Raw genomic sequence first — 44088 nt, forward strand, 5'->3', positions numbered from 1 at the left:
ACCGCCGCGTCTTGCACCTGACGGATCGACGTGCGCGAAGATGAGCACGTGGCCGGATCTCCCGGTCATGGCAGGCACTGCCCCGGGAAGGGACCGGCACCGTGATCATCTTCGGCACCAAGGGATACCTGTACCAGCTGGCCATACTCACGCTGGTGTGCGGACGCTGCGGCAACCCCTCCGCTCATGCGCTCAGGAAGCGCGTCACGAAGTTCACCCTGTTCTTCGTGCCGCTGTTCCCGTTCTCGACGAAGTACGCGACGCAGTGCACGTTCTGCGGAGCGGAACAGAGGGTCACCAAGGAGCAGGCGGAACAGCTGCAGGCGCAGGAGGCGGCCGGATCGCAGGGCAACCCGTACGGGCAGCCCCAGCAGCCGTACCGGTCCTGATCTCCGGCGGCCTGTGCGGCGGCCCGGTGTCCGATCAGTTCAGCAGGGAAGAGACGATGATTCGCGACCTGTACAACGTCCGGCTGCAGCCTGCGGACGACGGCCCCGCTCCCCTCACCGGGGAGGAGGAACGCCGGTACCAGGCCATCCTGTTCACCGAGCTCGGCAACCGGATCGCCGACCAGGGATGGGCCCGCTACCCGGCGTACACGACGGAGGACCGCCGCCGACTGGTCGCGGTCGCCCACCGCCTCACCGCCTACTGGGGCATGGAGGTCCACGTCGAGGCCGAGGACCTGTGCGGAATGCGGCTCAGTCTCGCCGGACGAGGCCCGTCGGACCCCGTATCCGCTCCCTAGCCGGGTGAGGGCCGGCCGCGGTCATGCGCCCCAGTGGCGCACGAGTTCCCGGGCGAACTCCCGCACGGCCGGTGCCGCCCACCGCCGCCGGTGCCGGGCCAGCCGTACCGACACGTCCGGGAAGGGGGGTCCGCCGGCCTCCGCCAGCCGGCCCCGGACCAGCTGTTCCGCCACGGTCGTCCGGGGCAGCAGGGTCAGCCCGAGCCCTGCCGCCACGCAGGAACGCACGGCGTCCACGCTGCCGAAGCGGGTCAGTCGGGGCCGGGCACCGGGCACGGCGAGCAGCCCGCGCGCGAACGCGTCGCTGTAGGAACAGCCCTCCTCCAGCAGGAAGAAGCTCTCCGCCGCCAGTTCCTCCCAGGTCACCTCGTGGTCCGCCGCGGCGAGGGGGTGGCCCGGAGCGCAGACGAGGACCAGCGCCTCACGGGCGACCGGTTCGGTCGTGAGATCGGGGTACTCCCTCTCCTCCTCCCACATCAGCGCCAGGTCGAGGCGTCCGGACCGCAGTCCCTCGACACACTCCGCGGGCCCGGCCGCGTGCAGGTGCACGTCCACCTCGGGATGGCTGGTGCGCAGGCCGGCGATCACGGCGGGCAGCCGGGTCGCGCACAGCGACTCGGGGGTGCCGACCACCACCCGCCCCGACACGGCCCCGTCCTCGGCGCAGCCGGCCCTCAGCCGGGCCACGGCGTCGAGGACGTCCTCGGCTCCCTCCAGCAGCCGGCGACCGGCCTCGGTGAGCCGGGCGCCCGTGGGGAGACGGTCGAAGAGCCGGACCCCGAGGTCCCGTTCCAGGGTGCGGATGTGCACGGTGACCGTGGATTGCGCCAGGTGCAGCTCGGCGGCGGCAGCGGTGAAACCGCCGGTGCGGGCGAGCGTGGTGAAGGTCGTCAGCAGTCGGGTGTCCACGGCCGCAGGCTATGCCAGTCCATGCACATCATCGATGGGCGCAATCACAATCCATCGTTGGACACGATCGGCAGGTGATGACAGCGTTGAGCCATGACCAGTGACGTGACGGGAACGAGCCGCGGGGAGCACCTCCCCGATCCGCTGACCGGGACCGAGATCCTGCGCTACTCCGCCTTCACCGGCGACCCGGCGGGCGGCAACCCCGCCGGTGTCGTCCTCGACGCCTCCGGACTCGACGACGCGGCGATGCTCGGGATCGCCGCCGAGGTGGGCTACTCCGAGACGGCCTTCGTCACGGGCGGGGACCCGGCGGCGCGGCGCTTCCGGGTGCGCTACTTCAGTCCGCTCGCGGAGGTGGCGTTCTGCGGTCACGCGACCGTCGCGCTGGCCGTCGCCCTGGCCGAGCGCCTGGGCCCGGGAGAGATCGTGCTGGACACCCTCGCGGGCGAGATCCCCGTGTCCACCGCGGCCGACGGTGCGGGCGCGGTGCGGGCCACGCTGACCAGCGTGCCGACCCGGTCCCGTCCCGCACTCGCCACGGAACTCCACGACGCACTGACGGCGTTGCGCTGGAAGCCCGACGATCTCGACCCCGCGCTCCCCCCGCACGTGGCGTTCGGCGGCAACGACCATCTGGTGCTCGCCGCGGCCTCGCGGGCGCGTCTGGCCGACGTCGACTACGACTTCGACGGACTCGCCGAGGTGATGCGGCGGTACGGATGGACGACGGTCGATCTGGTGTGGCGCGAGTCGCCGGAACGCTTCCACGCCCGTAACCCGTTCCCCGTCGGCGGTGTCGTGGAGGACCCCGCGACGGGTGCGGCCGCCGCGGCCTTCGGCGGTTACCTGCGTGCCCTGGGCCTGGTCACCGCGCCCGCCACCATCGCGATCCGCCAGGGCGAGGACATGGGCCGCCCCAGCGACCTGCTGATCGACGTAACACCGCAGGACCCCCGCACCCGGGTCAGCGGCCAGGCGGTGCCGATCCCCGGGCAGGGGTAACGGCCGCCCGGGCAGGGGTAGCGGCCGGCCCGGGCAGGGGTAGCGGCCGGCCCGGGCAGGGGTAGCGGCCGCCCGGCCCGTGGGCCGCTCCCCGGGGCAGCAGGCCCGTGCCGAGCTCCGGACAAGGTGAGTATCGCCGGCGGGAGTCCGACGCGCTCGCCCAGTTCAGCGCCTGACCTGCAAACCAGCCCGAGCACGAGCTCGCGGACTGCCTGTGGTCGGTGCTCGTCCTGGCTCACCTGTATGACGTCGATCTGGAAAGGGCCTTTCGTCGCACGATGAAGACGCTCGACACGAAGCTCAGAGCACGGCTTGAAGAACCGGGAGCACCATCGTGATCCGAGGCGAGCGAGCCCAAGTGGGACGGGTGGGACCGGCGTTTCCGGAGATCGTGGCCGGGACCGTGCAGTTGCCGGATGCGACCGCGATGGAGGTGTTCGCCGCTGGTGGTTCGGGGAGCCGAAGAAGGAACACGGCCGTGCGGCCGTCAGCGCGGCGCAGATAGCCTGCGCGAATGAGGCGGATTCAGCGGACCGCCGGCGCGGTCGTCGGCTCAGCGGTGGGTGACGCCCTGGGCGGCCCCTTCGAGTTCGGTCCCCAGGGAGCGTTCTCCGCGCGGTTTCCCGCGCCTGGTGCCGGTGGCGAGATGTGCGGAGGCGGTGGCTGGGACCCCGGCGAGGCCACCGACGACACACAGATGGCCGTCCTGGTCGCGGAATCGCTGCTGAAGCGGGGCGGACTGGACCTGCCGGACATCTTCGCCCGCTTCCAGCGGTGGGCAGCATCGGACCCCAAGGACATCGGCCTGCAGACCGAAGACGTCCTGACCAACGGCATGCCCTGGGATCTCGCCGCCGCGACCCATTTCCAGGTCAACCAACGAGCAGCCGGAAACGGCTCCTTGATGCGGGCATCGACCTCCGCAGTCCACTTCGCGGCCGCCGGCCAGGAAGCCACCATGGACGCGGCCCGCCGCATCGCTGCCCTCACCCACGGTGACCGCGCGGCCTGGGAAGGCACCGCGATCTTCCACGAACTCATCCGCGTCACGTTCGAGGACACCGACCCCCTCGCCGCGCTCCCGGACATCCTGGCTCATGTCCACCCCGACCACCGCAGCCGCTACGCCACCGTCCTCGCGGCCGACTGGCACCCCGATCAGGCAACGGAGTTCAACGGCGCCGTCTGGCCCTGCCTGGGTTCCGCCATCTGGGCCCTGCGCACCACCACCAGCTTCGAAGACGCGATACGCGCGGCAATCGACCTGGGCGGTGACACGGACACCGTCGCCGCAGTCACCGGGGGCCTCGCGGGGGCGTACTACGGGCTGGACGCAATTCCCGCCCGCTGGACCCAGCCACTCCATGTCCCCCTCCCAGGCTTCGACGGACGGGTACTGCACCTGACGGATCTGCTCGACCTTGCACACCGCCTCGGCGGCTGAACCGGGTGCTGCTCCGCGATATCGCTCTCCACGAACTCCAACCCTCAGCAGCAGTCACCTGACCAGTGGCTCCGCAAGCTGACCACAGCAGGTCCGTACCGGCGAGGCGGCGGCCGTGAGCAGTCAGCCGCGCCGCCAGGCGGATCAGCCCGCCCGGCTGGGACGCCGCGGTCGCCTCGCGTTCGAGCGGTTGCAGAACCGGCTTGGCCCGCGTGGTGCCGGAGCTGCCCGGGCGGCGCAGGTGTGGCCGCCCAACTTCGTGGCGTTCGACCTGCTCAGGTCACCGCGAACCCCAACCTCACCACCCTGGCCCTCGCCGAACACTGCGCCGCCGCCCTGACTGCCCGGCGGCAGTGATGCCGGGTGACCGGTGCGGTCGTCGCTCGTCGAGTCCGGCTGAGCCGGCTACTGTCCCGCTTCCGGGGGCCGCCGCTTGCGCGGCACCGATTCCAGGACGAGGTCGTAGGAATAGCCGACGAGGTCTGGCACGGCGGGGTGTTCCGCCGTGCCGGCCGGTTCGCTGGGTGGGGCCGGGGGGTCAGCAGCCCATGGCCCACCTGTGGGAGTCGCCGCGGTCGTTGGCGACGCCGTTCCAGTTGACCTCCTGGCCGGGGGCGAGGCAGATGGTCATGGCGCCGCCCTGCCAGGCGTCCTCGAACACCTGGACATGGGCCGGGATGCCCGGGCCCACGATTCCGTGGTTGGCCCAGGAAGAGTCGGTGTCGGCGATGTAGCTCTCCCACCAGCCGTCATCCCCGTGCCAGTTGGCGCGCTGCCCCCGGAAGTCGGTGTGCTCCCACGCACAGAACTGGCCGCTGGGGCAGTCGGCGGCCGACGCCGTGGTGCCGGTGGCCAGGGGGGTGCCGGCGGCGAGGACCAGCGCGGCGGCCAGGAGGGCGGGCTTCTTCATCGTGAGGTGCCTTTCTCGTGTGCGGACTGGAGGATGGTCCGGGCGGTGCGGACGGCGTGCGCCCGTAGTTCCCGGTAGGCGGTCCGTTCGCCCGCCGGGGCCCTGTTCTTGAGGTTGTTGACGGTGGTGGAGGCGCGGAACCAGCGCTCCTGGTCGCCGTAGAGGCGCTGCTGGGCCTGGGCCAGGCAGCCGTCGGTGTGCTGGCGGATCTCGTGGCCGCTGGGCAGGGTGAGGGACAGCTCGGCCCGGCCGGTCCCGAACAGCGCGTCAGTGACCCGGCGCTGCTCCTCGGAGTCGGACGGGCTCTGTCCCGGGCGCGGCGGGGTGAGGCCCTGACGGGTCAGGCACCGGTCGGTGAGCAGGGCCTGGGCGGCCCTGACGGTGTCGTCGGCGCTGAGCGACGGGGTCTTCGGGGCTGTGCAGGCGGTCACGGCGCACAACGGGGCGAGCAGTGCGACGGCCGCCACGCGGCGCGGGTACGTGGGCATGGAAGGGTTCAGCCCGTCCGGCGACCCGTCGGGGTGACGGCCATCAGGGGGAAGATCATTCGCATGATCAGCACAACGACGGTGGACGGGCCGCAGGACACGGCGAGGGCCGGTCGTTCACTCCGGAGAGCGGCGCTCCGTGGTCAGCACCCCGCGCGGGCCCCGGCTTGGCGCCCCACTCACGCCCCGAGGCATCAGCGACGCCCTTGACGCTCAACGCCGTGAGGTCAAGGGGCCGCCCGGGCTTCGCCGGCCTGTCGATGCTGCGAGGCACTACGACGGCAGGACGGTCGGTCCCAGGTGAAGAAGGACGCCCACCTAGGCACACGGCCAAGGAGGGCGGAGGCAATCACGCTTCGCGGTGCCCATCAGTCTGCCGCGGCACCGGAGCCGACGGTCCGGCGAGCGTATCGGCAGGTGAGCTCGGCCAATGGTCGCGCGGTGGGTTCACATGTGCCCGTCGGGAGCCTGGAGGGAGTCGAGCCAGCGCAGGAGACGGGCTCCTTCGCGAGTCATGATGTCCGGGTCGCGCAGGGCGTTGGCCAGGAGCGACATGCCCTGGTAGGCGGAGACGAGGGTGAGGGCCAAGTCGTCCGGGTCGCAGAGGCCCAGTTCGCGGAACTGGCGCCCGGCCCAGTCCAGCAGTCGCCGGATGACTGCGCCGGCTTCGGCATCGAGGGTCCCATCGGCGCGCTTGTCGAGCTCGACGGCCAGGGTTCCGGTGGGGCAGCCGTAGCGGGCGGCGACGTCGCGCTGGTCGACCCACGCTGCGATCAGCGCCTTGAGGCGGTCGCGCGGGTCAGCCAGCTGTTCCAGCCGGCCGGTGAGTTCGTCCAGGTGGGCGCTGTGCTCGGACAGCGCGGCCTGGACCAGCTCGTCCTTGGTCTTGAAGTAGTAGTACACGTTCCCGACAGGGACCTCGGCCTCGCGCGCGATGTCCGCGAGGGTGGTGCGTTCGACTCCCTGCTCATGGAGGACCCGAGCCGCCGCCGCCGTCAGCCGCTGACGCTTCTGCGAGGCCCGCACCCGCCGATTCACTGAGTTGGTCACCCAACTGACTATAGACAGCCGCTGGTGGGCGTTGCTAGCTTCCATCTAAGTCAGTCAACTAACTAGCTTTCTTCGGGAGTCGCAATGATCACCGTGACAGGCGCAACCGGCAACATCGGGCGGACCTTGGTGGAGCTGCTGACAGAGGCGGGCGAGGAGGTGGTGGCCGTGTCGCGGCGGCCCCGGCCCGCCGGGCCTGCGGCCGATGTCCGGTGGGTCCAGGCCGATGTCCGGTGGGTCCAGGCCGATATCGGGACCGCCGCAGGCCTGCAGCCCGCCCTCGAAGGGGCTCGCGCCCTGTTCCTGCTGCTGGGCGGCGAACTCAACAGCCGAGGCGAGAACCCGACCACCCTGCTCGACATGGCAACGGAGGCCGGGGTCGAGCGGATCGTCCTGGTCTCGTCGCAGGTCAGCGCCACCCGCCCCGAAGCGCCCTCGCACGCACGCCTGCGGGACTTCGAGACGGCGGTGCGCGAGTCCGGGCGCGACTTCACCATCCTGCGCCCCGGCGGTTTCGCCTCCAACGCGTTCGCCTGGGCCGACACGGTCCGCACCGAGCGCACGGTCTTCGCCCCGTTCGCAAATGTGGCATTGCCCGTCATCGACCCGGCGGACATCGCCGCAGTTGCCGCAGCCGCACTGCGCGAGGACGGCCACAGCGGCCAGGCATACGAGCTGACTGGCCCCGAGCTGATCAGCCCACGCCGGCAGGCCGCTGTCATCTCGGAGGCCCTGGGTGAGGAAGTGACCTTCGTGGAGCTCTCCCGCGGGGAAGCTCATGCACGCATGGCGCAGTTCATGCCGGAGGAGGTCGTCACCGGCACTCTGGATGTGCTCGGCGTCCCACTCCCGGCAGAGCAGAAGATCAGCCCGGACGTGGAGGCCGTCCTCCACCGCCCGGCCGGCTCCTTCGGCGCATGGGTGGCGCGCAACCTGCCGGCGTTTCGGTAGGCCCCGTCCCGGGCGCACACAAACCCGTGCGCCCGGGACGGACCACTGACCCCCTGCACCACGGCAAGGGACATGACCCCGTCGCGCGGCGCAGGGCGGGCTCTGCGCCGGCCCGTCCGTGCGCGTCCCGCCCGCTCACCTGCGGGCATGGAGGCGAACTGCCTGCCGCGCACTCATGCGCTGTGAGATGGTCGGGTGCTGAGTGAGGTACCAGCGTCCTGCTGCGCTGTCGGAACAGTCGATCAATGGGTAAAGGACACCGCGGAATATGGCTGAGGTTCTGCTCTACCATCACGTCCAGGGCTTGACCGACGGGGTCCGGGCGTTCGCCGACGACCTGCGACAGGCCGGCCACACCGTACACACTCCGGATCTGTTCGAGGGCCGCACCTTCGGCAGCCTCGAGGAGGGCATGGGGTTCGCGCGGGAAATCGGGTTCGGCATCCTCAGGGAACGTGGTGCGGCAGCGGCCGAGGACTTCGGCCCGGAACTGGTGTACGCCGGCTTCTCGTTCGGCGTGACGATCGCCCAGAAGCTCGCGCAGACGCGGCCCGGCGCACGTGGAGCACTGCTGATGCACTCCTGCATCCCCGTCACCGAGTACGGGGAGTCCTGGCCCGACAGTGTGCCGGTGCAGATTCACGGCAAGGAGGGCGACGAGTTCTTCGACGAAGACCTGCCCGCGGCGCGCGAGCTGGCCGAGTCCGCATCGGCTGCGGAGCTGTTCGTCTACCCCGGCGAACAGCACCTGTTCACCGACTCCTCTCTTGAGGACTTCGACGCGGAGGCGTCCAAGCTGCTGCTGGAGCGCGTGCGAACGTTCCTCGCCTCGGTATGAACCTCGCCGTGAACCGGTGGCCGGTCCCGTGCCGGACTCTGCGTGAACCGCGCCGGAAGCGGGCGCCCGCTTCGGCGAAAGTCTCAGCAGGAGCTGCTTGAGTCGGTCGGGGAGATGGCCGCCGCCGAGACCGACCCGGCTCGACGCGAGTTCCTGGAGTTCCCGGAAGGCTTCGGGCTGATCGACGATGGGTCTTGAGCAGTTGAGGGGGCAGGGGCGTGATCGTGCGTGTGGTCTGCTGTCCGGCTGGGCCTGAACCAACGGCGGACGAGCGCGATCAGGGAAGGTCCTCCGCGGAAGCACCACAGCGCGATGACCGGATCGCAGATCGCGCATGCCATTGACGAGTCGTGGTGGAACGGCAGGATCGGATTGCCCTTGAGGTGGTGGGCCATGTCCCATGCGGTATGGAGCAGCCAGCCGATGCCGATGAAGGTCCAGGACTCCAGGCCGCGGTAGGCGACGTAGGCCATGAGCGCGACGAACGGGAGCTCCCATGGGCCGAATCCGCCCCCGCTCAGATAGGCGGCGCCGGCTCCCCCCACCATGATCGCGTTGAAGCGGCGTCGGTGCGGTTCTTTGATCAGGGACATCAGCAGGCAGTAGATGATGCCGACGATCACCGGTGACACAAGATTCATGAGGGGATGACTTCTTCCGCTTGGGCGCGGGCCGAATCGCCGCGGTCGAGCTGTCGCAGCGCGAGCAGCCCGCCGACGCCCGGCACGAGGGCCAGGACCTTGACGGCGGCCGGGGCCTGCTCGAGGCGACAAGTCGCGATCACGACGAACAGGTAGGCGCAGCCGTGAGTGGGGCCCATCAGGGACGAAATGGGTTTGAGGTGGACGGTGAACAAGTTGGCCAGCATCACGATCAGGGAGATCAGCTCGGTGTGAACCGCGATGCGCAGATGGCGCGGAGACCGGATGCGCACGGTCACACTCCCGTGGTGGAGCCGGGGCGGATGATCATCAGTACGGTGACGGTGGCCCACAGCAGGTTGAAGACGCCGGTGAGCATGGCCAGTCGGCCCGGTCTCACGGGGGCCGGCGCCGATGGCGCGGGGGGACCCGCCGCCTCGGCCAGGGCACGGTCCTGGGCGGGCAGGATGAGCAGGGCCAGAACGCCGGCGGCGGCCGCGGTCAGCAGGATCGAGGTGATCAGCCAGGCGTCGCCGAGGACGCCGAGGCTGCTGGCCGTGGCGAAGCCGAAGAGGGGTACGGCGATGCCGATGCCGGCGTAAACCCGGCAGATGCGGTGCAGTGTCCGCAGGGTCGTACGGGCGTCGCCGGCATCGGCCTCGCCGAGGGCGCGGCGCAGCGTCGCCGGGAACATGCTCGCGGCGACGGTGACGGGGCCGACGGCGATGATGGCGGCCAGGACGTGCAAGGACAGGAGGATCTTGGTCATGCCTGGCGCTCCGGGGCGGTCCGGCGCTCGCCGGTGACCTTCGAGGCCGGAAGGCGGCCGGCCCTGGAGGTGCCCCGGAGGGTGTCGCCGTCGACTGTCACGTCGAACGCCAGGTTCAGCCGCATGGGCTTGGCGATGGCCTGCTTCCAGGTGAGCCGGTCGCCGTCGAGGGTGATGTCGCTGAGCGGCACTTCCTCGCCGGCCCCTCGGGCGACGCCGGTCAGAACGGCGTCCTGCTCACGGAGTTCGACCACGGCCTTCATCTTGCCGATGGGGGTGGAGATGGACAGGTTCCAGATGCCTTCGGCGGACATGCTGATGTTCTTCCTGACTGTGCTACGCGGATCGGTGGTGGGGATCGGGGGGTCAGAGAGTGGCGGGGGCCATGCCCTGGGCGCGCCAGACGGTGCCGCGCCGCTCGTGGGCGAACAGTTCCTCGACGGCGTGGGCGATGCGCGGGCCCAGTTCGCGCTCCAGCAGGTACAGGCCCAGATCCAGCCCGGAGGTGACACCGGCGGCGGTGATCAGGTCGCCGTCGTCAACGACACGGGCGCGGACCGCGTGGGCGCCGGTGGCGTCCAGCACGTCCAGGCCCAGGTGGTGGGTGGTGGCGTGACGCCCCTCCAGCAGGCCCGCCATGGCCAGGACCAGCGAGCCGCCGCAGACGGTGGCGACCGTGATGTCCGGGTCGTCCATTGCCTGCTTGAGGAGCGCGGGGAGCTCGGTGGACAGCGTGCGGCCCAGCAGCACCGGGATGAACTCGTCCTGCTTCCACTCGCCGGCGCCCACCTCTTCTTCCGGGACCTCGCCGGGTTCGCCCACGCGGCCGGAGGCGCCGGGCACCAGAAGCATGTCCGCGCGCTCCAGGTCGAGGGCGCCGGCGGCGCGCAGCGACAGTCCTCCGGTGCCGCTGATCACCTCACGCGGGCCTTCGGCGGTGACCAGCTCGACGGTCACCGCGCCGTCCGACGCCGAGCCGCCGGCGTACAGCACCTCATAGGGGGCGATGACATCGAGCGGGTCGAAACCGTCGAACAAGACAACCTGGATGTGCATGGAGCGTTCCTTCGGGAGCGATTTCTCTTCGACGCACCGAAGTCAACCTTCTGCCGGTCCGGCCACCCAGTGGCATGAGTGACAGTTTTCAACGGGAAATTGCCAGAGGCTTTCGAGGGCTTCGGAAGTGGGATGACATGGGGATGTCCGGATATCGGGCCGGGTCCGTCATGCGGTGAGGAGGTAGGTTCTGGCCATGCACACCGTCGCCGTTCTCGCGCTGGACCAGGTGATCCCGTTCGACCTGTCCACCCCGATCGAGGTCTTCTCGCGGACCCGCCTGCCCGACGGGCGGCCCGGCTACCAGGTCCGGGTGTGTGCCGAGCGCGACGAGGTCGACGCCGGAGCCTTCGCCCTGCGTGCCCCCTGGGGTCTGGAGGGCCTCCAGGGCGTGGACACGATCATCGTGCCGGGTGTCACCGATCCCACGGCCCCGCTCTCCCCCGCCGTACGTGACGCGCTGCGGTCGGCCGCCGCCGACGGCACCCGGATCGCCTCCGTCTGCGCGGGCACCTTTCCCCTGGCTGCCACCGGGCTACTCGACGGGCTGCGCGTCACGACCCACTGGAGGGCGGCCGGGCTTCTGGCCGCCCTCCACCCGGACGTCGACGTCGACCCGGACGTCCTCTACGTCGACAACGGTCAGTTCCTCACCTCGGCGGGCGCGGCCGCGGGCATGGACCTGTGCCTGCACATGATCCGCCGGGACTACGGATCGGCGGTCGCCGCCGATGCCGCCCGCCTGTCGGTGATGCCGCTCGAACGCGAGGGCGGTCAGGCGCAGTTCATCGTCCACGACCACGCCCCCGCACCGCAGGGCTCCGAACTGGAGCCGCTGCTCACCTGGCTGCGGGAGAACCTGGCCCGCGACCTGACCCTGGCCGACATCGCCGCGCAGTCCGGGACCAGCACCCGGACCCTGATCCGGCGGTTCCGCGAACAGATGGGCACCACGCCGCTCCAGTGGCTCCACCGGGCCCGCATCCGCCAGGCGCAGCACCTGCTGGAAACCACCGACCACTCCGTGGAGCGCATCGGCGGCCAGGTCGGCTTCGGCTCGGCCACCACGTTCCGCGACCGCTTCAAACGCACCACCGGCGTCACCCCGCAGACCTACCGACGCACCTTCAGCTGAACCAGTGACTCGGAGCCACCGTCGGTCCGATTACTTACTTCATCGCTCCAGAATGAGGTGCCAGCCCGTGGCGCGCGGCGCGGCCTTCACCGCCCGCGCGGCCAACGGCGATCAGCGGAGCCCCCTGCGGACGCAGGGGGCTCCGGACACCGCTGGACTCCGTCGGCTTCACCTTGACGCGGCCGGGACAAGGCGCACGGCGCGCTGCCCCGCACCGCGGTGCCGTCGAGTCGATCGCGCTCAGCCGGGTGTGATGCGGCCGCGCCAGGCGCCGGACTCGTCCCCCTGCTGCTCGATGAAGTCCTTGAAGCGCCGCATGTCACCCTTGACGCGCCGGTCGATCGTGCCCAGCATATCCGCGGCCTTCTCCGCAACTCCGCTCGGTTCGACATCCATCACGAGTTCCACTCGGGTGTGGGTGTCGTCCACGCGCTGGAAGCGGACCGTGCCCTTCTGCTGGATGTCGCCGCTGGTCGTGCGCCAGGTAATCCGCTCGTCGGGGAACTGGTCGACGATCTCGGTGTCGAACTCCCGCCGCGTTCCACCGATCTTGGTGATCCAGTGGTTGTGCCGGTCGTCGAGCTGTGTGATCTCCTCGACGCCCTCCATGAAGTTCGGGAACTCCTCGAACTGGGTCCACTGGTTGTAGGCGGTGCGGACGGGTACCTCGACTTCCACTGCTTCCTTGACGGTGCTCATGTCGGACCTCCTTTCACGCTGCGGCGAGTACCCGGAAGGGACGTCGTCTACCGGAGCGTCGGGCGCAAAACTGCCTTCAGTCCGGCATCCGGCCCTTCGGTCGGGCAGGACCGCCGCGCGGAGGCCGGGCCGCCATGTCGGGGCGGGCCAGGGCACGCCATGGCCCGCCCGACGAAGCGGATCGGCTGCTCAGACGCGGCCGTTGTAGTAGGTGATGTCCCAGTGGCTGCCTTCCCGCGCGTAGACGTTGCCGGCGGCGGACTTGTACATGGTGGCGCCGTCGCCCCGCTTGCCGGCGTTCTTGAAGTGGCTGGTGATGTACTTGTTCACGCAGCTGTTGAGGGCGATGTCGACCTTGTAGCCGTTGTAGTGGCTGTAGGTGCCGGAGGCGTGGCCGCGCTCGGTGCCGCCGGTGATGCGGACAGCGCATTTGCCGGCCTTCTTGAAGGCCACGATGCCGGAGACCGTCGTCTTGTTGATCTTCGTGAACGAGGTGCAGTTGGTCTTCTCGCGGTTGGAGCAGCCGCCGCTGGACGACCAGGAGATGCCGGCCCGCTTCAGGACCGCCGCGGCCTCGTTGTGGGTCTGGTACTTCGCCGGGGGCGCAGCGGCTCCGGCGGACACCACGGGCCCGCTGACGATCGTGGCGGTGGCGAGAGCGGTCATGAGGGAACGGCTCAAGGACTTGCTGAACACGATGTCTCCCGAAGGACGAGGACGCGCGGAGGCGTCATGAACAAGGAGGATGCTGCCGTGTCCTGAGCGGCCGGCAGCGAGGTGCAGGAGGAGGACAGGACCGCGGGCCGTCTGCCGCGTCCTGTCCTGGACAGGGCGCGGCACCACAGCGGCTGTGGCGACGAGCTCCGGGTGTTCCTCCCGACGTGGTCCGAGTGTTGCCACGCCCTTGGGTGAAGTACAGGGTTTTCCGGGTTTCCTGCTGGTTGAGGGGACGGGGAAACCCTCACTGACCTGTGCTGATGCGCGTGGGGGTGAACAGGGTCTCCGGTGCGCGCCCGGCGGGTCCGTTGCCGTGTGAGGCAGGCTTGGAGGAATGCGTGCCCCGCATCGTCGGTCCGACGGCTGCTGATCCCTGTAGGTCTCGGCGCTCAACGAGCCAACTGACCACGGCCGTTGCTCGCGCGCTCACTGCACTGAGCGTTCCAACGCACCCCGGTGATCGGAAACCCATTGGTAGGCCGTCCGAACCTGCCTCACCGCCCCAGCGTCACGGAGCCGGGCCATGGCGACGTCACCGGCATCAGCCTGGGACTCGATGCCCCGCCAGCACCGGTCCTGCCACCACAAGATCGTGGACACGAGACATTGCCGGTCCGACAACTCGTAGCTGTCAACGATCAGCCTCATGCGCCGGGCCACCTCCTCGACGTCGGTGACCGAAGGGCCCAGATCGAGGTACTGCCAGCACACATGAGCGATGTCATGGATCCGTGCGCCCGGCGCGGCGAGGTCCCAGTCAATGAAGGCCGCCGGCCGAAGCTCGCCCCCGCACAGCTGGTAGACCGTGTTCTTGGGCGACAGGTCGTTGTGACACACGACCTCTTGGTCACCGGCCAGCGGGGTCCCAGCCGTCAGATCGTGGAACCCACGCACGAGCCGGGCGACCGTCACCAGACTGTCGTCGGATGACACAGCAGCAGGTTGTCGCGGCTCCCACGCCACATGGCCCTCGAGGTAACTGAGGACTTCACGGCCCTCGTCGTCCACACCGAGGTACCGCGGGGCACCGCCCCAGCCGCCGGCTTCGAGCAATCTCAGCAGATCACCCACGAACCTCGTGCGGGCCGAGGCCGGACGGCGCACCGTGTTCCCGACACGAACGACCGCATTGACGAAACCTCCGGGCAAGGGCGAGTCATGCATCCGTCCACCCTGCCCGATCCCTGCGCCGGCCCCGCAACCTACGATCACCCGGTACGGCTACTGGAGGGGGCGGGAATGCTCGAGGACATCGAGGACAGGCAAGCGGCAGTGATGCGCCTCGCGGGAGGTGCGCCGCTTCGGAGCGTGCTCGATGGCGCCGATCCCAGTGACTGGCTGGCCCTGGACGCAGGAGTGCGTGAAGTGGCCTGGTACCGCCCGCAGTTCCTTCCGGAGTGGGAACAATCCGCCCCGCTGCCCGCCGACCTGACTCAGCTCGGCGAGTCCCGGCTCGCGCTCGCCCTCTGTCACCGCGACGGGCGGATCCGTGAGGAGGCGGTGCGCCAAGCGGCCCGGTACCCCTGTCTGCTGCCGTTGGTCGTGATCCGCTGCGCCGATTGGGCCGGTCCCGTACGCGAGCGTGCCCGGCAACTGCTGCGCGAGGCCCTGGATGCGGACTCTGCCCTCGGCCTCGCGGCCCTCATTCTCCGCTTCGGCCGCCGCGACAGAGGTGCCTACGGCGTCGATGTGCTCGGTCAGATCCTGCGCGGGGCATCCCGCGGGCAGCTCGGTCGTCTCTTCGCCGATCCCGACCGCATCGTCCGGCGATTCGCTTATCGGCTGGCCGTCGAGGGCCGGCTGCTCCGTCCCGCCGAGCTGGCTCGCGCGGCCGCCCGGGACGAGGACACCGTGGTCCAGGACCTGTGCGCCACGGCGGCGCTCGCGGCTCCGGGGGATGAGGAGGCGTACGAGGATGTGCTGCCTGAGCTGCTGTCCGCGCGCAACCCGCGTACCCGCTCGGCCGGCGTCACCGGGCTGCGACGGGCGGGGCTGCCAGAACAGGCGGAGCCGTTTCTCAGCGACCGGTCCGCGCTCGTGCGCGCTTGCGCCCGGTATGTCGTACGACAGCAGGGCGGTGATCCAGTCGCCTGGTACCGGGATCGGTGCACGGCTCCGGACGACCCCGCGTTGAAGCCCGGTGCGGTCATCGGGCTGGCCGAGTGCGGGAACCGCGCGGACGCCGGGCTGCTGTGGCCGCTGCTCGCACACCCGGCCGCCGGGGTGCGGGCGCGGGCGGTGGCGGGGCTGCGGACACTGGACTGCGTAGATGCGGAAGCAGTTGCTGCCGCTCCTCGACGGCCCTGCCGCCGGTGTCGTCCGCGAGACGGCCGTCGCCCTGCTGCCCTCGGCCAAGGACCTGCCCGCCGACTGGCTCCTGGAACGCACCGGCTCCGAACGTCCGCGGCACGTCCGCATCGCCGCGTTCCGGCTGCTCGACGCGCGCGGCGGCATCGCGGGGCTACGGGCCGCGGTCGGTCTGCTGGAGGACCCGGATGCGAAACTGCGCACCTGGGCCGGGCAGTCCGTGCAGCGCTGGCATCCGTCGGCGAACGTGCGGAGCTGCGGCGCGGAGGTGGGCGAACTGCTCGACCGGAGTCGCCACCTCTTCAGCGACTACGTGTTGCGCCGGCGCAAGTGGGAGGCAGGGGTGGACTGCTGAGTCCGGCAGCGTCTACGCCGGATGCGCTGTGAGTTGACGGCCGCCTCGCATGTCACACTCACGGGATGATCGTCAGAATCGCACAGGAGCACGACTTCCCCGGTTTCCTCCGTCTGGCGGGCCAGGTGGAGCACTGGTTCGGGCCGATGGTCGAGGAGCCGGGATTCCACAGCGCCGTGAAGGAACACATCCGGCGGTCCATGGCCCTCGTCGCCGTCTCCCCCTCGTCGGACCGCCCGCTCGGCGGTCTGTTGTTCGGAGCGGAGGCGCCGGCCTACCACGTCCACTGGCTCGTCGTCTCCGAGGAGGCACGGGGGCTGGGCGCCGGCCGTGCGCTGATGGCGGACGCCGTACGGAGGTTCGTACGGGAGCCCGGCGTCCTGGAAGTGGTGACGTTCGGGCCCGATCATCCGGGTGCGGTCGCCGGCGGCGCACGGGTCTTCTACGAGCGCCTGGGCTTCAGCCCCGCCGAGGCCACCGATCCGGGACCGGAGGGCGGTTCCCGGCAGATCTACCGGCGGCCGGTGTCCGGCCCGGAGGACATCCGTCCCTGAGAGGACATCCGTCTCTGACAGGTCATCCACCCCGGAGCGGTCGCCCGCCCGGGTGCCGGTGACGCCGTCTGGCCGACTGCGGGATGCGACGCGGCCCGACAGCGGCTCGGATGGGAGTCATGCAGATACCCACAGCCGCGGCCTCCGGCCGCTCACGCCTGCTCACCTCGGGCGTCGCCCTCGCCGCCCTGTCACTCCTGCTGACGCTGCACGCCGTTCCGTCGGCGGCCGACGACGACACACCCGCTCGTGGTACCGCCTCCATGGGCAGCGGAGTTCTCGCCCACGAGGGCGTACACGGACAGCCCGCCGCCACCGACAGGACCACCCAGACGGAGGGCGTGGACGTCTCCAGCCACCAGGGCGAGGTCGCCTGGTCCACCCTGTGGAACAGCGGCGTCAAATGGGCCTACGTCAAGGCCACCGAGGGGACGTACTACCGGAATCCGTACCACGCCCAGCAGTACAACGGGGCGTACGACGTCGGCATGATCCGCGGTGCGTACCACTTCGCCACGCCGGACACGGCGGGCGGCGCCGCCCAGGCCGACTACTTCGTCGACCGCGGCGGCGCCTGGTCGAAGGACGGCAGAACCCTGCCCGGCGTACTGGACATCGAGTACAACCCCTACGGAGACACCTGCTACGGGATGACGCACAGTCAGATGGTCGGCTGGATCCGCGACTTCCTCGACCGGTACAAGGCCCGCACCGGCCGCAACGCCGTGATCTACACCTCCACCAACTGGTGGCAGCAGTGCACCGGCGACTACAGCGGCTTCGCCTCCACCACCCCGCTGTGGATCGCCCGCTACGCCTCGACCGTGGGACCCCTGCCGGCCGGCTGGACGTTCCACACCATGTGGCAGTACACCTCCACCGGGCCGGTCGTCGGCGACCACGACAAGTTCAACGGAGCGCTGGACCGCGTCAAGGCGCTCGCCGAGGGCTGACCGCCGTCCGTCGCCGGCAGGGCGCCGACGAGTCAGCCCAGACCGCCCGCGACCTGCCGGCGCAGCACGTCGCGGGCCGGGGCGGGCAGGGCGCCGACGTCCCCGCGTTCCAGGGCTTCGAGGATCCGGTCGGCGCCGCCGTCACAGGGCACGGCGTCGCTCAGCACCTCGTAGCCGTCGCGGACGGCGACCCGGAGCACCCGCCCTCCCTCGCCGTCGGCGTGCACGGCGGTGGCGACGACCAGCGGCGGCGGCCCACCTGCGTCGCCGGGCTCCTTGTGGTATCCGCTGGATATGGGGGTGCGCCAGCGGATACCGAGGAGCAGATGCCGCTTGGCCACCACCTCGGCGAGGTCCGTCTCGTAGGGCCCGTCCGAACCCAGCACCGTGGCGCGGGCGTCCAGGACGAGGGCCGCGGGCAGCAGGCAGCGCAGTGTGCTGCCGACGATGTTGCCGCCGACCGTGGCGGTCCGGCGTACGGCGCCGGTGCCCACGGAGCGCGCCGCCCGGCGCAGCACCTCGGGCACGCGGTCGTCGATCTCGTTCAGCACGACGGCCGCACCCAGCGCCTCCGGTTCGACCACGGTCGCCTCCGGGAGACTGCGCAGCGACATGGCCTGCTCGGGGAAGCCCTCCCGCTGCCACAGGGCCCACACGAGCGTGGCGCCGCCGATGGGCACCGCTCCCTCGGCCAGGCACTCCTGTGCTGCGGACACGGACGTGGGAAGACGCAACAGCACGGCAATCGACCTGCTTTCCCCGGGAGCCGGCGGTTGGACGACGACGCTCATCCGCCGCGTGATCACGGTCACTGCGCATTCTCCGCACCTCCGCGGGGGCGCGTACAGGGCTCATTCCGCCACCATGTGCGCCCTTCGCGCGCCCGGGTACCACGCGAAGAGCGTACATTCGTACACTTCATGTTGTACGGTCGTCCGCATGGTTGACTACTTCGCCGGTGACCCCCGCAGCCACCACGAACGCATGCTCGCCGGAGACCTCTACATCGCCGACGACCCCGCCATCGTCGAGGCACAGCAGCGCGCACAGCGACTGGCCGCCGCCTACCGGCAGGCGTTCACCGAGGACCCGGCGCAGGCCCGGAAGATCCTCGCGGACCTGCTGGGCGGGGTGGGCGAAGGGACCGAGGTACGGCCGCCGTTGTACGTCGACTACGGCAGCCACCTCAGCATCGGCGCGCGCACCTTCGTCAACTTCAACCTCACGGCGCTGGACGTCGCCGCCGTCCGCATCGGCGACGACTGCCAGATCGGCCCGAACGTGCAGCTGCTCACGCCCACCCACCCCCTGGAGCCACAGCCCCGCAGGGACAAGCTGGAGGCCGCCCGCCCCATCACCATCGGCGACAACGTGTGGCTCGGCGGGGGCGTCATCGTGCTCCCGGGCGTGACCATCGGCGACGACAGCGTGATCGGCGCCGGCTCGGTGGTCACCAAGGACATCCCCGCCGGAGTCGTCGCCGTCGGCAATCCCGCCCGTGTGGTCCGGTCCCTGTACGCCGACGAGGACGCCGGCGCCCGGGCCGCGGAGGGGTAGTGGCGCAGCGGCACTCCGACGCGGCGACCGCTGCCTGAACCGCCGCGTCCAGCACCGCCGCGGACCGCCCGTCCGGCACCGGCTCCTGACACCGGTGCCGGGCGGGCCCCGGCGTTCAGCAGGCGCCCAGGAACTCCAGCAGGGCGGCGTTGAAGCGCTCGGGCTGCTCGGCACCGGGCAGATGACCGGCCTTCTCGATCACGGTCAAGGTGGCGTGCGGGACGAGCCGGTGGATGGCCTCGGCCTCGGAGACGGGCGTGTAGACGTCGTCCGCTCCGACGACGATCAGCACCGGAGCGTCCACGGTCGCCAGCACCTCCCGGTAATCGGGGCGTTCGGCACGTCCCCGCAGTGCCGCCGCGGCACCACGCGGATCGGTGGCGCGCATCATCGCCAGCACCCGTGCGGCCACGTCGGGCATCGCGGTGACGTTGTAGTCGGCCAGCATCTTGCCGATGACCTCGTGCGCGTAACCGTCCATGCCCTCGGCCAGCAGCCTGTCGGCCAGACGGTTGCGGAACAGCCTGCCCTCGTCGGTCTCGGCGGGCGCGGAGGTGTCGGACAGGACGAGGCCCCGCACGCGCCGCGGGTGCCGGCGCTGGAACTCCATGGTGATCTGGCCGCCCATGGAGACACCGCCGACCACTGCGCGCTCGATGCCCAGCCGGTCCAGGAGCGCCGCCAGGTCGTCCGCGAAGTCGGCGAGCAGCACCTTGCCGGGGGTGACGCTGCTGCGGCCGTATCCGCGCAGATCCGGGGTGACGACCCGGTGACCGGCCTTCGTCAGTGCCGTGACCTGGGGCTCCCACAGGGTGCGGTCGAAGGGGTGCCCGTGGACCAGGAGGACCGGCAGCCCGGTCGCGGGACCGAGGTCGTCGTAGTCGATGGTGGCACCGCGCAAGATTGTCGAGGTCATGCCGAGCAGCCTAGGGCCCGTCTGGCCATTCCCGTCGTCGCCCGGAGGGCGGCCCAGGCGGGAATTGTCAGACAGGCCCTAGGGTCTGTCCGCCGGCCGTCGTGCGAGGAAGACGAATTCGCGGCCCGGACGGTCGGGCGCCCCGCGGACCTCCTCGACCACGAATCCCCGGGCGGCCAGATCGGCCTCGACCTCCTCCCGCTCACGGAACCGCAGCGTCGAGTCCGACGTGAGCACTTCTCCGTCCGCCGCGAAGACGTAGGTCCACCGGAAGCTGACCAAGGGTCCGCTGACGTCGACCAGCCGGACCCAGGTCTCGACCGCCCCGACGCCGGGGATCTCGGTCACGGCGTGGGAGTCCTCACGGTTCCACTCCTCCCAGGCCCGCGCGGCCGGATCCCGGGTCTCGAAGACCAGGACCCCGCCGGGCCGGAGTGCTTCGTAGGCCCCGCCCAGGGTCCCCCGCCAGGCCTGCGGGTCGGTGATCTCCTGGGCGGCGTTCGCCGTCATGGTCGCCATGTCGACGCGCAGCGGCGGCAGCGAGGTCGCGTCGCCGTGGATCCAGCGCACCCGCTCGCCGCCCGGCTTGGCGCGGGCCACAGCGACGGAAGCCGCCGCGGGATCGACCCCGACGACCTCGATGCCGCGACGGGCCAGCAGCAGGGCGAACACGCCCGTTCCGCAGCCGATGTCCAGTACGCGTCGTGCCCCGAACTCCTCGGTCATGCGGACGTACGCGTCGAGGTCGCCGCGGTCCGGGTCGAGCGCGTCGTAGACCGCTGCGAGCCGGGGGTGCCGGAAGCACTCGTCAGCCATGCGGCAGAACGTAGGGGAAGTCGCCTCCTGACGCCACTCAGCGCCGCGCGAGCCGGCGTTCGCCGCCGCTGCCCTGTGCGTAAGGCATGTCGTAGTGGGCGAAGATCGCGCCTTCGGCGTCGGCCAGGAGCTCGCCGTCCGGGTCGATCCCGGGCGCGTCCTTCACGACCCCCTTGTCGTACGGCACCTTCAGGTAACCGGGTCCCACGGTGGCCTTCTCCACGGGGACGAACACCAACCGCCGCCGGGTCGGCAGACCGACCGTGACCGCGGCGAACGAGGGCCGGTCGGTGACGGTGTCGACATAGATGGACTCCAGGGTCCCGATCTTGCGGCCGTCGGCGTCGACGACGTCGTGGTCGCGCCACTCGCGGATGTTCTCAGCCTCGAACATTGCCTCGTCATCCCTTCTCGGAACGCCTTTATTGGCTTGTTCCCCATTTCCCCCACAGTCGCATGATGTGTCCGGTCAGGCCGCGGTGGTCTTCTTCCGGCGGCGTCCGGTTCCCGCGAGGGCGTCGACGAGTTGGTCGCGGCTCATCTTCGAGCGCCCGGCGATGCCCTGTTCGGTGGCGCGCTGGTACAGCTCCGCCTTGCTCAGTTCTTTCAGCGCCTTCTTGTCCTCGCCGCGGCCGCGGGCGGCCGTCTTCGTGGTCGCCCGCCCGGCCGGGGTCTTCCGTCCCGTCGAGGGCCGCTCCCCGCCGCCGGCGCCCCGGGCCCGGTCCAGGCTGCCCTGCAGGACCTCCATCAGGTCGATGACGTTGGTGGCCGCGGGTGCTTCCTCGGCCACGGCCACCTCCTTGCCCTCGGCCTTGGCCCGCACCAGTTCGCGCACCTTCTCCTGGTAGGTGTCGTGGTACCGGGCGGGATCCCAGGGGCCGCTGAGGGCGTCGACCAGTTGCAGCGCCATGTCCAGCTCCTTGCCCCGGCTCGCCCGGCCCGACGGCAGCTCCGGAAGCTCCTGGGCCGGGTCGCGGACCTCGTCGGCCCAGTGCAGCGTCTGCAGCACCAGGACCTCGTCCTCCGCCCGGAGAGCGGTCAGGTACTGCTTGTTCCGCATGACGAAGGTGGCCACGCCGGCCTTGTTCGCCTCGGCCAGTGCCGTATGGAGCAGTTGGTAGACCTTGAGGTACTCCTTGCCGCGGGGAGCGACGTAGTAGGTGCGGCCGAAGTAGACCGGTTCGATGCCCTCCAGGTCGACGAAGTCGCTGATCTCGATGGTCTGGGAACGGCCGGGCGCGATCTCGTCGAGCTCGTCCGGCTCGACGACGATGTACTCGCCCTCGCTCACCTCGTAGCCCTTGACGATGTCGCCGGGGTCGACCTCCTCGCCGGTGCGCTGGTTGACGCGGCGGTTGCGGATCCGGTCCGAGGTGCCGCGCTGCAGCTGGTGGAAGTGGACCGTGTGGTCCTCCGTCGCCGTGTACAGGCCGACGGGTACGGTGACCAGCCCGAACGTGATCACGCCCGTCCAGATCGCCCGTGCCATGGCCGTCCGCTCCGTCCTGCCGCACCACCGAGCCGTGGGGGGCTCGTCTCTCCTGCCACCGTCCCACCGCCGAGGCCGTGGCGCCGGGTGAGGGGCTCGCCGCTGAGCTTCACCGGTCAGCGCTTTCGCTCTTTCGGGTGATCCGTCGACCGGGCTCCGACGGCGGCGGACGGCGCCGTGACGAGTGAGCGCGCGCCGGCCGCGAGGGCTGGCACACGGCGGGCAGCGGGGTTGCGGGGACGGCACGGCACACGTCCCGTGAGGGAGGGACACCACCTGTCGTGCCTCAGCAGTCCCGCGCACCGATCAAAGGAGCACCGCTCATGAGCCGTCGCCTGGAGACGATCACCCGCGAGGAGCATCTGCGCTTCGTCTCGGCCCTGCCTTCCGTGAGTCACCTGCAGGTTCCCTCGTGGGGAGACGTGAAGCCGGACTGGCGGGCGGAGAGCGTCGGCTGGTACGACGAGGCGGGCCGTCTCGTCGGGGCCGGGCTGGTGCTGCTGAGGCCGCTGCCGAGGCTGCGGCGGTACCTCGCCTACCTGCCCGAGGGCCCGGTCATCGACTGGGCGGCGGCGGACCTGGAGCAGTGGCTGGAGCCGATGCTCGACCACCTCAAGCGGCGGGGCGCCTTCTCCGTGCGGATGGGGCCGCCCGTGGTGACGCGCCGCTGGAGCGCCGGGGCGGTCAAGGCCGCGATCGCCGATCCCGGGGTGCACCGGCTGCGCGACGTGAAGGCCACCACGCAGCAGCCGGAGGCATCGGAGCTCGCCGCCCGGCTGCGCCGGATGGGGTGGCGGCGGACCGAGCCCGGCGGCGAGGACGGCTTCGCCGCGGGCCAGCCCCGCTACGTGTGCCAGGTCGCGCTGGCCGGGCGGTCGCTGGAGGAGATCGAGGGGGGCTTCAACCAGCAGTGGCGGCGCAACATCAAGAAGGCGGAGAAGGCCGGCGTCAAGGTCGTCCGGGGCGGCTACGAGGACCTGCCCGACTTCCACCGGCTCTACCTGGAGACGGCCGAGCGGGACGGGTTCGTTCCCCGCCCGCTGCCCTACTTCCAGCGCATGTGGACCGCGCTGACCGCCGAGCACCCCGACCGCATGCGCCTGTACCTCGCGCATCACGACGGAGAGGTGCTCGCGGCGGCCACCATGCTGACCGTGGGCGAGCACGTCTGGTACTCCTACGGCGCCTCCACCAGCCGCCGACGCGAGGTGCAGCCGAACAACGCCCTCCAGTGGCGCATGATGTGCGACGCCCATGAACTCGGCGCGGCCGTCTACGACTTCCGCGGCATCACCGACACCGTGGAGGAGGACGACCACCTGCTGGGACTGCTCCGGTTCAAGGTCGGTGCGGGCGGGGAGGCGGTCGAGTACCTCGGCGAGTGGGACTACCCGCTGAACAAGGCGCTGCACACGGCCGTGCGGCTGTACCTGTCCCGGCGCTGACCCCGGCGACGCCTCACTCGGCGGGTTTCTCCCAGACGGAGACGTGATGGCGGCTCTCGTGGGTGAAGGGTGCCCGTGTCCACCCCTCCCACCGGTGGCGCAGGCGCAGGCCGGCGAGCCTCGCCATCAGGTCGAGCTCGGACGGCCACACGTACCGGAACGGCACGGACGTGTGCTCGGCGTGTCCGTCGACGACGGTGATGTAGTGGGAGCTCATCGCCTGGGTGACGGTGTCGTAGGTGTCGAAGGCCCACTGCGTCGGGCCGGCCCGGAACGGCACGGCGGACTGTCCCGGCGGCAGCCGGCGCAGTTCCGGCACCCCGACCTCGATGACGAACGATCCGCCGGGCGCGAGGTGGGCGGCGGCGTTGCGGAAGCAGTCCACCTGGGCGTCCTGCGTCGTCAGGTTGTTGATCGTGTTGAAGACGAGGTACGCCACCGTGAACGTGCCCGGCACCCGGGTCGTGGCGAAGTCCCCGATGGTCACGCCCACGGCGTCGCCGCCCGGCTTGGCGCTCAGCCGGGCGGTCATGGCGCGGGACATGTCGATGCCGTGGACCGGGACCCCGCGGCGGGCCAGCGGCAGCGCGATCCGGCCGGTGCCGACGCCGAACTCCAGCGCCCCTCCCCCGCCCGCCAGTTCGGCCAGCAGGTCGACCGCCGGGTCCACCGCCTCCGGCCGGAACATGTCCGCCGACGACTCGTCGTAGGTCGCGGCGATGTCTTCCCCGAAGTGACCGTCGTCGTCCACCATGCCGGGACCGTACCTCCGGCGGCGGTCGCACGCCCGGGGTTTTCCGGCGGGCGGGGTCACGCACGGGCGGGGGCGGGTCCGCCGTTCAGGCGCGTGAGGAGCACGTAGAGCAGTGAGGCGACGACGATGCCGGCGGGGAGGGCGAGGTCGATGCCGCCCAGGGCCTCGGCGATCGGCCCGGTGTAGAGGGTGTCGACGCACAGGGCGGCCACGGCGACGCCTCCCGCGAGTGCCAGGGCACCCGCCGGGTTGACGCCCGCGGTGTACCAGAAGGGGCTGTCCCTGGACTCGTCCGTCAGGGCGGGGCCGTCGTAGCGGTTGCGGCGCAGCAGGATGTCCGTGGCGTAGACGGCCATGGCGGGGCCGAGCAGGACGACGGTGAGCTGGAGGACGTTGCTGACGGTGTCGAGGAAGTCGGAGACGAGGAGCCCGTACAGGGTGAGGGATACGGCCGCGGTGCCGTCGGCGATCACGCTGAGGGAGCGGCGGATGCGGATGCCGACGGCCTGGAGGGCGAGTCCCGCGCTGTAGGCGGTCAGGGCGTTGATGGCGATCGTGCCGAGGACGAGGGCGAGCAGGAAGACCGGTTCGAACCAGCCGGGCAGGATCGTGCCCAGCCCGGTCTGCGGGTCGGTCATGTCGACGGCGGTCGCGGCGAGGGCGCCGAGGGAGCAGACGACGACGCTGGGCACGAAGCCGCCGAGCGCGGTCCAGCCGATGATCGCCTTCGGGGACGTCGTGCGGGGCAGATAGCGGGAGAAGTCGGCGCTGGTGGTGTAGGACAGCGGCCCGGCGCCGATGAGGGCGACCCCGGCGAGCACCACCGCCAGGAGGTCGGTGCCGGTGAGCGGTTCGGCCGGTACGTAGGAGAGGTCGGCGTGCCGGAACACGCTGACCGCGACGACGGCGAACGCGGCGGCGAGGACCAGGGTGATCGGGAGGTACAGCTTCATGATCATGGCGTGCCCGTAGACACCGATGGCCAGGGTGAGTGCGGCGATCACCATCACGACGACGACCTTGACGCCGGTGCCGGCCGTGATGCCGGTCTTCTCGACGAGGGAGAAGGCGGCGGTCGCGGCGGCGGCCAGGTTGAGGGCGAAGTAGCAGACGGAGATCAGCCAGCCGACGATCGCGTTGTTGACGCGGTTGCCGCGGATTCCGTAGATCGCCCGCGTGATCACTTCGCTCGGTGCGCCCGCGGCGGGGCCGGATATGGACAGCAGCCCCGTGAGCACCCAGAACAGGTTGCCCACCACGATGACCGCGAGGGCCTGCCAGAGGGTCAGGCCCATGAGCACGAGGGCGCCGCCGACCACGAGGCTCAGGTAGTTGACGTTCGCCGCCGCCCAGACGGAGAACAGCTGCCGCGGGTGGCCGTGGCGTTCCGCGTCGGGGATGTGGTCGATGCCGTGGGCCTCGATGCGGCCCGCCCGGTCGGACGGGGGCTGCGGTTCCGGATGTGCGGCGCGGGAGCCGGACTGCGGGTCAGGGATCGTGGACGCCATGGGGCCCCTTCCGGGTGCTGGTAACCCACCTGCTTGCTCATTGGTCGCACACTCAATAGCATCGATTCCATGCCGTCAAGCGTCCAGAACAAGCGAATCCGCAAATCTCCCGCGGCCAGACGTGCGGAAATCGTTGCGGCGGCCGCGGCCGTCGCACTGACCGAGGGGCTGGAGTGCATCACGCTCCGGCGCATCGCCGAGGAGCTCGGCGTCCGGCCGGGACTGATCAGCCACTACTTCCCGGCGGTGGAGGATCTGGTGGCCGAGGCGTTCGGCGACGCCGCCGGCTCCGAGCTGGACGCACTCCTGCCCGCCGACCGCGGGGACGCCACCCCCATACAGCACCTGGCGCGGTTCTTCGCCCGGACGAGCGGGGAGGCCTACGACGACATCAGCCGGCTCTGGCTCAACGCCCGGCACCTGAGCCGCTACCGGCCCACGCTGCGCGACCGGGTCGCCGTCCAGGAGGCCGCCTGGCGCAACCGGTTCGAAGCGCTCGTCCGCGACGGCGTCGAGCTGGGCGAGTTCCGCACCGCGGATCCGCTCCTGGCCGCCATCCAGATCCTGGTCGTCCTCGACGGCCTCGGCATGCTCGTCAACAGCGTCGACACCGGCGACGACCCGCCCGCGGTCCGGCACATGCCCGTCACCACGGCGGAGCGCGAACTCGGCCTGCCCCCGGGCACCCTGACGACCGCCGCCCCCTCGAACTGACCGCCCCCAAGGAGCCTCAACGTGCGCACCTCTGTCATCCTGCTCTCGGCCCGTCTGCTCGACCCGGCCACCGGCGAGTTCCTGCCGCACACCGCGCTGGCCGCGGCCGACGGGCGGATCACCGCCCTGGGCGACGACCGGGAGGTCCGCGCGCTCGCGGACGCCTCGACGACGGTGATCGACGTCAAGGGCGGCGTCGTCACGCCGGGCCTGGTCGACGGGCACACCCATCCCGTCTCCGGCGCCGACCTGACGCACGGTCTGGACCTGTCGGGCTGCACCGGTCTGGAGGACGTGCGCGACGCGCTGGCCCGCGCGGTGCGGGACCTCGCCCCCGGCGCATGGCTGCACGGCTGGGGTCTGGACCCCAACGTCTTCGGCGACGGCCCCGTCGGGACGGCGCCCTTCGACGCCGTGCTCGACGGCGTGCCCGCGTTCCTGCTGCTCTTCGACGCGCACTCCGCGCTGGCCAGCCGGCGCGCGCTGGAACTCGCCGGGGTGGACGGGCCGCGTTCCTTCGCCCAGGCCACCGCCGAGGTGGTGTGCGACGCGGACGGCAGGCCCACCGGTCTGCTCCTGGAGGACGCCGCCTGCGAGCTGGTGGAGCGCGTGGCCCCGCAGCCCACCCGTGAGGAGCGCCGCGAGCGGCTCGTCGCCGCGCTGCGCGCCATGGCCGCCACCGGTCTCACCGGCGGACATGTCATGGACGCGAACGGCGACAGCCTCGCGCTCTACGGGGAACTGGACGCGGCCGGGCGGCTGCCGCTGCGCCTGCGGGTGGCGCCCTGGTGCCAGCCCGGCACCGACGCCGACGGCGTCCGCGCGCTCATCGAGCAGCAGGGCACGGGCGGACGGCTGTGGCGGACCGCCGGCGTCAAGATCTTCATGGACGGCACCATCGACAACGGCACCGCGTGGCTGGAGCACCCGGACTGTCACGGCGAGTCCCGGCACGCCTTCTGGCCGGACCCGCAGGAGTACACCCGCATCGTCGGCGAGCTGCACCGGGCCGGCGTGCCCACGGCCACCCACGCGATCGGCGACGCGGCCGTACGCCATGTCCTCGACGCCGTCGAGAAGGCCCAGGCCGACTCCGGACGCGGGGTCCGCCACCGGGTCGAGCACATCGAGACCGTCCCCGACGACACCCTGCGCAGGTTCGCCGGACTCGGGGTCGTCGCCTCCATGCAGCCCACCCACTGCTGCGACTTCACCCGGGCCGACCACACCGACAACTGGTCGCGCCGACTCGGCGAGCAGCGGGCCTCACGCGCCTGGCGCTGCCGCGACCTGCACGACTCCGGTGCCGTCGTGGCCCTCGGCTCCGACTGGCCGATCGCCCCGTACCCGCCGCTGGGCGTCATGGCCGGTGCCCGGCACCGCCGGCCGACCCGCGACCTCACCCAGGCCCCGCACGGCCCGGAGCAGGCGCTGACGGCGCTGGAGGCCCTGCAGGGCATGACCGTCAACGCCGCCTACGCGGCCGGCGAGGAGCACGAGGCCGGCCGGATCGCCGTCGGCCACCGCGCCGACCTGACGGTCCTGGCCGCCGATCCGCTCACCACCCCGGCCACCGAGCTGCCGGACGTTCCCGTGCTGCTCACGGTCCTCGACGGCGACCCGACCCATCGCGACGCCGCCCTGTGACCCGAGCGCCGGCCGGTCCCCCGCGGGTTCCGCTCCACTCCTCCGTGGGCAGGGACAGTGAAGGTCGTCCGAGGCGCTGATCCGAGACGAGGGGTGGGCGGGTGGCACAACTGCTGGTGGTGCAGAACGGCCGAAGCGGCGGGCCGGGCCGGTTCGGTGACTGGCTGGCCGAGGAGGGTGTGACGCCCGACGTGGTCCGCGCCTACGCCGGGGCCGCCCTCCCCCACAGCCTGGAGCCGTACCGGGGGGTGATGGTTCTCGGCGGCGGCTACCTGCCGGACGACGACGACCGCGCGCCCTGGCTCCCGCGGACGCGCGCGCTGGTCGCCGAGGCCCTCGGGCGCGGTGTCCCGGTGTTCGGGATCTGCCTGGGCGGACAGCTCCTCGCCCAGGTGGCCGGCGGCACCGTGCGGGGCCGGTCGGGCACACCGGAGTTCGGCAGTACGCCGCTGACGGTGCGTGCCGAGGCCGGTACGGATCCGCTGTTCCGTGGGCTGCCGGGGCGGGTCACGGGCATCGAGCACCATGTGGACGCCATCACCGCCCTGCCCGCGGGAGCCGTCTGGCTGATGGAGAGCGCGCACTGCCCGTACCAGGCGTTCCGGGTCGGCGACCGGGCGTGGGGCGTGCAGTTCCACCCCGAGGCCGACGCGGAGCGGGTCCGGTCGTGGGACCCGGAGCGGCTGCGGGCCGAGGGGGTGGATCCCGGGGAACTCCGCCGCACCGCGGAACGCGACGAGCCGGCGGCCACCGGGGTGTGGCACCGGGTAGCCCGTCGCTTCGCCGCCGTCGTGCGCGGCGGATCACCGACCGGATGACTCCCGCGGGCCGTCGGGCGGGGGACCCCCGGCACGTCCCCTCGCCCTCCACCGGGAGCCCGCCCAGCCGGCGCCCACCAGCGCGGTGACGGCGGCGAGAACGGCGTACGAGACGGTGTACGAGGTCGCGGTGGCGACCCCGCCGGCGGCGAGGGCGCCGAGCCCCGTTCCCGCGTCGAAGCCGACGTTCCACGCCGTCCCGGCGGACGATCGGGCCCGTTCGCCGGCGGCGGCGAAGGACTGTACGAGGGTCAGGTTCTGCAGGCCGCCGTAGGCGACGCCCACGGCGAGCATGCCTCCGACCAGGAGGACCCGCCCGGTCGTGCCGTGGCCGCTCGCCGTGCCCGCGCCGATCGCCGCGAGTCCGGCGGCGCCGGCGAAGAGCAGCGGTGCGATCGCCGGGGCGGCGCCGTGGCGGTCGGCGAAGCCCCCGAAACCCCAGCGGCACAGCGCCGCCGTTCCGGTGAACACCAGCAACGCCACGTACACGGTGACCGGGTCGGGGTCCAGGCGTGGCGTGAACGTGAGCACGGCACCGCCGGCCGCGGTGATGGCGAGCAACGCGGCGATCGGCCCTGTCAGGGCGCGGCGCAGTCGGGCGGTGTCGCGCCGCTCGGCGGGCCGGGCGGGGTCGGCGGGCGGCCCGTCCGAGGCGTGCAGGGCGCGGGCCACGGGCCCGGCGAGCGGAGCTGCGAGCAGCGGAACGACGGCGAACGTGAACACCAGCCAGAACCCGGCCCGTTCGGCGAGCCAGGGCGCGAGGGGGACGAGCAGGAACTGCGGGGCAGCGACGGCGACTCCGTAGGCCCCGACCGCGCGACCGCGACGAGCGGGTTCGACGAGAGCGGCGACCCCCATGGCACCGCAGACGGTGATGATTCCGAAGCCGAGTCCGCGCACCGCCGCGAGTGCCGTGACCGCCCACACGTCGTCGGTGAGCAGGTGCAGGGGGCCGGGAGCGCCGAGCAGGCACGCCCCGAGGACGAGTGTCCGGCGCCAGCCGAGGCGGCCGAGGGCTCTTCCCACGAGCAGCTGCGCGATCACCGTGCAGAGCATGAGGACGCCGTTGACCACTCCGGCGCCCAGCTCGTCGGCCCCGCCGTCGAGCACCCACAGCGGTGCGACCGGCAGGAGCAGCGCCAGGCCGGCGAAGCCGAGCGCGGTCGAGCCGAGCAGGGACGGCATTCCGGGCGCCCGCCAGACCGACGAGGCGGCGCGGGCGCGGCCGGTCACGTCGTTGGTCCCTCCATCCAGCATCGGCAGATGGTATACCAACGGGTTCGCAGGGGCCCTACGCCGGCGGAGCGGAGTCCGCGAAGACACCGCCGGCGCCGAAGGCGAGCTCGGCGAAGCGTTCGCCGATGCGCCGGTGGGCCGCGGCGTCCGGGTGGAGCTGGTCGGGCAGTGGCAGTTCGGCGAAGTCGGCCGCGCCGTAGAGGTCGCGGCCGTCGGCGTAGTGGATGTTCGGGTCGTCGGCCGCCCGCTGTGCCACGATCCGGGCGAGTTCCTCGCGGATGGCGTTCAGGGTCAGCTTCCCGCTCGCGCGTTCCGCCGGATCGCCCATGGCCCGGAAGCGCAACCGCCCCTCGCCGAGTCCGGAGAAGTCGGGGGCGCTGGGGCCCGGGGTGTCTTCGTGGATGGGGCACAGGATGGGCGAGACGACCAGCAGCGGTGTGGCCGGATGCCCCTCGCGGATCGTGTCGAGGAAGCCGTGGACGGCGGGGGTGAAGGCCCGCATGCGCATGAGGTCGGCATTGACCAGGTTGATGCCGATCTTCAGGCTGATCAGATCGGCGGGGGTGTCGCGCAGGGCCCGGGCGGTGAACGGGTCGAGCAGGGCGCTGCCGCCCAGCCCCAGGTTGATCAGTTCCACGCCGCCGAGCGAGGCGGCGAGCGCGGGCCAGGTGGTGGTGGGGCTCTCGGCGTCCGAGCCGTGGCTGATGGAACTGCCGTGGTGCAGCCACACCCTGCGGCCCGGGTCCGGGGCCGGCTCGACGGGGGCGTCGGTGCGCAGGGCGACGAGTTCGGTGGTCTCGTTGTGCGGCAGCCAGATCTCGACGTCCTTGGTGCCGACGGGCAGACCGTCGAAACGGAGGGTGCCGGGCGGTCCGGGCCGGGTCTCGAACGATCCGGTGGTCATGTCGATGGTCAGGGTGTTGCCGCCCGGCACACTGCCCCGGCCGGCCGGGCGGCCGTCGACGAGCAGGTCGTACACGCCGTCCGGGCGGGGCGGGGCGCCCACGTAGACCCGTTTGGTGGGCAGCGCGTCCAGTTCGACGACCGTGGCCCGGGTACGGAAGACCAGCCGCACGCCGGAGGGCTGGGCCTCGGCCATGGCCAGTTGTCCGTCGGAGCACTGGGCGCGGGCCCGGGCGGGCAGCCGGTGCGGCAGCACGCCGTGCTCGGTGCGCTCCACGTCGAGGGCCCCGCGGAGGAGGTCTGCGGTGACCGGCGTGGTGATCCAGTCGTCCTTGGTGTGCATGGTCTGTTCGTCTCAGTCTGTGGGTCGGGATGTACGGGTCGTGCGCCGGCGCGGGCCGCTCACGGGGCGGGCCAGTTGCGCAGCAGGGCGTCGAGGGCGTCGAGGATCCGTGCCCAGGTCTCCTGGGAGTCGGGGGCGCTGTGGCTGAAGCCGCCCGAGGACTCCAGGCTGACGTAGCCGTGGAAGACGCTGCCCAGCAGGCGGACCGCGTGGGTCTGGTCGGGTTCGGTGAGGTCGTAGCCGCGCAGGATCGCCCGGGTCATCTGTGCGTGTCTGCCACCGGCGCTCGCGGCCGCCGCCTCCGGGTCGAGGCGCAGTTGGGCGGCCGCGTAGCGGCCGGGGTGCTCGCGGGCGTAGTCGCGGTAGACGTTCGCCAGGGCGGTGAGGGCGTCCTTGCCGGCCCGTCCGGCGAGCGCCGAGGCGCCCCGGTCGGCGAGTTCCTCCAGGGCGAGCAGGGCGATGCCGGTCTTGAGGTCGTGGGAGTTCTTCACGTGCGAGTACAGACTCGCGACCTTGACGTCGAACCGCCTGGCGAGCGCGGAGACGGTCACCTGGTCGAAGCCGACCTCGTCGGCCATGTCCGCCCCCGCCTGGACCAGGCGGGCCGTGGTCAGCCCTGCGCGCGCCATCATCACCCTCTCGTTCACCTGAGCCGATTATGCACTTGCCTAATACCTTTAGGCAAACAACTAATCGACACCCGGCCCGGCTGACAGGGGAATGTCCGGTCGGCGGGCGCTCCGGGCGCCGGCCGTGGAGAGGTATCTTCCGGCCATGCACACCGTCGCCGTCCTCGCGCTGGACCAGGTGATCCCCTTCGACCTGTCCACCCCGATCGAGGTGTTCACCCGAACCCGGCTCCCCGACGGACGTCCCGGCTACCGGATACGCGTGTGCGCGCAGCGGCCCGAGGTCGACGCGGGTTCCTTCACCCTGCGCGCACCCTGGGGCCTGGACGGGCTGCGGGACGCGGACACGGTCATCGTGCCCGGCACGGCCGTCCCCGGCCCGCCGTCCCCGGCGGTCCGCGAGGCGCTGCGCGCGGCCGCCGAGGCCGGTACGCGCATCGCCTCCATCTGCTCGGGCACCTTTCCGCTGGCCGCCACCGGGCTCCTCGACGGCCTGCGAGCCACCACCCACTGGATAGCCGCCGACGCCCTGGCCGCCGCGCACCCGGCTGTCGAGGTCGACCCGGACGTGCTGTACGTCGACAACGGGCAGATCCTCACCTCGGCCGGCGCCGCCGCTGGACTGGACCTGTGCCTGCACCTGATCCGCCGCGACTACGGCTCCGCGGTCGCCGCCGACGCCGCCCGGCTGTCCGTGATGCCCCTCGAACGCGAGGGCGGGCAGGCACAGTTCATCGTCCACGACCACACACCCACGCCCCAGGGCTCCGCCCTCGAACCCCTGCTCACCTGGCTGCGGCAGAACCTGGACCGCGACCTCACCCTCACCGACATCGCCGCCCACGCCGGGATGAGCACCCGGACCCTGATCCGCCGGTTCCGCGAACAGACCGGCACCACGCCTCTGCAGTGGCTCCACCGCGCCCGCATCCGCCAGGCCCAGCACCTGCTGGAGACCACACAGCACTCCGTCGAGCGCATCGCGGCCCAGGTCGGCTTCGGCTCGCCCACCGCCTTCCGCGACCGTTTCAAGCGCACCACCGGCGTCAGCCCGCGCGCCTGCCGGCGCACCTTCGGCTGACGGACGGTGAGCCCGTCCGGCCGGTCACGGCCGCTCCAGGTCCCCCGGTCGCGAGGTGGCCCGCCTGACCGTAGACAGGAGTCACGGGCGCAGGCGGCGGGGACCCCCGCACGCGGCGGTCAGCCGTCGCGGACGTCGCCGTGGAGGCCGAGGAGCATGCAGCGCAAGGACACGGGCAGGCGGCGCGGCCGTACCGGGTACGACGTGGAGTCGGTGCTGGACGAGCTGTACGCCACGCCGCCGACCGACTTCGTCTCCCGCCGTGAGGCGCGGGCCGCCGCCGCCAGGACGGCCGGGCACGACGAGGACGCCCGCCGGATCCACGCCGCCCGCCGGCCCACACGGGCGGCCTGGGCGGCGAACCTGCTGCTGCGCTCCCGGCCGGAGGAGAGCACGCGGTTCCTGGAACTGGGACAGGCCCTCCGCGAGGCCCACCGCACCCTCGACGCCGCCGGCCTCAAGGAGCTCTCCGCGCAGCGCCGGAGCATCGTCTCCGCCCTGTCGCGCCAAGCCGCCCGGCTCGCCCGCGACGCCGGGCAGCCGCTGTCGGACGCGGCGCAGCGGGAGGTCGAGTCGACCCTGCGGGCGGTCCTCGCGGACCCGGACGCGGCCGACCGGTGGGCCGCCGGACGCCTGGAGAGCGCCCTCACACCGCCGTCGGCGTTCCCCTCCGGCACGGACGCGTCCACCGCCTCCGCCCGCAGGCGGCCGTCCCGGCCGGCGGCTCCGTCGGCGGCGCGCGGCACACGGTCCCGGGACGAGCTTGCCGAGCGCCGCCGCAGGCGGCGGGAAGAGCTCGCCAGGGCCGAGGAGGCGGCCGAGGCGGCCTCCCGGCGGCTGCGGGACAGGCACGCCGAGCACACGGACGCCGACGCGTCCCTGCGGCGGACGCGCGACGACCACGAAGAAGCGCGGCAGCGGGTGTCCGACGCCGAGCGGCGGCTGCGACAGGCGCAGCAGGAGCTCGAACGGGCCGATCGGGAACGGCGGGAGGCCGAGGAGCGGGCACGGACGGCCGCGGACGCACTGGCCGAGGCCGAACGGGAGGCACGCGAGGCGGCGCGGAAGGTGGAGCGTCTGGCCGCACGCGTCACCTGACCCGGCACCTTCGGAACCGGCCGGCCGGCCGCCTGCCACGCGGGCCGGCGAGCGGCCGGCGGGTGTCCGGGCGAGGATCGGTGAATGGGTTTCGTGCTGCCGGTGCTCTTCGCGCTCCTCGCCGCGTTCAGCAACGCGCTGGCCACCGTGCTGCAGCGGCGTGCCGCACTGAGCGTGCCGCAGTCCCAGGGGTTCCGCCCGGGTCTCCTCGTCGACCTCCTGCGGCGGCCGGTCTGGATCGGCGGCATGCTGGCCGTCGTCGTCGCCGGCCTCGGGCAGGCGGCGGCCCTGGCCACCGGTCCGCTCTCACTCGTCCAGCCGTTGTTCGTACTGGAGCTTCCGCTGGCTCTGCTGCTGGCCTCGCTGATGACGGGCCGGCACCTGCCCGAGGTCATGTGGCTCGCCGTGGCCGGCGTGGTCGTCGGGCTAGGGATCACGCTGGCGGCGGCGGCACCCGACCACGGCCGGACCGACGTGTCCCTGGCCCGCTGGGTGCCCGCGCTGTGCGCCTGCGCGGGAGCGACCGTCCTGCTGGCCGCGGCCGGTCTGAGACGCCCCGTCGGCAAGGCCCGCGCCGGCTGTCTCGGCGCGGCCACGGCGGTGTCCTACGCCCTGACGGCCGGGCTCATGAAGGACTCCATGCGGGTCCTGGACGCCGACGGCCTGGCCGGATTCCTCACCGCGTGGCAGACCTACGCCTTCGCCCTGGCCGGGGTGTGCGCCGTACTGCTGCTGGAGCACGCCATGCAGGGCGGCCCCCTGGTCGCCTCCCAGCCCGCCCTCACCCTGGGTGACGCCACGGTGAGCCTCGTGCTCGGCGTGGTCCTCTACCGGGAGCACGTACGCACCGACTGGTGGCTGGTGCCGCAGGCGCTCGGTGTCGCCCTGGTCGTCGTGGGCGTCCTGACCCTGGCCCGTCGGGGGGTCGATCTGAGCACCGGCCGGTGAGCCGCGGCCCGGCCGCGCCGGCCGCCCCGCGCGGGCATCACTCGCCGTCGTGCAGCGCCTGCTCGGCCCACAGGACCTTGCCCGTGCCGGTGGGGCGGACACCCCACCGGGCGGCGAACTGCGCGACCAGATAGAGGCCGCGGCCCCCCTCGTCCATGGTCCGCGGATGGCGCAGCTGGGGCGCGGCCGCGCCGTCGTCGTACACCTCGCAGGTCAGTACGTCGGACAGGACCAGCCGCATGCGCACCGGCGGTGCCCCGTAGCGCACGGCGTTGGTGACGAGTTCGCTGGCGAGGAGTTCGGTGCCGCGCGCGGTGTCCTCGTCGATGCCCCAGGTGGCGCACTGTTCGCGGACGATGCCCCGGGCCTCGGCCGGGCTGGTCCGCTCGTACCCGAGCTCGACGGTGACCACGTGGTCCCGGGGCAGCGCGCCGGTACGGGCGAGGAGCAGCACGGCTCCCTCTTCCAGGGCCTCGTCGGGCAGGGCGTAGACCATCGCGTCGCACAGCTCCGGCAGCCGGAACTCCGGCCGCGCCAGGGCACTGCGCAACTGGGCGTCCGCACTTTCCGTGTCCCGTACGAAACCCCCGGCGCGCAGCGCCAGTACGCTGCCCTCCGCGACGGTGACGACCGACTTCGCGAGCGGGCCGAGGTCGGGCGATCCCAGCGCCGGCCCCGGTGCCACCTCGGGCGCCCACACCCTGCCCTCCGGAGAGACGATCAGCGGCGGTGCGCCTCCGGCGCAGGCCGTCGCGAACTGCCGGGTCGAGGGGTCGTAGACGGTGTACACGCAGGCGGCGGTGAGCGGTTCGCGGTGCAGGGGATCGCCGGGTGGGAGCGCCGCCCGCTCCTTGGCCAGCCGGGCGGCGCTCTCGTGCAGCCGGGCCAGCAGTTCGTCCGGTGGGAGGTCGAGCTCGGCCAGCGCCCTGACGACGAGGCGCAGTTGCCCCATAACGGCCGCGGCCTGGATGCTGCCGCCGGCCACCGCGCCGACGACCAGCGCGGTGCGGGCGCCCGGCAGGGCGATGCTGTCGTACCAGCAGCTGGTGTCCGGGCCGACGCGGTGCGCGTGGGCGGTGTCCAGGGCCACCTGCGCCCGGGCGGGCTGCGGGAGCAGCCGGCGCTGCACGGTCGCGGCGATCGTGTGGTCGTGCTGGTAGCGGCGCGCGTTGTCCATGGTCAGCGCGGCGCGTGCCGCCAGGATCGCCGCCGCGTCGAGGTCTGCCGCGCAGAACGGTTCGTCGCCTCCGCAGCGGTAGAGCGTGAGCATGCCCAGGACGGTGCCGTGCAGGGTCAGCGGGGCGATGAGCAGGGAGTGCGCGCCGGCGAGCCGCACGGCCCGGTTCCATTGCGGATCCGCGTCCAGCCACACGACCTCCGACTCCAGGTCGACCAGACGCGGGTGGGCGTCGGCGAGGGCCCGTCCGAACGGGGTCCGCGGCGGCAGGTACCGCACGTCCACCGAGGCGTGTGCGGGCAGGGGCACCGCGCTGCTCATGGCCGCCCGTCTCAGTGGCCGTCCCTCCACCTCGGCGGCCGACGGCGGTTCCTCGCCGTGCAGGACGTCGATGACCAGGTCCACGGCGGCGATGCCGGCGTAGTCGGGCACCAGGCACTCGGCGAGTTCGCGCGCGGTGGCCGTGGCGTCCATCGTCCTGCCGACGGAATCCCGTACGGCGGCCACCGCGGCGGCCCGGCGGCTGTCCCGTTCGCCCTCCGTCACGTCGTCCACGGCCACGAGTACGCCGAGCGGCGCGCCGCCCTCGGGTCCCTCCAGCCGCTGTGCGGTCAGCAGCAGGCTCCGCGAGGGCCCTTCCTCCGCCGTGCGCCGGCCCTTGGTGCGCAGCAGGCGCGGTTCCGGACCCGCCCGGGCCTCGCTGAGCAGCGCCTCGAAGGCCGGCGGGTCGTCGAGCAGGAAGCCCTCGCCGAAGCGGTCGCCGATGCGGTGCCGGGGCGTCGCCCCGTACGCGCCGTGGGACCACAGCACCCGCAGCGCGTCGTCGAGGACGACGAGCTCCGCGGCGGACCGCGCGAGCAGGGTGGTCAGCAACGCCCCCTCCAGGGCGTCCCCGTGCCCTGCCGCCACGCGCCCCGGCGGGTCGATGTGCTGCACGGTCCCTCAGCCTCCGCCCTGGTGCCGGTCGGGTGGGGCCGGGCCTGGCCCGGCCGTCGGGCGACTCGTTCACCATCGCGCACCGGCCGTGATGACGCACCCGGAGAAGTGCGGTCAGCAGCTCATGGGCCACGTTCGAGGCGGATGGCGCCGCATGACCTGCCCACCGGCACGGGCTCCGGCGGCCGCTAACGGCCCTCCGCCGTGGCCGACTCGATGCGGCGGGTGCCGGCCAGCCAGCGGTGCAGTGCCGTGTGCACGCTGCCGGGGAGCCTGCTGAGCTGGTCGATGGCGTCATGGTCCCCGGGCGACGGGGCGATGCCCGCCGCGGTCAGGATGGCGTGCAGGTCCAGCCGGCGCAGATCGACGGGGTCGATGCGGCAGGGGACGCGCTCGGCCGGGTTGGGCGGCTGGAGGAGGTAGTCGTCCTGGGCGTCGCAGGAGCGCGTCGGGCCGGCGGCGGACGGGGAGGTCATCGTGTGCATCCCGCTCTCCTTCACATGGTGGTCGCCTCTCTTGGTGGCATGAGACACCGGTCCTGCGGCCGTGGTTGCGCCGCAGGCGGCCGACCACACGGTGGATGCAATCGGCGCGTTATCACACGAACGGGCACGGAACAGACGAACCCATCCCTGCTGTCGCAGGAACGGGGTTCGTCCTCGGAGCGCCGGGCAGGCCCGGCTACTCCGTACGAGTGGTGCATTTCCGGACACGGCCTTAGCGTCGGAACCGGGAAGACGAGAGCGGAGACAACCGACCACGAGTGAGGCAGCGGGACGGCCTCCGGAAGACGGGCGGGAGCAGACATGGGCACACACCCGATGAGGACAGCGGTCACACTCTGTGCCGCCGCCGCGCTCGCACTGCCCCTGGGCACGGCAACCGCCGCGCCGTCGGCGGAGCGGACCGGACACGGGCACGGGCGAAACCCCGTGCTGGTCGACTGCCTCTGGAAGCCCGAGGTACGCCCCGGCGCGTTCCTGCTCGCCTGCGGGGACGGCAACAGCCGTCTGGAGTCGCTGCGCTGGTCGCACTGGAACTCCAAGTCGGCGGTGGCCCGGGGAATCAACTGGCTCAACGACTGCAAGCCCGACTGCGCATCCGGCACGTTCCGCTCGTACGCCGTGATCATCCGTCTCGACCAGCCGCGGACCTGGGAGAAGGACCCGGACCTGAAGCAGTTCACGCGGATGAGCCTGACCTACACCGACGGCAGGCCCGAAGGATACGCCCGCACGGAGACGTACGACCTCTGGGGCTGACGCCCCGGCACCCGGACCGGCCGCCGCGGGTCACTCCGGGAGCACCAGCCGGCAGGTGTCGCCGGGCCGGAGCCGGACGGCACGGTCCGGCAGCCGGACGTCGAGCGGCGGGCGGTCGGACAAGGGTACGGCGATCTCCATCCGCCCGTGTTCCAGCCGGAGTCGTACGCCCCAGTGGCCCTGGTAGCGGACGGAGAAGCCGTACGAGGACAGCTCCGGCAGCGGCACGGGGTCCAGCCACAGCGCCCCGGCGCGGGTCTCCAGTCCGGTCAGTCCGCGCTGGACGAGGTCGAGGGTGCCGGCCATGGCGCCGAGATGGATGCCTTCGCCGGTGGTGCCGCCCTGCACGTCGGCGACGTCGCCCTTGAGCGCCTCCTGGCAGAACGCCCATGCCTCGGCGCGGCGGGCCCGGGCGAGGATCCAGCCGTGGACGAGGCCGCTGAGGGTGGAGCCGTGGCTGGTGCGGGCCAGGTAGTAGTCGACCGTCCGCCGCCAGGTCTCGTCGTCGAGCCGGTACCCCAGCCGCTCGAAGAGCCACGAGAGTTCGGACGGGGAGAACAGGTAGCCCAGCATGAGCACATCGGCCTGCTTGGAAGCCTGGTAGCGGTTGACGCTGTCGCCCTCGGCCTCCAGGATCCGGTCCAGCCGACGGATGTCGTCGTACCTCCTGCGGTAGTCCCTCCAGTCCAGTTCGGCAAGGTCGGCGTACCCCTCGAACTGGCTGATGACGCCCTCGTGGAAGGGCACGTGGAGGGTGCGGGAGACGTCCTCCCACTGTTCGAGTTCGCCGCCGTCCAGGCCGGTGCGTTCGACGAGTTCGCGCCGCCGGGGTGCGGGCAGGGCGTGCATGACCTCCAGGGTGCGGGTGAGGACCCAGGCCGCGGTGACGTTGGTGTAGGCGTTGTCGTCCAGGCCCGGCTCCACGACGCCGGGGTAGGCGTCGTGGTACTCGTCGGGGCCGACCACGCCCCGGATGCGGTGCCTGCCCAGACGCTCGTCCCAGGAGGCCGAGTCCGCCCAGAAGCGCGCGATCTGCAGCAGCATCTCGGCACCCTTGGTGTGCAGGAACTCGGCGTCGCCGCTCGCCTCGCAGTACTGCCACACGTTGTACGCCACGGCCGAGCCGACGTGCCGCTGGAGGTGCGAGTGGTCCGGCAGCCAGCGCCCCGAATGCGGGTTGAGGTGGAGCTGCTGGGTCTCCTCGCGTCCGTCGCTGCCGCTCTGCCACGGGTAGAGCGCGCCGCGCCTGCCGATCGCCCGGGCCGCGGCGCGGGCCCGTTCCAGCCGGCGGTGCCGGTAGTGCAGCAGGGCCCGGGACACCTCGGGGAAGTGCAGGTTGAGGTAGGGCAGGACGAACAGCTCGTCCCAGAAGACGTGTCCCCGGTAGGCCTCGCCGTGCAGTCCGCGGGCCGGCACGCCCACGTCGAGATCGGCGGTGTTCGGGGAGAGGGTCTGCAGCACGTGGAAGAGGTGCAGGCGCAGGATGCTGCCCGCCTCTCCGGGCACGTCCAGTTCGGCCCGGCGCCACAGCTGGCCCCAGGCCGTCCGGTGGGTCACCAGCAGCTCGTCAAAGACAGGTGCGTCCGCCACCCGGTCCACGGCCGCCTGCAGCGGGTCGCTGATCGCCGGGTCGTGCGAGGTGTGCAGGGCCACGGTCTTGTCGACGGCGAGGGTGCGGCCGGGCTCCAGGTGCAGGGTCGTGCGCTGGGTGACGCGCAGGTGCTCCCGCGCGGGAGACACCGGGGAGTCGGCCGCCGTCCGGGCCGCCAGGCCGATCCGGATGTCGGAGGTACGGGTGCGGCAGCGCAGCCACGCCGTGCCGTCGTCGGCGCTGCCGGTGTGCACGTGGGTGAGGTGGCGGCCGTCGAGTTCCCGGTAGCGCGGCACACCGGCGTTGGTGACGCCGCCGTCGAGGGCCGCCTCGACGTCGAGCTCCGTGCTGCCGCCCTCCGCCGTGAACTCCGTGCGCATGGCGGCCAGATGGGGGTCGGCCATGTGCACCAGGCGCAGCTGGCGGACGGAGAGCACGCGTGCGTCGTCGAGCCGGTAGCGGGTGCGGCGCTCCAGGGTGCCGGAGTCCAGGTGCACGGTCTGGCGGTGGTCGAGCACCGGCGCGGTGTCCGGCGTGAGCCAGTCCCCTCCGGCGGGCCTGAAGCGCAGCGGCAGCCAGTTGGGCAGGTTGACCATGTCCTCGTTCTCCACCTGGCGGCCGGCCACGGTGGAGGTGAGCCGGTTGTAGCAGCCGGCCACATAGGTGCCCGGGTAGTGCACGTCGTCCGCGGTGCACTCGGGCAGCGCCCCCCGGGTGGCGAAGTAGCCGTTGCCCAGGGTGCACAGCGACTCCCTCAGCCGTTCCTCCGCCGGGTCGTAGTGGTCGTAGTCCCAGGTCGATGGGGTTGCGGTCACTGCGGTGGTTTCCCTTCGCGCGGTTCGCCGACGTCCCCGCGCCGGCCGTCGGCCGTCAGCCGTCCCAGGACCAGTCGGCCACCTCGGGCAGGTCGACGCCGTGCTCGCGGATGTGGTCGTGGTGGCGCAGCCGGGCGTCCTCCATCCGCTGGCGCACCGCCGCGGCCCGCACGGCGAGGCCGGGTACCCGGTCGATGACGTCCATGACGAGCCGGTAGCGGTCCATGTCGTTGCCGACCACCATGTCGAACGGGGTGGTCGTGGTCCCGATCTCCTTGTAGCCGCGCACGTGGAGGTGCGCGTGGCCGTGGCGCCGGTAGGCGAGCCGGTGGATCAGCCAGGGGTAACCGTGGTACGCGAAGATCACCGGCTTGTCGGCGGTGAACAGGCCGTCGTACTCGAAGTCCGTCATCCCGTGCGGGTGTTCCTCGCTGGGCATCAGCCGGGCGATGTCGACGACGTTGACCACGCGGACGGCCAGTTCGGGCAGGTGGCGGCGGATCAGCTGGGCGGCGGCCAGTACCTCCTGGGTGGGGACGTCGCCGGCGCAGGCGAGCACGACGTCGGGTTCGCGGCCGCGGTCCTCGGTGCCCGCCCAGTCCCACACCCCGGCGCCACGTGCGCAGTGGACCCGGGCCTCGTCCATGGACAGCCAGTCGAAGCAGGGCTGTTTGCCTGCGACGATCACGTTGACGTAGTCGCGGCTGCGCAGGGCGTGGTCGGCGACAGAGAGCAGGGTGTTGGCGTCCGGCGGCAGGTAGACCCGTACGGCCTCGGGGCTCTTGTTGAGGATGTGGTCGACGAAGCCGGGGTCCTGGTGGGAGAAGCCGTTGTGGTCCTGCCGCCACACGTGGGAGGTGAGCAGGTAGTTGAGGGAGGCGATGGGGGCGCGCCACGGCAGCCGGCGGGTCACGCGCAGCCATTTGACGTGCTGGTTGACCATCGAGTCGACGATGTGGACGAAGGCCTCGTAGCAGGAGAACAGTCCGTGCCGGCCGGTGAGGAGGTAGCCCTCCAGCCAGCCCTGGCAGGTGTGTTCGGACAGGATCTCCATCACCCTGCCGTGCCGGTCCAGGTCCTCGTCGACGGTGAGGGTCCGTTCCTGCCATGCCTTGCCGCTGGCGGCGTAGACGGCCTGGAGGCGGTTGGAGGCGGTCTCGTCGGGGCCGACGAGCCGGAAGTCGCGCCGGTCGGCGGTGGCGGCCATGACGTCCCGGAGCAGGTCGCCGAGGACGCGGGTGGGTTCGTGCAGGGTCGCGCCGGGCTTGTCGACGGGGACGGCGTACCGCTGGAGGGGCGGCAGGGGCAGTTCGCGCAGCAGGAGTCCGCCGTTGGCGTACGGGGTGGCGCCGAGGCGGCGGCTGCCCTCGGGGACGCAGGCCAGGACGTCGGGGCGTGGGGCGCCGCGCTCGTCGAACAGCTCCTCGGGCCGGTAGGAGCGCAGCCACTGCTCCAGTTGCCGCAGGTGCTGCGGGTTGTCCCGGACGGCGGACAGGGGGACCTGGTGGGCGCGCCAGGTGTTCTCCACGGGCAGGCCGTCGACCTCGGCCGGGCCGGTCCAGCCCTTGGGGGTGCGCAGGACGACGACCGGCCAGCGGGGCCGGTCGGTCGCGCCGTCCTGGCGGGCGGCGCGCTGGATCGCGGCGATGCGGTCGAGTGCGGTGTCCATGGCGCGGGCCATCGCGCGGTGGACGGCGGCCGGATCGTCGCCGGTGACGTGGAGGGGGTCGTGGCCGTATCCGCGCAGGAGTTCGTCGAGTTCGGTCCCGGGGAGCCGCGCCAGGACCGTGGGGTTGGCGATCTTGTAGCCGTTGAGGTGGAGGATCGGCAGGACGGCGCCGTCGTGGACCGGGTCCAGGAACTTGTTGGAGTGCCAGGACGCGGCCAGCGGGCCGGTCTCCGCCTCGCCGTCGCCGATCACGCAGGCGACGACGAGTCCGGGATTGTCGAGCGCGGCGCCGTAGGCGTGCGAGAGCGAGTAGCCGAGCTCACCGCCCTCGTGGATCGAGCCCGGCGTCTCGGGGGCGACGTGGCTCGGCACGCCGCCGGGGAACGAGAACTGCCTGAAGAGGCGGGCCATGCCGGCCGCGTCCCGGGTGATGTCCGGATAGGTCTCGGTGTACGAGCCCTCCAGCCAGGAGTTGGCCAGTACGGCGGGCCCGCCGTGGCCCGGGCCCCAGATGCACAGGGCGTCCAGGCCGCGCTCCTTGACGACCCGGTTGAGGTGGGTGTGGACGAGGTTGAGGCCGGGTGAGGTGCCCCAGTGGCCGAGCAGCCGCTGCTTGACGTGCTCCGGGCGCAGCGGCTCGGTGAGCAGGGGGTTGGCCGTCAGGTAGATCTGGCCGACGGAGAGGTAGTTCGCGGCGCGCCAGTGGGCGTCCAGGGCGGCGAGCTCCTCGTCCGCGAGCTCGGAGGGCGCCTGTCGCGTGTCGACGGACATCCGGGGTCCTTTCCGTGTCGGGACAGCGGTCGGGCCGGGCGGGCGCCGCGCGGATGCCGTACGGCCGCCGGGCGGGTGTCGTACGGACGCCGTGCGGGCGCGCCGGTGCACATCCCACCACCCTCCGCGGACCGGCCGGGTACCCGAAGGGGCCGTTCGGGTCACCTCCGTTCCCGAACGGGGCCGACGGGCCCTCCGGGCGGGACGTGGGGCCGGTCACGCCGTGGCCGGCGAGCGATGTCCCGGCGCCGTGCGGCCGGGGCGGGCCGAGGAGGGCCGGTGCTTCTCCAGCCGTGCAGCTGGGGGCAGGCCGAGAAGAAGCGGCCCTTCCAGGCGTGCGGCCGGGGGCGGGCCCGGAAGAGGCGGCGCTTCCCCAGCCGTGCGGCCGGGGGCGAGCCCGGAAGAAGCGGCGCTCCTCCAGCCGTGCGGCCGGGGG

At 72.2% G+C, this 44088-nt stretch carries 43 protein-coding genes and 3 pseudogenes; 20 read left to right on the forward strand and 26 right to left on the reverse strand.

Translation table 11 applies throughout. From position 1 onward, the window contains the following. Positions 1-101: 101 nt before the first annotated feature. Both H0H10_RS22775 and H0H10_RS22780 read left to right on the forward strand, forming a co-directional pair. The gene (locus H0H10_RS22775) at positions 102-389 is read left to right on the forward strand and encodes a zinc-ribbon domain-containing protein (RefSeq protein ID WP_188182882.1); all 288 of its coding nucleotides are present in this window, start codon (positions 102-104) and stop codon (positions 387-389) included. A 56-nt stretch (positions 390-445) separates the two neighbouring features. Further along, complete coding sequence (locus H0H10_RS22780; RefSeq protein ID WP_188182883.1) at positions 446-748, forward strand: hypothetical protein; 303 nt, start codon at positions 446-448, stop codon at positions 746-748. Positions 749-769: 21 nt separating this feature from the next. Here the strand turns inward: H0H10_RS22780 and H0H10_RS22785 are convergent, their stop codons facing one another. After that, on the reverse strand, positions 770-1657 hold the full coding sequence (locus H0H10_RS22785) for a LysR family transcriptional regulator (RefSeq protein ID WP_188182884.1): 888 nt from the start codon (positions 1655-1657) through the stop codon (positions 770-772). A gap of 93 nt (positions 1658-1750) precedes the next feature. Here H0H10_RS22785 and H0H10_RS22790 point away from each other — a divergent pair, with 93 nt between their 5' ends. The 3 genes and pseudogenes from H0H10_RS22790 to H0H10_RS22800 all read left to right on the forward strand — a co-directional run bounded on the left by H0H10_RS22790 (position 1751) and on the right by H0H10_RS22800 (position 4106). Next, positions 1751-2662, forward strand: a complete 912-nt coding sequence (locus tag H0H10_RS22790; protein ID WP_188182885.1) for a PhzF family phenazine biosynthesis isomerase — start codon at positions 1751-1753, stop codon at positions 2660-2662. Positions 2663-2865: 203 nt separating this feature from the next. After that, a pseudogene (locus H0H10_RS22795) lies at positions 2866-3000 on the forward strand (nucleotide pyrophosphohydrolase); the annotation flags it as partial. Positions 3001-3176: 176 nt separating this feature from the next. Further along, entirely contained in the window at positions 3177-4106 is a 930-nt protein-coding gene (locus H0H10_RS22800; RefSeq protein ID WP_188182886.1) for an ADP-ribosylglycohydrolase family protein, read from the forward strand. A 538-nt stretch (positions 4107-4644) separates the two neighbouring features. Here H0H10_RS22800 and H0H10_RS22805 read toward each other — a convergent pair. From H0H10_RS22805 to H0H10_RS22815, 3 genes are all read right to left on the reverse strand, one after another. After that, on the reverse strand, positions 4645-5016 hold the full coding sequence (locus tag H0H10_RS22805) for a peptidase inhibitor family I36 protein (RefSeq protein ID WP_188182887.1): 372 nt from the start codon (positions 5014-5016) through the stop codon (positions 4645-4647). After that, positions 5013-5504, reverse strand: coding sequence for a hypothetical protein (locus H0H10_RS22810; RefSeq protein ID WP_188182888.1), 492 nt, complete (start codon positions 5502-5504; stop codon positions 5013-5015). The genes H0H10_RS22805 and H0H10_RS22810 overlap by 4 nt, the downstream gene beginning before the upstream one ends. Positions 5505-5951: 447 nt before the next feature. Next, the gene (locus H0H10_RS22815; protein WP_188182889.1) at positions 5952-6554 is read right to left on the reverse strand and encodes a TetR/AcrR family transcriptional regulator; all 603 of its coding nucleotides are present in this window, start codon (positions 6552-6554) and stop codon (positions 5952-5954) included. Positions 6555-6638: 84 nt separating this feature from the next. On the opposite strand from H0H10_RS22815, the gene H0H10_RS22820 reads away from it, so the two are divergent. Beyond that, positions 6639-7505 (forward strand): SDR family oxidoreductase, encoded by an 867-nt coding sequence (locus tag H0H10_RS22820; protein WP_188182890.1) that lies wholly within the window; start codon positions 6639-6641, stop codon positions 7503-7505. A 268-nt stretch (positions 7506-7773) separates the two neighbouring features. Continuing rightward, positions 7774-8343 (forward strand): dienelactone hydrolase family protein, encoded by a 570-nt coding sequence (locus tag H0H10_RS22825; protein WP_188182891.1) that lies wholly within the window; start codon positions 7774-7776, stop codon positions 8341-8343. Positions 8344-8599: 256 nt separating this feature from the next. On the opposite strand, the pseudogene H0H10_RS22830 reads toward H0H10_RS22825, so the two are convergent. From H0H10_RS22830 to H0H10_RS22850, 5 genes and pseudogenes are all read right to left on the reverse strand, one after another. Further along, positions 8600-8984: pseudogene (locus H0H10_RS22830) on the reverse strand (DUF6010 family protein); the annotation flags it as partial. Further along, positions 8981-9283, reverse strand: coding sequence for a DUF3817 domain-containing protein (locus tag H0H10_RS22835; protein WP_188182893.1), 303 nt, complete (start codon positions 9281-9283; stop codon positions 8981-8983). The pseudogene H0H10_RS22830 and the gene H0H10_RS22835, both read right to left, overlap by 4 nt. After that, the gene (locus tag H0H10_RS22840; RefSeq protein ID WP_188182894.1) at positions 9280-9753 is read right to left on the reverse strand and encodes a DUF2269 family protein; all 474 of its coding nucleotides are present in this window, start codon (positions 9751-9753) and stop codon (positions 9280-9282) included. Before H0H10_RS22840 ends, H0H10_RS22835 begins: the two co-directional genes overlap by 4 nt. After that, the gene (locus H0H10_RS22845) at positions 9750-10067 is read right to left on the reverse strand and encodes a hypothetical protein (protein WP_188182895.1); all 318 of its coding nucleotides are present in this window, start codon (positions 10065-10067) and stop codon (positions 9750-9752) included. Before H0H10_RS22845 ends, H0H10_RS22840 begins: the two co-directional genes overlap by 4 nt. 52 nt (positions 10068-10119) lie before the next feature. After that, on the reverse strand, positions 10120-10809 hold the full coding sequence (locus tag H0H10_RS22850; protein ID WP_188182896.1) for a DJ-1/PfpI family protein: 690 nt from the start codon (positions 10807-10809) through the stop codon (positions 10120-10122). Between the two features lie 196 nt (positions 10810-11005). Between H0H10_RS22850 and H0H10_RS22855 the strand changes: the two genes are divergently transcribed. After that, positions 11006-11944 (forward strand): GlxA family transcriptional regulator, encoded by a 939-nt coding sequence (locus H0H10_RS22855; protein ID WP_188182897.1) that lies wholly within the window; start codon positions 11006-11008, stop codon positions 11942-11944. Between the two features lie 240 nt (positions 11945-12184). Here the strand turns inward: H0H10_RS22855 and H0H10_RS22860 are convergent, their stop codons facing one another. The 3 genes from H0H10_RS22860 to H0H10_RS22870 form a co-directional block, all read right to left on the reverse strand. Next, on the reverse strand, positions 12185-12643 hold the full coding sequence (locus H0H10_RS22860) for an SRPBCC family protein (RefSeq protein WP_188182898.1): 459 nt from the start codon (positions 12641-12643) through the stop codon (positions 12185-12187). A 189-nt stretch (positions 12644-12832) separates the two neighbouring features. Beyond that, a complete protein-coding gene (locus tag H0H10_RS22865) occupies positions 12833-13339 on the reverse strand; it encodes a hypothetical protein (protein ID WP_309141872.1) in 507 nt (168 codons plus the stop codon). Between the two features lie 447 nt (positions 13340-13786). Beyond that, positions 13787-14524 (reverse strand): phosphotransferase, encoded by a 738-nt coding sequence (locus H0H10_RS22870; protein ID WP_188182899.1) that lies wholly within the window; start codon positions 14522-14524, stop codon positions 13787-13789. Positions 14525-14635: 111 nt separating this feature from the next. Between H0H10_RS22870 and H0H10_RS22875 the strand changes: the two are divergent. The 3 genes and pseudogenes from H0H10_RS22875 to H0H10_RS22885 all read left to right on the forward strand — a co-directional run bounded on the left by H0H10_RS22875 (position 14636) and on the right by H0H10_RS22885 (position 17529). Continuing rightward, a pseudogene (locus H0H10_RS22875) lies at positions 14636-16022 on the forward strand (HEAT repeat domain-containing protein). 65 nt (positions 16023-16087) lie between these two features. Further along, positions 16088-16576, forward strand: coding sequence for a GNAT family N-acetyltransferase (locus H0H10_RS22880; protein WP_188182900.1), 489 nt, complete (start codon positions 16088-16090; stop codon positions 16574-16576). A gap of 119 nt (positions 16577-16695) precedes the next feature. Next, positions 16696-17529, forward strand: a complete 834-nt coding sequence (locus tag H0H10_RS22885; RefSeq protein WP_188182901.1) for a lysozyme — start codon at positions 16696-16698, stop codon at positions 17527-17529. 32 nt (positions 17530-17561) lie between these two features. Here H0H10_RS22885 and H0H10_RS22890 read toward each other — a convergent pair whose 3' ends face one another. After that, entirely contained in the window at positions 17562-18269 is a 708-nt protein-coding gene (locus H0H10_RS22890; protein WP_188182902.1) for an FAD binding domain-containing protein, read from the reverse strand. 199 nt (positions 18270-18468) lie between these two features. On the opposite strand from H0H10_RS22890, the gene H0H10_RS22895 reads away from it, so the two are divergent. Next, positions 18469-19086 (forward strand): sugar O-acetyltransferase, encoded by a 618-nt coding sequence (locus H0H10_RS22895; RefSeq protein ID WP_188182903.1) that lies wholly within the window; start codon positions 18469-18471, stop codon positions 19084-19086. A gap of 115 nt (positions 19087-19201) precedes the next feature. Here the strand turns inward: H0H10_RS22895 and H0H10_RS22900 are convergent, their stop codons facing one another. From H0H10_RS22900 to ku, 4 genes are all read right to left on the reverse strand, one after another. Beyond that, positions 19202-20002: an alpha/beta fold hydrolase gene (locus H0H10_RS22900; RefSeq protein WP_188182904.1), complete on the reverse strand. Its 801-nt coding sequence runs from the start codon at positions 20000-20002 to the stop codon at positions 19202-19204. A gap of 78 nt (positions 20003-20080) precedes the next feature. After that, the gene (locus H0H10_RS22905; protein ID WP_188182905.1) at positions 20081-20818 is read right to left on the reverse strand and encodes a class I SAM-dependent methyltransferase; all 738 of its coding nucleotides are present in this window, start codon (positions 20816-20818) and stop codon (positions 20081-20083) included. Positions 20819-20855: 37 nt separating this feature from the next. Then, positions 20856-21212, reverse strand: a complete 357-nt coding sequence (locus H0H10_RS22910; RefSeq protein WP_188182906.1) for a PRC-barrel domain-containing protein — start codon at positions 21210-21212, stop codon at positions 20856-20858. A 75-nt stretch (positions 21213-21287) separates the two neighbouring features. Then, positions 21288-22307, reverse strand: coding sequence for a non-homologous end joining protein Ku (gene ku / locus H0H10_RS22915; protein WP_188182907.1), 1020 nt, complete (start codon positions 22305-22307; stop codon positions 21288-21290). Positions 22308-22630: 323 nt separating this feature from the next. Here ku and H0H10_RS22920 point away from each other — a divergent pair, with 323 nt between their 5' ends. Beyond that, on the forward strand, positions 22631-23752 hold the full coding sequence (locus H0H10_RS22920) for a lipid II:glycine glycyltransferase FemX (RefSeq protein ID WP_188182908.1): 1122 nt from the start codon (positions 22631-22633) through the stop codon (positions 23750-23752). Positions 23753-23765: 13 nt separating this feature from the next. On the opposite strand, the gene H0H10_RS22925 is transcribed toward H0H10_RS22920, so the two are convergent. Together H0H10_RS22925 and H0H10_RS22930 are read right to left on the reverse strand one after the other, a co-directional pair. Then, complete coding sequence (locus tag H0H10_RS22925) at positions 23766-24506, reverse strand: class I SAM-dependent DNA methyltransferase (RefSeq protein ID WP_188182909.1); 741 nt, start codon at positions 24504-24506, stop codon at positions 23766-23768. Positions 24507-24562: 56 nt separating this feature from the next. Further along, positions 24563-26014 (reverse strand): purine-cytosine permease family protein, encoded by a 1452-nt coding sequence (locus tag H0H10_RS22930; protein WP_188182910.1) that lies wholly within the window; start codon positions 26012-26014, stop codon positions 24563-24565. 69 nt (positions 26015-26083) lie between these two features. Here H0H10_RS22930 and H0H10_RS22935 point away from each other — a divergent pair, with 69 nt between their 5' ends. The 3 genes from H0H10_RS22935 (at position 26084) to H0H10_RS22945 (ending at position 29193) form a co-directional block, all read left to right on the forward strand. Continuing rightward, complete coding sequence (locus H0H10_RS22935; protein ID WP_188182911.1) at positions 26084-26728, forward strand: TetR/AcrR family transcriptional regulator; 645 nt, start codon at positions 26084-26086, stop codon at positions 26726-26728. Positions 26729-26749: 21 nt separating this feature from the next. After that, on the forward strand, positions 26750-28375 hold the full coding sequence (locus H0H10_RS22940) for an amidohydrolase (RefSeq protein WP_188182912.1): 1626 nt from the start codon (positions 26750-26752) through the stop codon (positions 28373-28375). 101 nt (positions 28376-28476) lie between these two features. Then, positions 28477-29193, forward strand: a complete 717-nt coding sequence (locus tag H0H10_RS22945) for a type 1 glutamine amidotransferase (protein WP_188182913.1) — start codon at positions 28477-28479, stop codon at positions 29191-29193. On the opposite strand, the gene H0H10_RS22950 is transcribed toward H0H10_RS22945, so the two are convergent. Genes H0H10_RS22950 through H0H10_RS22960 form a run of 3 tightly spaced genes read right to left on the reverse strand, consistent with a single transcriptional unit; the run spans position 29179 to position 32304 of the window. Next, positions 29179-30450 (reverse strand): MFS transporter, encoded by a 1272-nt coding sequence (locus tag H0H10_RS22950; RefSeq protein ID WP_223180209.1) that lies wholly within the window; start codon positions 30448-30450, stop codon positions 29179-29181. The two genes, H0H10_RS22945 and H0H10_RS22950, sit on opposite strands and share 15 nt — an antisense overlap. A gap of 34 nt (positions 30451-30484) precedes the next feature. Further along, entirely contained in the window at positions 30485-31675 is a 1191-nt protein-coding gene (locus tag H0H10_RS22955; protein WP_188182914.1) for a GDSL-type esterase/lipase family protein, read from the reverse strand. Between the two features lie 59 nt (positions 31676-31734). Further along, positions 31735-32304 (reverse strand): TetR/AcrR family transcriptional regulator, encoded by a 570-nt coding sequence (locus tag H0H10_RS22960; RefSeq protein WP_188182971.1) that lies wholly within the window; start codon positions 32302-32304, stop codon positions 31735-31737. Positions 32305-32449: 145 nt separating this feature from the next. Here H0H10_RS22960 and H0H10_RS22965 point away from each other — a divergent pair, with 145 nt between their 5' ends. The 3 genes from H0H10_RS22965 (at position 32450) to H0H10_RS22975 (ending at position 35431) form a co-directional block, all read left to right on the forward strand. Further along, positions 32450-33385 carry a GlxA family transcriptional regulator gene (locus H0H10_RS22965; RefSeq protein ID WP_188182915.1) on the forward strand — a complete coding sequence of 312 codons (936 nt, stop codon included), beginning with the start codon at positions 32450-32452 and terminating at the stop codon, positions 33383-33385. 156 nt (positions 33386-33541) lie between these two features. Further along, positions 33542-34483: a hypothetical protein gene (locus H0H10_RS22970; RefSeq protein WP_188182916.1), complete on the forward strand. Its 942-nt coding sequence runs from the start codon at positions 33542-33544 to the stop codon at positions 34481-34483. An 84-nt stretch (positions 34484-34567) separates the two neighbouring features. Continuing rightward, positions 34568-35431, forward strand: a complete 864-nt coding sequence (locus H0H10_RS22975) for a DMT family transporter (protein ID WP_188182917.1) — start codon at positions 34568-34570, stop codon at positions 35429-35431. 37 nt (positions 35432-35468) lie between these two features. On the opposite strand, the gene H0H10_RS22980 is transcribed toward H0H10_RS22975, so the two are convergent. Then, positions 35469-37544 carry an ATP-binding SpoIIE family protein phosphatase gene (locus H0H10_RS22980; RefSeq protein ID WP_309141873.1) on the reverse strand — a complete coding sequence of 692 codons (2076 nt, stop codon included), beginning with the start codon at positions 37542-37544 and terminating at the stop codon, positions 35469-35471. A 188-nt stretch (positions 37545-37732) separates the two neighbouring features. Further along, on the reverse strand, positions 37733-38029 hold the full coding sequence (locus H0H10_RS22985) for a hypothetical protein (protein ID WP_188182918.1): 297 nt from the start codon (positions 38027-38029) through the stop codon (positions 37733-37735). Between the two features lie 321 nt (positions 38030-38350). Here H0H10_RS22985 and H0H10_RS22990 point away from each other — a divergent pair, with 321 nt between their 5' ends. Further along, a complete protein-coding gene (locus H0H10_RS22990) occupies positions 38351-38806 on the forward strand; it encodes a hypothetical protein (protein ID WP_188182919.1) in 456 nt (151 codons plus the stop codon). Positions 38807-38836: 30 nt separating this feature from the next. On the opposite strand, the gene H0H10_RS22995 is transcribed toward H0H10_RS22990, so the two are convergent. Beyond that, on the reverse strand, positions 38837-41212 hold the full coding sequence (locus H0H10_RS22995; RefSeq protein WP_188182920.1) for a glycoside hydrolase family 65 protein: 2376 nt from the start codon (positions 41210-41212) through the stop codon (positions 38837-38839). 55 nt (positions 41213-41267) lie between these two features. Next, complete coding sequence (locus H0H10_RS23000; protein ID WP_188182921.1) at positions 41268-43652, reverse strand: phosphoketolase family protein; 2385 nt, start codon at positions 43650-43652, stop codon at positions 41268-41270. Positions 43653-44088: the final 436 nt, after the last annotated feature.

The sequence above is a fragment of the Streptomyces griseicoloratus genome (genome assembly GCF_014534645.1).
Classification (GTDB): domain Bacteria; phylum Actinomycetota; class Actinomycetes; order Streptomycetales; family Streptomycetaceae; genus Streptomyces; species Streptomyces griseicoloratus.

Coding starts and splice junctions, on each gene's coding strand:
- H0H10_RS22855 (WP_188182897.1), top strand. CDS start 11,006: ATGCACACCGTCGCCGTTCTCGCGCTGGACCAGGTGATCCCGTTCGAC.
- H0H10_RS22805 (WP_188182887.1), bottom strand. CDS start 5,016: ATGAAGAAGCCCGCCCTCCTGGCCGCCGCGCTGGTCCTCGCCGCCGGC.
- H0H10_RS22800 (WP_188182886.1), top strand. CDS start 3,177: ATGAGGCGGATTCAGCGGACCGCCGGCGCGGTCGTCGGCTCAGCGGTG.
- ku (WP_188182907.1), bottom strand. CDS start 22,307: ATGGCACGGGCGATCTGGACGGGCGTGATCACGTTCGGGCTGGTCACC.
- H0H10_RS22930 (WP_188182910.1), bottom strand. CDS start 26,014: ATGGCGTCCACGATCCCTGACCCGCAGTCCGGCTCCCGCGCCGCACAT.
- H0H10_RS22990 (WP_188182919.1), top strand. CDS start 38,351: ATGGGCACACACCCGATGAGGACAGCGGTCACACTCTGTGCCGCCGCC.
- H0H10_RS22820 (WP_188182890.1), top strand. CDS start 6,639: ATGATCACCGTGACAGGCGCAACCGGCAACATCGGGCGGACCTTGGTG.
- H0H10_RS22885 (WP_188182901.1), top strand. CDS start 16,696: ATGCAGATACCCACAGCCGCGGCCTCCGGCCGCTCACGCCTGCTCACC.
- H0H10_RS22790 (WP_188182885.1), top strand. CDS start 1,751: ATGACCAGTGACGTGACGGGAACGAGCCGCGGGGAGCACCTCCCCGAT.
- H0H10_RS22810 (WP_188182888.1), bottom strand. CDS start 5,504: ATGCCCACGTACCCGCGCCGCGTGGCGGCCGTCGCACTGCTCGCCCCG.
- H0H10_RS22900 (WP_188182904.1), bottom strand. CDS start 20,002: ATGACCTCGACAATCTTGCGCGGTGCCACCATCGACTACGACGACCTC.
- H0H10_RS22880 (WP_188182900.1), top strand. CDS start 16,088: ATGATCGTCAGAATCGCACAGGAGCACGACTTCCCCGGTTTCCTCCGT.
- H0H10_RS22965 (WP_188182915.1), top strand. CDS start 32,450: ATGCACACCGTCGCCGTCCTCGCGCTGGACCAGGTGATCCCCTTCGAC.
- H0H10_RS22870 (WP_188182899.1), bottom strand. CDS start 14,524: ATGCATGACTCGCCCTTGCCCGGAGGTTTCGTCAATGCGGTCGTTCGT.
- H0H10_RS22910 (WP_188182906.1), bottom strand. CDS start 21,212: ATGTTCGAGGCTGAGAACATCCGCGAGTGGCGCGACCACGACGTCGTC.
- H0H10_RS22960 (WP_188182971.1), bottom strand. CDS start 32,304: ATGGCGCGCGCAGGGCTGACCACGGCCCGCCTGGTCCAGGCGGGGGCG.
- H0H10_RS22920 (WP_188182908.1), top strand. CDS start 22,631: ATGAGCCGTCGCCTGGAGACGATCACCCGCGAGGAGCATCTGCGCTTC.
- H0H10_RS22935 (WP_188182911.1), top strand. CDS start 26,084: ATGCCGTCAAGCGTCCAGAACAAGCGAATCCGCAAATCTCCCGCGGCC.
- H0H10_RS22825 (WP_188182891.1), top strand. CDS start 7,774: ATGGCTGAGGTTCTGCTCTACCATCACGTCCAGGGCTTGACCGACGGG.
- H0H10_RS22975 (WP_188182917.1), top strand. CDS start 34,568: ATGGGTTTCGTGCTGCCGGTGCTCTTCGCGCTCCTCGCCGCGTTCAGC.
- H0H10_RS22895 (WP_188182903.1), top strand. CDS start 18,469: ATGGTTGACTACTTCGCCGGTGACCCCCGCAGCCACCACGAACGCATG.
- H0H10_RS22970 (WP_188182916.1), top strand. CDS start 33,542: ATGCAGCGCAAGGACACGGGCAGGCGGCGCGGCCGTACCGGGTACGAC.
- H0H10_RS22905 (WP_188182905.1), bottom strand. CDS start 20,818: ATGGCTGACGAGTGCTTCCGGCACCCCCGGCTCGCAGCGGTCTACGAC.
- H0H10_RS22950 (WP_223180209.1), bottom strand. CDS start 30,450: ATGCTGGATGGAGGGACCAACGACGTGACCGGCCGCGCCCGCGCCGCC.
- H0H10_RS22925 (WP_188182909.1), bottom strand. CDS start 24,506: ATGGTGGACGACGACGGTCACTTCGGGGAAGACATCGCCGCGACCTAC.
- H0H10_RS22955 (WP_188182914.1), bottom strand. CDS start 31,675: ATGCACACCAAGGACGACTGGATCACCACGCCGGTCACCGCAGACCTC.
- H0H10_RS22860 (WP_188182898.1), bottom strand. CDS start 12,643: ATGAGCACCGTCAAGGAAGCAGTGGAAGTCGAGGTACCCGTCCGCACC.
- H0H10_RS22850 (WP_188182896.1), bottom strand. CDS start 10,809: ATGCACATCCAGGTTGTCTTGTTCGACGGTTTCGACCCGCTCGATGTC.
- H0H10_RS22845 (WP_188182895.1), bottom strand. CDS start 10,067: ATGTCCGCCGAAGGCATCTGGAACCTGTCCATCTCCACCCCCATCGGC.
- H0H10_RS22780 (WP_188182883.1), top strand. CDS start 446: ATGATTCGCGACCTGTACAACGTCCGGCTGCAGCCTGCGGACGACGGC.
- H0H10_RS22840 (WP_188182894.1), bottom strand. CDS start 9,753: ATGACCAAGATCCTCCTGTCCTTGCACGTCCTGGCCGCCATCATCGCC.
- H0H10_RS22985 (WP_188182918.1), bottom strand. CDS start 38,029: ATGCACACGATGACCTCCCCGTCCGCCGCCGGCCCGACGCGCTCCTGC.
- H0H10_RS23000 (WP_188182921.1), bottom strand. CDS start 43,652: ATGTCCGTCGACACGCGACAGGCGCCCTCCGAGCTCGCGGACGAGGAG.